The 54,447-nt window shown below is 65.1% G+C and carries 49 protein-coding genes and 1 pseudogene; 35 read left to right on the top strand and 15 right to left on the bottom strand.

Translation table 11 applies throughout. The features are described 5' to 3' along the window. Nucleotides 1–865, bottom strand: an 865-nt coding sequence (locus H8A92_RS16870) for an FUSC family protein (RefSeq protein ID WP_229196829.1), incomplete at its 3' end; no start/stop codon positions are given. A 132-nt stretch (nt 866–997) separates the two neighbouring features. On the opposite strand from H8A92_RS16870, the gene H8A92_RS16865 reads away from it, so the two are divergent. Beyond that, nucleotides 998–2,368, top strand: coding sequence for an MmgE/PrpD family protein (locus H8A92_RS16865; RefSeq protein ID WP_229196828.1), 1,371 nt, complete (start codon nt 998–1,000; stop codon nt 2,366–2,368). A gap of 198 nt (nt 2,369–2,566) precedes the next feature. Here H8A92_RS16865 and H8A92_RS16860 read toward each other — a convergent pair whose 3' ends face one another. The 4 genes from H8A92_RS16860 to H8A92_RS16845 all read right to left on the bottom strand — a co-directional run bounded on the left by H8A92_RS16860 (nt 2,567) and on the right by H8A92_RS16845 (nt 6,477). Beyond that, nucleotides 2,567–2,857: a DUF1330 domain-containing protein gene (locus H8A92_RS16860; protein ID WP_229196827.1), complete on the bottom strand. Its 291-nt coding sequence runs from the start codon at nt 2,855–2,857 to the stop codon at nt 2,567–2,569. Between the two features lie 126 nt (nt 2,858–2,983). Further along, on the bottom strand, nt 2,984–4,411 hold the full coding sequence (locus H8A92_RS16855) for a serine hydrolase domain-containing protein (protein ID WP_229196826.1): 1,428 nt from the start codon (nt 4,409–4,411) through the stop codon (nt 2,984–2,986). Nucleotides 4,412–4,786: 375 nt separating this feature from the next. Further along, a complete protein-coding gene (locus H8A92_RS16850; RefSeq protein WP_229196825.1) occupies nt 4,787–5,848 on the bottom strand; it encodes a helix-turn-helix domain-containing protein in 1,062 nt (353 codons plus the stop codon). A gap of 53 nt (nt 5,849–5,901) precedes the next feature. Beyond that, on the bottom strand, nt 5,902–6,477 hold the full coding sequence (locus H8A92_RS16845) for a GNAT family N-acetyltransferase (RefSeq protein WP_229196824.1): 576 nt from the start codon (nt 6,475–6,477) through the stop codon (nt 5,902–5,904). Nucleotides 6,478–6,638: 161 nt separating this feature from the next. Between H8A92_RS16845 and H8A92_RS16840 the strand changes: the two genes are divergently transcribed. From H8A92_RS16840 to H8A92_RS16815, 6 genes are all read left to right on the top strand, one after another. After that, nucleotides 6,639–7,556, top strand: a complete 918-nt coding sequence (locus H8A92_RS16840) for a pirin family protein (RefSeq protein ID WP_229187012.1) — start codon at nt 6,639–6,641, stop codon at nt 7,554–7,556. Nucleotides 7,557–7,642: 86 nt separating this feature from the next. Beyond that, nucleotides 7,643–8,557: a phosphoribosylaminoimidazolesuccinocarboxamide synthase gene (locus H8A92_RS16835; protein ID WP_229196823.1), complete on the top strand. Its 915-nt coding sequence runs from the start codon at nt 7,643–7,645 to the stop codon at nt 8,555–8,557. Nucleotides 8,558–8,822: 265 nt separating this feature from the next. Continuing rightward, entirely contained in the window at nt 8,823–9,863 is a 1,041-nt protein-coding gene (locus H8A92_RS16830; protein ID WP_229196822.1) for a zinc-dependent alcohol dehydrogenase, read from the top strand. Between the two features lie 282 nt (nt 9,864–10,145). Further along, entirely contained in the window at nt 10,146–10,952 is an 807-nt protein-coding gene (locus H8A92_RS16825) for a crotonase/enoyl-CoA hydratase family protein (RefSeq protein WP_229196821.1), read from the top strand. A gap of 70 nt (nt 10,953–11,022) precedes the next feature. Continuing rightward, nucleotides 11,023–12,069 carry an alpha/beta fold hydrolase gene (locus H8A92_RS16820; protein ID WP_229196820.1) on the top strand — a complete coding sequence of 349 codons (1,047 nt, stop codon included), beginning with the start codon at nt 11,023–11,025 and terminating at the stop codon, nt 12,067–12,069. Between the two features lie 218 nt (nt 12,070–12,287). After that, nucleotides 12,288–14,441: an SLC26A/SulP transporter family protein gene (locus tag H8A92_RS16815; protein WP_229196819.1), complete on the top strand. Its 2,154-nt coding sequence runs from the start codon at nt 12,288–12,290 to the stop codon at nt 14,439–14,441. On the opposite strand, the gene H8A92_RS16810 is transcribed toward H8A92_RS16815, so the two are convergent. Then, the gene (locus H8A92_RS16810) at nt 14,438–15,808 is read right to left on the bottom strand and encodes an NAD(P)/FAD-dependent oxidoreductase (protein ID WP_229196818.1); all 1,371 of its coding nucleotides are present in this window, start codon (nt 15,806–15,808) and stop codon (nt 14,438–14,440) included. The genes H8A92_RS16815 and H8A92_RS16810 overlap by 4 nt on opposite strands. After that, entirely contained in the window at nt 15,805–16,500 is a 696-nt protein-coding gene (locus H8A92_RS16805) for a GntR family transcriptional regulator (protein WP_229196817.1), read from the bottom strand. Before H8A92_RS16805 ends, H8A92_RS16810 begins: the two co-directional genes overlap by 4 nt. 137 nt (nt 16,501–16,637) lie before the next feature. Between H8A92_RS16805 and H8A92_RS16800 the strand changes: the two genes are divergently transcribed. After that, entirely contained in the window at nt 16,638–17,537 is a 900-nt protein-coding gene (locus tag H8A92_RS16800) for an amino acid ABC transporter substrate-binding protein (RefSeq protein WP_229196816.1), read from the top strand. Nucleotides 17,538–17,678: 141 nt separating this feature from the next. Next, nucleotides 17,679–19,283, top strand: coding sequence for a sensor domain-containing diguanylate cyclase (locus H8A92_RS16795; RefSeq protein WP_229196815.1), 1,605 nt, complete (start codon nt 17,679–17,681; stop codon nt 19,281–19,283). Nucleotides 19,284–19,344: 61 nt separating this feature from the next. Here H8A92_RS16795 and H8A92_RS16790 read toward each other — a convergent pair whose 3' ends face one another. The 3 genes from H8A92_RS16790 to H8A92_RS16780 all read right to left on the bottom strand — a co-directional run bounded on the left by H8A92_RS16790 (nt 19,345) and on the right by H8A92_RS16780 (nt 23,202). Beyond that, nucleotides 19,345–21,375, bottom strand: a complete 2,031-nt coding sequence (locus H8A92_RS16790; RefSeq protein ID WP_229196814.1) for a TonB-dependent receptor — start codon at nt 21,373–21,375, stop codon at nt 19,345–19,347. Between the two features lie 481 nt (nt 21,376–21,856). Continuing rightward, nucleotides 21,857–22,228, bottom strand: a complete 372-nt coding sequence (locus H8A92_RS16785; RefSeq protein ID WP_229196813.1) for a hypothetical protein — start codon at nt 22,226–22,228, stop codon at nt 21,857–21,859. A gap of 74 nt (nt 22,229–22,302) precedes the next feature. Then, nucleotides 22,303–23,202, bottom strand: coding sequence for a LysR family transcriptional regulator (locus tag H8A92_RS16780; RefSeq protein ID WP_229196832.1), 900 nt, complete (start codon nt 23,200–23,202; stop codon nt 22,303–22,305). Between the two features lie 125 nt (nt 23,203–23,327). On the opposite strand from H8A92_RS16780, the gene H8A92_RS16775 reads away from it, so the two are divergent. Genes H8A92_RS16775 through H8A92_RS16765 form a run of 3 tightly spaced genes read left to right on the top strand, consistent with a single transcriptional unit; the run spans nt 23,328 to nt 25,926 of the window. Further along, nucleotides 23,328–24,152, top strand: coding sequence for an alpha/beta fold hydrolase (locus tag H8A92_RS16775; protein ID WP_163158187.1), 825 nt, complete (start codon nt 23,328–23,330; stop codon nt 24,150–24,152). Between the two features lie 7 nt (nt 24,153–24,159). Further along, on the top strand, nt 24,160–25,128 hold the full coding sequence (locus tag H8A92_RS16770) for an MBL fold metallo-hydrolase (RefSeq protein WP_233285487.1): 969 nt from the start codon (nt 24,160–24,162) through the stop codon (nt 25,126–25,128). Between the two features lie 48 nt (nt 25,129–25,176). Further along, on the top strand, nt 25,177–25,926 hold the full coding sequence (locus tag H8A92_RS16765; protein WP_163158183.1) for an SDR family oxidoreductase: 750 nt from the start codon (nt 25,177–25,179) through the stop codon (nt 25,924–25,926). 235 nt (nt 25,927–26,161) lie between these two features. On the opposite strand, the gene H8A92_RS16760 is transcribed toward H8A92_RS16765, so the two are convergent. Beyond that, nucleotides 26,162–27,658, bottom strand: a complete 1,497-nt coding sequence (locus H8A92_RS16760; RefSeq protein ID WP_229196812.1) for an NAD-dependent succinate-semialdehyde dehydrogenase — start codon at nt 27,656–27,658, stop codon at nt 26,162–26,164. Nucleotides 27,659–27,808: 150 nt separating this feature from the next. Then, the gene (locus H8A92_RS16755; protein ID WP_229196811.1) at nt 27,809–28,132 is read right to left on the bottom strand and encodes a hypothetical protein; all 324 of its coding nucleotides are present in this window, start codon (nt 28,130–28,132) and stop codon (nt 27,809–27,811) included. On the opposite strand from H8A92_RS16755, the gene H8A92_RS16750 reads away from it, so the two are divergent. The 3 genes from H8A92_RS16750 (at nt 28,120) to H8A92_RS16740 (ending at nt 31,522) form a co-directional block, all read left to right on the top strand. Continuing rightward, a complete protein-coding gene (locus H8A92_RS16750; protein ID WP_229196810.1) occupies nt 28,120–28,458 on the top strand; it encodes a hypothetical protein in 339 nt (112 codons plus the stop codon). The genes H8A92_RS16755 and H8A92_RS16750 overlap by 13 nt on opposite strands. Before the next feature lie 22 nt (nt 28,459–28,480). Beyond that, nucleotides 28,481–29,674: a serine hydrolase domain-containing protein gene (locus H8A92_RS16745; protein WP_229196809.1), complete on the top strand. Its 1,194-nt coding sequence runs from the start codon at nt 28,481–28,483 to the stop codon at nt 29,672–29,674. A gap of 147 nt (nt 29,675–29,821) precedes the next feature. Then, entirely contained in the window at nt 29,822–31,522 is a 1,701-nt protein-coding gene (locus H8A92_RS16740) for an AMP-binding protein (RefSeq protein ID WP_233285486.1), read from the top strand. Between the two features lie 212 nt (nt 31,523–31,734). On the opposite strand, the gene H8A92_RS16735 is transcribed toward H8A92_RS16740, so the two are convergent. After that, entirely contained in the window at nt 31,735–32,736 is a 1,002-nt protein-coding gene (locus tag H8A92_RS16735; protein ID WP_229196808.1) for an adenosine kinase, read from the bottom strand. A gap of 299 nt (nt 32,737–33,035) precedes the next feature. On the opposite strand from H8A92_RS16735, the gene murJ reads away from it, so the two are divergent. The 16 genes from murJ to H8A92_RS16655 all read left to right on the top strand — a co-directional run bounded on the left by murJ (nt 33,036) and on the right by H8A92_RS16655 (nt 48,102). Then, nucleotides 33,036–34,574 (top strand): murein biosynthesis integral membrane protein MurJ, encoded by a 1,539-nt coding sequence (murJ, locus tag H8A92_RS16730; protein WP_229196807.1) that lies wholly within the window; start codon nt 33,036–33,038, stop codon nt 34,572–34,574. 66 nt (nt 34,575–34,640) lie between these two features. Further along, nucleotides 34,641–35,693, top strand: a complete 1,053-nt coding sequence (gene trpS / locus H8A92_RS16725; RefSeq protein WP_229196806.1) for a tryptophan--tRNA ligase — start codon at nt 34,641–34,643, stop codon at nt 35,691–35,693. An 87-nt stretch (nt 35,694–35,780) separates the two neighbouring features. Then, on the top strand, nt 35,781–36,275 hold the full coding sequence (locus H8A92_RS16720; RefSeq protein ID WP_229196805.1) for a universal stress protein: 495 nt from the start codon (nt 35,781–35,783) through the stop codon (nt 36,273–36,275). Nucleotides 36,276–36,420: 145 nt separating this feature from the next. After that, nucleotides 36,421–36,990, top strand: coding sequence for a NifU family protein (locus H8A92_RS16715; protein ID WP_229196804.1), 570 nt, complete (start codon nt 36,421–36,423; stop codon nt 36,988–36,990). Nucleotides 36,991–37,150: 160 nt separating this feature from the next. Continuing rightward, nucleotides 37,151–37,846, top strand: coding sequence for a tRNA (adenosine(37)-N6)-threonylcarbamoyltransferase complex dimerization subunit type 1 TsaB (tsaB, locus tag H8A92_RS16710; RefSeq protein ID WP_229196803.1), 696 nt, complete (start codon nt 37,151–37,153; stop codon nt 37,844–37,846). Further along, entirely contained in the window at nt 37,843–38,328 is a 486-nt protein-coding gene (rimI, locus tag H8A92_RS16705; RefSeq protein ID WP_229196802.1) for a ribosomal protein S18-alanine N-acetyltransferase, read from the top strand. Before tsaB ends, rimI begins: the two co-directional genes overlap by 4 nt. A gap of 53 nt (nt 38,329–38,381) precedes the next feature. Next, complete coding sequence (locus H8A92_RS16700) at nt 38,382–38,834, top strand: Fur family transcriptional regulator (RefSeq protein ID WP_016840396.1); 453 nt, start codon at nt 38,382–38,384, stop codon at nt 38,832–38,834. A 24-nt stretch (nt 38,835–38,858) separates the two neighbouring features. Further along, the gene (locus H8A92_RS16695) at nt 38,859–39,557 is read left to right on the top strand and encodes an HAD family hydrolase (RefSeq protein ID WP_229196801.1); all 699 of its coding nucleotides are present in this window, start codon (nt 38,859–38,861) and stop codon (nt 39,555–39,557) included. 58 nt (nt 39,558–39,615) lie between these two features. Next, complete coding sequence (gene miaB / locus H8A92_RS16690) at nt 39,616–41,004, top strand: tRNA (N6-isopentenyl adenosine(37)-C2)-methylthiotransferase MiaB (RefSeq protein WP_229196800.1); 1,389 nt, start codon at nt 39,616–39,618, stop codon at nt 41,002–41,004. Nucleotides 41,005–41,069: 65 nt separating this feature from the next. Further along, nucleotides 41,070–42,065 (top strand): PhoH family protein, encoded by a 996-nt coding sequence (locus H8A92_RS16685; protein WP_229196799.1) that lies wholly within the window; start codon nt 41,070–41,072, stop codon nt 42,063–42,065. Between the two features lie 68 nt (nt 42,066–42,133). Further along, complete coding sequence (ybeY, locus tag H8A92_RS16680; RefSeq protein ID WP_229196798.1) at nt 42,134–42,631, top strand: rRNA maturation RNase YbeY; 498 nt, start codon at nt 42,134–42,136, stop codon at nt 42,629–42,631. A 1-nt stretch (nt 42,632) separates the two neighbouring features. After that, the gene (locus H8A92_RS16675; RefSeq protein WP_229196797.1) at nt 42,633–43,745 is read left to right on the top strand and encodes a hemolysin family protein; all 1,113 of its coding nucleotides are present in this window, start codon (nt 42,633–42,635) and stop codon (nt 43,743–43,745) included. Continuing rightward, nucleotides 43,742–45,355 (top strand): apolipoprotein N-acyltransferase, encoded by a 1,614-nt coding sequence (gene lnt / locus H8A92_RS16670; protein ID WP_229196795.1) that lies wholly within the window; start codon nt 43,742–43,744, stop codon nt 45,353–45,355. Before H8A92_RS16675 ends, lnt begins: the two co-directional genes overlap by 4 nt. A 261-nt stretch (nt 45,356–45,616) precedes the next feature. After that, complete coding sequence (locus tag H8A92_RS16665; RefSeq protein WP_163161025.1) at nt 45,617–46,033, top strand: helix-turn-helix domain-containing protein; 417 nt, start codon at nt 45,617–45,619, stop codon at nt 46,031–46,033. A 207-nt stretch (nt 46,034–46,240) separates the two neighbouring features. Next, on the top strand, nt 46,241–47,365 hold the full coding sequence (locus H8A92_RS16660; RefSeq protein WP_229196794.1) for a M20 family metallopeptidase: 1,125 nt from the start codon (nt 46,241–46,243) through the stop codon (nt 47,363–47,365). Further along, nucleotides 47,362–48,102, top strand: coding sequence for a tRNA (guanine(46)-N(7))-methyltransferase TrmB (locus tag H8A92_RS16655; protein WP_229196793.1), 741 nt, complete (start codon nt 47,362–47,364; stop codon nt 48,100–48,102). The genes H8A92_RS16660 and H8A92_RS16655 overlap by 4 nt, the downstream gene beginning before the upstream one ends. A 129-nt stretch (nt 48,103–48,231) precedes the next feature. Here the strand turns inward: H8A92_RS16655 and H8A92_RS16650 are convergent, their stop codons facing one another. Together H8A92_RS16650 and H8A92_RS16645 are read right to left on the bottom strand one after the other, a co-directional pair. Then, entirely contained in the window at nt 48,232–49,074 is an 843-nt protein-coding gene (locus H8A92_RS16650) for a phytanoyl-CoA dioxygenase family protein (protein ID WP_229196792.1), read from the bottom strand. Between the two features lie 206 nt (nt 49,075–49,280). Beyond that, nucleotides 49,281–50,351, bottom strand: a complete 1,071-nt coding sequence (locus H8A92_RS16645; RefSeq protein ID WP_229196791.1) for a DUF2336 domain-containing protein — start codon at nt 50,349–50,351, stop codon at nt 49,281–49,283. A gap of 347 nt (nt 50,352–50,698) precedes the next feature. Between H8A92_RS16645 and rimP the strand changes: the two genes are divergently transcribed. The 4 genes and pseudogenes from rimP to H8A92_RS16625 form a co-directional block, all read left to right on the top strand. Next, nucleotides 50,699–51,487 carry a ribosome maturation factor RimP gene (gene rimP / locus H8A92_RS16640; RefSeq protein WP_229196790.1) on the top strand — a complete coding sequence of 263 codons (789 nt, stop codon included), beginning with the start codon at nt 50,699–50,701 and terminating at the stop codon, nt 51,485–51,487. Between the two features lie 3 nt (nt 51,488–51,490). Next, entirely contained in the window at nt 51,491–53,104 is a 1,614-nt protein-coding gene (gene nusA / locus H8A92_RS16635) for a transcription termination factor NusA (RefSeq protein WP_229196788.1), read from the top strand. 15 nt (nt 53,105–53,119) lie between these two features. Further along, nucleotides 53,120–53,806, top strand: a complete 687-nt coding sequence (locus H8A92_RS16630) for an RNA-binding protein (RefSeq protein WP_229196787.1) — start codon at nt 53,120–53,122, stop codon at nt 53,804–53,806. Between the two features lie 108 nt (nt 53,807–53,914). Continuing rightward, a pseudogene (locus tag H8A92_RS16625) lies at nt 53,915–54,447 on the top strand (translation initiation factor IF-2 associated domain-containing protein); the annotation flags it as partial.

Genomic DNA, 54,447 nt, shown 5'->3' with positions numbered 1-54,447 from the left:
CGACCGCCACCATGTAAGTCACGATGGCATTGCTGACATCGGCCAACGGCCGCGCCAGCCTGGCCTGGATATCGGCCGGCAGCGGCACGACGCAGGCGCGCCCGATCATCACGACGTCATGCCGCAGCCGCTGGATCGTTCGCAGCAGCGGACCGGTGTCCGGCCCCGACGACAGATGCATGGTGCGTTCGCGCTCGGCCTCGAGCCCGGTCGCGTGCAGATTGGTCACCGCGGTGCCGATGCCATCCTGGATCCGGTGCAGCGCGTCGTTGTCGAGGCCGCGCGTCAGACCGGCGAGCAATTCGGCGAACGCCGCCGAGAGCAGTTCCAGCAGCTTCGACGCGTTGACCCTGATCTGGCTGACCGCGCGCGACGGCAGCACCAGGAACGAGATCAGAAGTCCGGTGAGCGCGCCGACGGTGACCTCGAGGACACGGTCGATCGCCGAATCCAGCGGGTTGGAATGATGCATCGTCGGCAGCAGCAGCACGATCACCGCCGTCACCGTCGCCGAGTTCAGGCTCGGATTAAGCGCGGCGATGAAGGCCAGCGGCACGATCGCCAAGACCAGCAGCGCCAGCAGGCTGCCCTCGCCGGAATGCGGGATCAGCACCGCGATCGCGCCGCCGTAAATGGCGCCGCCGATGGTGCCGAGCATGTAGTCCCTCGTTGCCTTCAGCGAGCGGCCGACGCTCATTTGCGTCACGATCAGCGAGGTCAGCACCGCCCAGAGCGGCAGCATGAGGTTGAGCGCCACCGCGATGACATAGGCCGCCACGCCGGCGGACGCGATCCGTACCGCCAGCGCCAGCTGCGTCTTGCGGCTCCAAAGCTTGTCGAACATGCGTTTTGCGAAGGTCCTCATGCACCCTGATCCGCAATCAATGGAAAGGCCTATGTTAAGGGACGTCGAGCATGGCTGCTGCCCGCGGCGGCAAGGTGGCTTGAAAGGCCAAACCCGCCCGCCTACCCTGCGCCGCAAGATTGAGGAAACACGATGGCCCACGAAACCGCAACGCTCGCCGCCTATGTCGCCGACCTGAAATTCGAGGATATCCCGCCGGAGGTGCTGGAGCGCGCCAAGATTTTGACGCTGGATTTCCTGGGCAGCACCATCCGAGCCCGCCGCGATGCGGAATCGACGCCCGCGCTGATGAAGATGCTGGAGGCGCTGGCGCTCGACGGAAAGGGCGAGGCCACGGTGTTCGGCGACACCAAGACCTGGACCCCGGCGGTGGCGGCGCTGCTCAACGGTGCGCTCGGCCATTCGCTCGACTTCGACGATACCCATGCCGATTCCTCGCTGCATCCGAGTGCGCCGGTGGTGCCCGCTGCGTTCGCGGTCGGCGAGATGGTCGGCGCCTCCGGCCGCGACGTGCTGACCGCGATCGTCGCCGGCTATGAAGTGTGCTGCCGGCTCGGCAACGCGCTCGATCCGACCTCGCATTACGCCCGCGGCTTCCATCCGACTGCGACCGCCGGCACCTATGGCGCCGCCGCCGCGGCGGCCAAGCTGTTCGGGCTCTCGAAGGAGCAGATCATCTCCGCGTTCGGCGTCTCCGGCAGCCAGGCTGCGGGTTCGCTGCAATTCCTGGTCAACGGCGCCTGGAACAAGCGCTACCAGGTCGGCGCCGCCGCGATGAACGGCGTGATCGCAGCGACCCTCGCACGCAACGACTTCATCGGTTCGAGCGAGTCGGTCGAGGGCAAACATGGCCTTTTGGTCGGCTACACCGACGATGCGCATCCGGACAAGGCGGTGGCGGACTTGGGCCACACCTATGAGACGCTGAAGATCGGCGTGAAGCCCTATCCGAGCTGCCGCTACACCCACGCCGCGATCGACGCACTGATCGCGATGCGGCGCGAGCACAATCTGACGCCGGACCAGATCAGGAAGGTCGAGATCGGCCTGCACCGCAACGGCATCACATTGACCGGCGATGCCGCCACCAAGCGCCACCCGACCTCGGTGGTCGGCGGCCAGTTCTCGATGTTCTTCACCGGCGCGATCGCGCTCGACCAGGGCCATTTCGGCTGGGACGACTACGACCGGCTGGGCGACAAGGCGATCGACGCGCTCGCCGACAAGTTCGACGTGGTGCAGGACGACCGGCTCGAGGTCGGTCGCACTCACCCGTTCGGCGCCCGCGTCTCGATCACCACCGACGACGGCGTGCATGAGCGCCTCTATGCCGATCCGTCCGGCGAGCCGACCTCGTTCCCCGACGCGCAGGCGATGCAGCAGAAGTTTCTGACGCTGGCCCGCCCGGTGCTCGACAAGCGCGCCGACCAGCTCGCCGACGCGATCCTGACGCTGGAGCGGTTCGATCGCGTGGACAAGGCGACGCAGCTGGGGCGGCAGTAAGCGAGGCGCCCTCATCTGAAGCAGAGTCGAAGCGGCATATGCCGCTGTCGTCCCTGCGAAAGCAGGGACCCATACTCCGCAGCAGATGTTGTGAACGGGACTCGTCGTTCCAGCGTCAGGCAATGAGCGGCATTTGTGGTTATGGGTCCCTGCGTTCGCAGGGACGACACTGAGATTGGGAGAGAACGAGCGCCTCCCCTACCCCTCGCCATCGATAATCACAAAATCCCCGTCCGAATATTTCTGCCGGATCGCCTTGGCGGCCTGATATTCCGCGCAGGTGTAGCATTCCATCGCGGTGGCGCGATCCCTGAACTCGATGATGAAATTGCGCTGGCGCGCTGCGCCTTCCATCACCTCGAAGGGGCCGTTGCGCACGATGAAGTTGGCGCCGAATCTGGCGAATACCGGCATCGCGGCGGCGAGGTATTCGGGATACCGTGCTTCGTCGTGTACCGTGACGTGCACGATCCAGTAGGCTTTCGGCATGATGGTCTCCGGCTGCGGCGGTTCTCGAAACGATGGCGCACCTCGTGCGAGATGCGCCGCCGCATCAGAAAATTCCTCGCGCGGAGATCCAATTCACGATCGCGCGGGCGGTGTGTGACGTGCCGGTCAATTGCCGCCCGCGAGCCTCGCGTTGCCGGACGTTGCCGCGACGACATCGCGAACGAGGTCGAACACACCGTCCGCCTTGGGCGGCGCGTTCGGCGAACGGCCGAGCCGCACGATGACCAGCCGCTGTGACGGCACGATAATCACATACTGCCCGATCGTGCCCTTGGCGAAGAACGCGTCGCGCGGCATGCCGTGCTCGACGCGATATTTGGCGCCAAAACTGTCACCGAGATTGGTCCAGAAGCCCGCCCCGATGCCGACCCAGGCGTTCGGCGTCGGCGACGCCGAGTACTTCACCCAGCCCGCGGGCAGGATGCGCCGGCCGCCGGCCACGCCGTCGTCGACGTAGAGCTGGCCGAACCGCGCCCAGTCGCGTGCGCTCGCCATGATCGCGCCTGATCCTTCCGGCGTGCCCGCCGCATCGAACTGCATGACGACGTTACGCATGCCGAGCGGATCGAACAATTCGCGGCGCGCGAAGCGCAGCACGTCGGCGGCAAGGCCGCCGGCCGCGCCGCGGATCAGATGCGAGAGGATGATGAAATTGCCGTCGTGATAATTCCAGGCTTGGCCCGGCGCGGTCTCGAGCGAAATGCTCTCGGCGTACGCGGCCATGTCGGATTCCATGTACTTCATCCGGTTGACCGGTTCGAGCGCGGAGGCTAGTGAGGCCTGCAACGAGCTGCCGAGCGCAAGGCCCGCGGTGTGACGCAACAATTGATCGACCGTGATCGCGTGGCGCGGATCGTCGGGATTTTTCCAGGCGGCGATCGGCACCGGCTGGTCGATCGCGAGCTTGCCGTCGCGCACCAAAATTCCGATCAGGGCCGAGATCACCGATTTGGTTGCGGAGAAGCCGAGCAGCGGGGTCTCGATGCCGATGCCGTCGGCGTAGCGCTCGGCGACGACGCGGCCGTCCTTCATCACGACAACCGCGCGGGTGCGGCGGAACGGCGGCTCCGCCGGTTCGGCGAACGCGCGATCGAGCGCAGCGGCTAGCTGCGGGGTCTGCGGCGCGACGAGCGCGGGACCGGCGATCTCGGGCAGCGGCGCGGCCTGCGGCCTGGCAGGTGGCAATGCGATTTCGGCCAGCGTCTCGCCATGTTCGAGCGTACAGCCGACACCCTCGCGATAGACCGCATGGCTGCGGCCGAGCCCGAACAGCGTCACGGTGACGTCCCTGCGGTCGAGGTCGACCTCGGTGTCCATCGCCCAGGTGATCAGGCCGGCGCCCGGCATCGCCTCGGTGGTCTCGGTCAGGTTCCGCCTCGGGTCGAGCCCACTGACGAAGGTCTCCGAGCAGACGACGTTGGCGACAAAGCCGGTCGCCACCCTCGGGACATCGCGGGCGCGGGCGGCGGACAGTGCCAGCGCCGCGAAAGCGGTGGTGGCGACGAGAATGAAGACGAGCTTTCGACGGGTCACGGGATCCTCCGGCATGGCGCAATGGGTGCGTGGCCGGGATCAGGCCGCAGCGGACGCGAGAGCGCTCGCCGGATTTCGAAATTGGGCTGGCCGAGGATTGGGAAGGGCTGGTCGATTCTGGAATTGTCGTGCGATTACAACGCCTCATGGTAAGGGACGCACGCTAGTCAGGCTCCCTCCCCCCCTTGCGGGGGAGGGTTGGGGAGAGGGGTGGCCCCGGGCGAGACGGTCGATGCAAGCACCGCCGTCACGACATGCAGCACCACATCGCAACGCAGTTTGAGAGACCACCCGAGTGGTACCCCTCTCCCTAACCCTCCCCCGCAAGGGGGGAGGGAACCCGGCCGCCGGTGCGCCCCTCGCGTCAGCGACCCCTTATGCCGCGCTCACCTTCAGCTTCCGGTACTCCGTCGGGGTCACGCCTGTCGTCGCCTTGAAGGCGCGGTTGAAGGGGCCGAGGGACTGGAAGCCGGCATCCATCGCGATGGTGATGACCGGGACCTCGGCCTGCGAGGGGTCGGCGAGCGCGGCCTTGGCTTCCTCGATCCGGTGGTTGTTGAGGAAGACGTTGAAATTGCGGTAGCCGAGCCGCTGGTTGATCAGCCGCCGCAGACGGTACTCGGGGATCTTCAGCCGGGTCGCCAACGTGCCGATGGTGACGTTATCCTGGCGGTAGATGCGCTCGTCCGCCATCAGGCGCATCAGGGCATTGACCAGCTTCTGGTCGGCGGCCTCCTCCATCGCGGCCGGCTGCGCATTGGCAATGACGGGCTCGACCGGCAGGGCGAACAGATCGGCGCCATCGACGCGCATCATCGTCCAGGTGATGGCCGCGACGATGCCGGTGAGCACGACGGCGTTGAGCAGATTGGCCCACTCCACCGTCACGCGGCTGCCGGCATACGCGATCTGCAGCAGCGCGTTCATCCCGCCGTACAGCGCAGAGGCGGCGACTATGAAGACACGGACACGGCGGCGGCGCTCGACAAGATCCGCCGACCATGATCCGACGGTCTGCGCCACGGCAAGCGCGATGAAGACGAGCGCCAGCAGATTGACTGTGGTAATCGCCGCCCGCGCGTGGCCACCGGGTGCGATCCACATGCAGTTGACGAAGCTGAACGTCACCACCGCGGCCCAGATCAGGCCGTGCCACCAACGCAGGACGAAGGCGTCATCGAACAGCGCGCGGGTGAACAGCCAGAACACCACGATGTCGCCGGTCGAAAGCGCGATCAGCGGTGCGTGCCAGACCGAGATCGGTTCCCCGGCACCAATCGATGCGGTCACCGCATGCGCAGCCGTGCCGAGCGCGAAAGCGATCACGAGCCGCCCCGCCAACACGTTGCGGAAATCCGCGAACATCGAGGCCGCAAGCACCAGCAGCAGCGTCACCGCGGCGGCGCGCAGGCAGAGTTCGGTTGCGGCCAATGTCATCGGTCGAAAGCATCTCCGGGTCAGCCGAACAATCGTCGCCCAAGCGGGGTTTTTCAAGCCGGATCGCGGCGCCACCGCCCACGCGCCGTCACCCAGATATCAACGATGTCGCCCTCGAGCTTGCCCGGCCCCTCGTTCACGGCACCGAGCCGCCGCGCCACCGCCTGCGAGGCGACGTTGGCCGGGTCGATGCAGTGGATGATGCGGTCGACCGTGAAATTGGCGAACACAAAGTCGATCGCGGCGCGCGCCGCCTCCACCGCATAGCCTTTTCCGCGGTACTCTTTGGCGATGCCCCAGCCGACCTCGAAGCCCGGCCATTCCGGCGGAAAGTACGGACCGACGCGGCCGATGTAGCGGCGGGAGGATTTTTCTTCGACCGCAAACATGCCGAAGCCATGCAGCGCCCAGTGGCCCGAGATGACGGCGGCGTTGCGCCAGCCCTTCAGCTCCGACGTGACCGGCTGATGATCCGGCGTGATGAAGCGCGCCGTCTCGGGATCGGACAGCATTTTCGTGTTGTCGGCGACATCGGATGCGCGCCACGGCCGCAGGATGAGCCGCGCCGTCTCGATCACGGGGCCATCGACCCGCGACAGCTTTGCGCCCGGCCTGATCAGAGAAACCATCACATCCTCCAGTTTCCGGAATTATGCCGTTGTCATCAAACGCACACCAGAGCCGAACACTCCGCCGTCGTCCCTGCGAAAGCAGGGACCGCGCCGACCCGTTGGCTTGGCCGGGACGACGGATGGGGTATGATCGGAGGAAAGTACAAAGGAGTATTGTGATGAGCTGGCAGCCCTCGACCGATCCCGAACTCGGCGATCCCCAAACCTGCGACGCGCTGGATCTGATCATCGTGCCGCGTACCCGCGATCTCGGCGACGGTTTTGCGGTGCGCCGCGCGCTGCCGCACGGCAAGCGGCAGATGGTCGGGCCCTTCATCTTCTTCGACCATTTCGGCCCGGTGCAATATCTCGCCGGCAAGGGCATGGACGTGCGGCCGCATCCGCATATCGGGCTCGCCACCGTCACCTATCTGTTCGACGGCAGCATCATGCATCGCGACAGCGAGGGCAACATCCAGGAGATCCAGCCCGGCGCGATGAACCTGATGACCGCGGGCCGCGGCATCGCGCATTCCGAGCGCACCCCCGACGTGCAGCGCCGCGACGGCCAGAAGATGCTGGGCCTGCAGAGCTGGATCGCACTGCCTGCGGGCAAGGAGGAGATCGCGCCCTCGTTCCAGCATTATGGCGCGGGCGACCTGCCGATGATCTCCGAGCGCGACTTCACCGCGCGGGTCATCGCGGGCTCGGCCTTCGGCATCTCCTCGCCAGTCAGCATGGTCTCGCCGTGGTTCTATACCGAGGTGACCGCCAAGGCCGGCACCTCGGTGCCACTCGACCCTGACCATGAGGAGCGCGCGATCTATCTCGTCGATGGAGAGGTCGAGATCGCGGGCGACCGCCACGAGGGGCCGCGGCTTTTGATCTTCCGGCCGGGCGACCGTATCACCGTGAAAACGCTGCGACCGACCCGCATGATGTTCCTGGGCGGCGATGCCCTGGAAGGCCCGCGCCACATCTGGTGGAATTTCGTCTCCTCCTCCAAGGAGCGGATCGAGCAGGCCAAACAGGACTGGAAAACCGGGCGTTTCGCGCAGGTTCCGCACGAACACGAGTTCATTCCGCTGCCGGAGTGAGCTATTCCCGTGATAATCTTTCGCGCCCGCACCCCTCGTGTGCGGGCGCACGTCTTTGAGAAACCAGCCCGGAAAGACCCACGCCCATGACCGCGATGCTGTCCAGCGATTTGCCCCTGCCCCGGATCGGCCGCGGCAAGGTGCGCGATATCTACGCCGTCGGCGACGATCGCGTGCTGCTGCTCACCACCGACCGCATCTCGGCGTTCGACGTGGTGATGGCGGAAACCATTCCGATGAAGGGCGCGGTGCTGACCCAGATCAGCGCCTGGTGGTTCCGGCAGCTCGAAGGCACCGTGCCGCATCACATGATCAGCGCCGATGCCGACGAGATCATCCGCGCAGTCCCCGAGCTGAAGAACCATCGCGCCGACATCCTCGGCCGCGCGATGCTGTGCAAGCGCACCACCGTGTTTCCGATCGAATGCGTGATCCGCGGCTACATCTCCGGCTCGGCGTGGAAGGAATACGCGGCCGAGGGCACCCTCGCCGGTGAGAAGCTCGCTGCCGGGCTGGTCGAGAGCCAAAAGCTCGAGCCCGCGATCTTCAGCCCGGCGACCAAGGCCGAGGCCGGCCATGACGAGAACATCACGGTGGCGCGGGCGCGCGAGATCCTGGGCGCGGACGTTGCCGCGACGCTCGAGAAGATGGCGCGCGATGTCTACGGCTATGGCGAACAGACCAGCCGCGCCCGCGGCATCATCATTGCCGACACCAAGTTCGAATTCGGCCGCGACAGAAACGGCCGCATCATCCTGATCGACGAGGTGATGACGCCGGATTCCTCGCGCTTCTGGGCAGTCGACGCCTACAAGCCCGGCCAGCCGCAGCCAAGCTTCGACAAGCAGCCGCTGCGCGACTATCTCGACATCGAGCGCCACGCCGGCCGCTGGAACGGCGACGCCCCCGCCCCGGCGCTGCCGGCCAGCGTCGTCGAAGCGACCAGCAAGCGGTACCTGGAAGCGTATCGGCGCGTAACGGGGACCGAGCTGAAGGTCTAGCAGCTGTCCTTCCCCTATCTATCACCGTCACCCTGAGGTGCTCGCGAAAGCGAGCCTCGAAGGGTCGACGGCCACCAGCGGGGCCGTGCATCCTTCGAGGCTCGCTCCGCTCGCACCTCAGGATGACGGGAAGAACGGTGTGCCTGTATCAACCGACTGCACCGCTTCCCCGGGCCAGGTGAATCCCATTCACCCCTGTTGAAGACAAACCTTTTGTCGTCGCGTCGGCCTCCCTGCACTCTCGGCGCAAAGCGGAGAGTGCACGATGCGGCAATTGACTTATGTCGGCGGCAACGAGGTCGAATGGTGGGACGTTCCCGCACCCAAACTACAGGATGACCGCGACGCGCTGGTGCAGCCGCTCGCGGTGACGCGCTGCGATCTCGATCTTGCGATCGTCCACGGCAGATCGGGCCTGGCCGGCCCGTTTGCGCTCGGACATGAAACCGCGGGCCGGATCGTCGAGATCGGCGGAGCCGTGAGGAATTTTGCGCCCGGCGATCTCGTCATCGTTCCATTCCAGATCAGCTGCGGCGCCTGCGACCGCTGCCGGCGCGGCCACACCAATGCCTGCACGGCGGTGCCGTTCCGCTCCTCCTACGGGTTGAAGCCGGTCTGCGGCGTGGAATATGGCGGCGGGCTGTCCGATCTGATCCGCGTGCCGTTTGCCGATCACATGCTGGTCCGCCAACCGTCAGGCCATGCCTTGTCGCAGACGGCGGGGCTGGCGAACGGCGCGACCGACGGATTCAGCGCGGTGGCGCGCTGGCTCCAGCAGCGGCCCGGCGCCGATGTGCTCGTGATCGGCGGTTTCGCCCAGTCGCTTGCGATGTTCGCGGTGCAGGCAGCGGTGGCGCGTGGCGCCGGCCGCATCGTCTATCTCGACGATCACGCGCCGCGCCTCGCCAAGGCGAAGTCGCTCGGTGCCGAGATCATCGAAGCCCCTAGCGGCTTGTCGATCGAGCCGCCAGGCTTGTTCCCGATCGTGATCGATGCGGCCGCAACCGACGCCAGCATGCTGCTGGCGATCCGCGCCACCGAACCCAACGGCATCTGCCAGCGCATGTATGGCGACTTCGCCGAGACGACGCCGGTCCCGCTCCGGCACATGTACGGCACCGGCGTCACCTTGAAGGTCTCGCGCGTCAATGTCCGCGCCGAGCTGCCCGATTGCGTGGCCCATGTTGCGGCAGGTCATTACCACCCGGAGCATGTGATCACCCGCCGCATTCGCTTTGAGGACGCGCATGAGGCGATCGGCGACCCGACCATCCGCCTCGCCTTCGTTCGCGATGGCATTGCCTGACGGGCAAGGACAGGTCCGTCGGGCGGACAAAGGCGCGATCGCGCCGTACCCACCATCCCGACCATGCTCGTGAGGGCGGGCGCGCTTTGCCCGCCTTGCGGAATTGCGACCGTCATTGCGGATCGCTCCGCAACAGCGCAAAATTCTCTGGTCATTCCGGGACGGTCCGCAGGACCGGGCCTGGAATCCTTCGTCCGCACAACAAGCGGCGGAATGGATTCCGGGTTCGCGCTTCGCGCGCCCCGGAGTGACGACAAGAACAACAAGCCCAGGGAGCGACCCATGTCCGATGCCGATACCGTGCTCGTCGAGCGCGATGGTCCTGTCACCATCATCTCCATCAATCGCCCGCACAACCGCAACGCCGTCGACGGCGCAACGGCACGCAGATTGTATGACGCATTCCTCGCCTTCGACGCAGACGCGAGCGCATCGGTTGCGGTGTTCACCGGCACCGGCGGCTATTTCTGCGCCGGCGCCGACCTGAAGGCGGTGGCGGCCGGCGATCCCGAGAAGAAACGCGAGGTCGGCGGCCACAACACGATCGCGCCGATGGGCCCGAGCCGGTTGCGGTTGTCGAAGCCGGTGATCGCCGCGATCGAGGGCTTTGCGGTCGCCGGCGGCATGGAACTGGCGCTATGGGCCGACATGCGCGTCGTCGCCGAGGACGCGACCTTCGGCGTATTCTGCCGCCGCTTCGGCGTGCCGCTGATTGATCTCGGCACCATCCGCCTGCCGCGGCTGATCGGCCATTCGCAGGCGATCGATTTGATCCTCACCGGACGCCCGGTCACAGGTCCTGAGGCCCACCGCATGGGGCTCGCGAACCGGCTGGTGCCGAAGGGCGAAGCCCGCGCGCACGCCGTCGCGCTCGCCAAGGACATCGCGAAATTCCCGCAGAACTGCATGCGCGCCGACCGCCTGTCGGCGTTGCGGCAATGGGACCTCGAGGAGGAAGAGGCGATCAGGAACGAGATGCGCGGCGGCCTCGACGTGATCGCATCAGGCGAAACGTTGTCGGGCGCGGCGCGGTTCGCCTCGGGCGTCGGCCGTCACGGCGCCTTTGGCAATGAGGGCGGCAACGGGTAGTCCCGCCGTGCCGGCCTTTGCGTTCCCGCCGCCGACGTGCTGAGCTGCCGCACCATTCTGAAAGCAAAAGATGCCCGCGCAATCGACCGCCACCGAGCTGAAGCACTTCACGACATCCGATTTCCGCCTGGAGAACGGCAGCGTGCTGGGCGAAGTCACCATCGCGTACCGCACCGTCGGCACACTGGCGCCGAACCGCGACAACGTCGTGCTGGTGACCCACGGCAACACCAGCGGGCCGCAGATGATCGATCCCGGCGGATCGACCGGCGAAGGCAGCTGGTGCGAGATCGTCGGCCCCGGCAAGGCCGTCGACACCAACAGCTACTTCGCGATCTGCCCGAACATGCTGGGCTCGTCGTACGGCTCGACCAATGCGGCGAGCATCGATCCGCGGACCGGACGGCGTTACGGGCCGCGCTTCCCTGATATCACCGTCAGCGACATCGTCGCCACCCAGCGTGCGCTGCTCGATGACCTCGGCGTCGAACAGCTCGTTGCAATCGTCGGCCCGTCCTACGGCGGATTCCAGGCGCTGCAATGGGCGGTGAACTATCCCGACGCCATGCGCGGCACCGCCGCAGTCGTCACCGCGCCGCTGGTGCCGCGCGAGCGCGCCGAGGGCAACGTCGCGCGCCTGATGGCGGTGCTGTCGCAGGATCCGAACTGGAACGGCGGCGACTATTACGACCACGGCGGCGTGCTCGAAAGCATGATCCAGATCCGCACCGCGACGCTGAAGACCTACGGCATCGAAACGCGGCTGCGCGACACGCTGACCGACCCTATGGAGATCGAGGCCGCAATCCGCGCCGAGGCGACGGAATGGGCCAGGGGGTTCGACGCCAATTCGTTGCTGACACTCGGCAAGGCGCTGCGCGGCTTCGACGTGACGGCGCAGTTCGGACGGATCAAGGCCAAGGTGCTCTATGTGCTGTCGCGAACCGACAGACTGTTCCCGCCGGAGCTTGCGCAACAGGTGATGCCGGCGCTGAAGGCAGCCGGCGTCGATGCCGATTACTTTCTGCTCGACAGCGATTACGGCCACTCCGCGTCGGGCCGCGACGCGCACAAATGGGCACCGCGGTTGCGCGCATTCATGGACAGCCTCGGCTAGGCAGTCGGCTCCAATCGATACATTCGATCCGGGAACCCGCACCCTCGCCCTCCCTCGCAACCGGGAGAGGCGGAAAATGCGCGTATTGAGAACCGCTTGCCACAAAAATCCTGTTGTCGTCCTGCGCTTCGCTCGTCTACGACTGGCGGCGTAAGTTTGGGATATTTTTCAACGTGATTAGTCGGCCGCTTTATTTCGGCTCGCGCGCGCGGCGAGCCATGCACGATGTTCTCGGTGGTGGTGCGGCCAGCGTGCTCGGCATCACGTTCGGCCTGTCCTACGCGCTGCTGATCTTCGCCGGCCCCTTGTCGCCCTATCTGTCATACGGCGTCGCGGCGACATTCATCTCCTCAGCGGTGCTCGCGACCTTCATTGCACTCGGCAGCTCGCTGCCTTTCGCGGTCGCCGGCCCCGACAGCTCCACCGCGGCAGTGACGGGAATCCTGATGGCCTCGCTGGTCGAGCGCATCGTTGCGGCCAACCCGACGGCGCCGCTGCTCGCACCGGTGCTGATCACGCTCGGGCTCTCGACCATCGTCACCGGCATCGTGCTGTGCTGTCTCGGGCTGACGCGGTTCGGCCGCGCCATCCGCTATGTGCCCTACCCTGTCGTCGGCGGGTTCCTCGGGGCAACCGGCCTGCTGATCGTGCTGGGCGCGATCAGGGTCATCACCGGCTACCCCGTTCAGCTCAGCACGCTCTTCCATTTTACCAATATCATCACGATCTCCGAGCTCAGCGCCGCCTGCGCGATGGCGCTGGTGCTGTATCTGACCTGGCACCGCTCGCGCACCCCGTTCGGCCTGCCAATCATCCTGATCGGCGGCGTGATCGTGGCGCATCTCACGTTCTGGATCATCGGCATCACGCCCGAGGAAGCCCATCTGACCGGCTGGACCTTCGTGCCGCCGCCGGCATCGACGTTCATGCTGCCGTGGCACACGGCCGATCTGGTACAATATCCGTGGTCGGCGGTACCGGACCTGCTCGGCAACATGATCGCAGTCGTCTTCGTCACGGCGGCGAGCACCTTGTTCAACACCACCGGCATCGAGGTGGCCGTGCATCGCGAGGCCAATCTCGAGCGCGAGCTCAACATCACCGGCTTCGCCAACATCGTGACCGGCGCGCTGGCCGGCTATGCCGGCTGTATCTCGGTCAGCCGCTCGATCCTCAATTTCTCCAGCGGCGGGCGGGGGCCCCTGTCGGGCCTGACGGTTGCGGCGATCTCGCTTTTGATGCTGGCCGTGGCGCCGCAGCTGCTCAGCTACATGCCGAAATTCGTGCTCGGCGGGCTGCTGATCTATCTCGGCGCCGACCAGCTGCACAAATGGATGGTCGAATCGCGCAAGCGGCTGTCGCGAACCGAATATCTGTCATTGCTCGCGATCATCGTCATCATCGTGGCCTGGGGCTTCGTGCCCGGCATCCTGATCGGCGTCATCATCGGCTGCGCCACCTTTGCGCTCAGCGCGGCGCGGGTCGAGGCGATCAAATACGGCTTCGACGGCTCGGAATATCGCAGCTCGCTGGATCGCTCGCGGGACGACCGCGAGGTGTTGTCGGCCCATGGCGGCAAGATCCAGGGACTGACACTGCAAAGCTATCTGTTTTTCGGCTCCGCCAACCGGCTCTACCAGCACGTCAAGACGCTGCTGCGCGAGCACCCGGAGTGCCGCTACCTGCTGTTCGACTTCAAGCTCGTCACCGGCGTCGATTCATCGGCGGCCTACAGCTTCGCGCAGATCAAGCGCAGCGCGCACGAGGTCGGCGTCGAGCTGGTGCTGGTGCATCTGTCGGCCAAGGCCGAGCAGGTGCTGCGCTCCAGCGATTTCATCACCGAGGGCGTCACCGCGATCGACGAGCTCGATCATGCACTGGAATGGTGCGAGAACCAGATCATCGCGCAGCACCAGGAACTCGCGCAGGAAGAGGCCGACCTGCGCGGCTGGTTCACGGGAATGCTCGACAGCGAGAATGACGCCGACGCGCTGATCCGGCGCTGCCAGCGCGTCGAGGTCGACGCCGGCGAGGTCATCGTGCACGCCGGCGACGCCGCCGATTCCATGCACTTCATCCTCGACGGCCGGCTCGGCATCATGATCCCCGCCGAGGACGGCCGCACCACGCGGGTGCGCAGCCTCGGCCGCTACACCACGATCGGCGAGATGGGCCTCGTCGCACACACCCCGCGCAGCGCGACCATCCAGGCCGAAATGGCGAGCGTGCTCTATGTGCTGAACACCCATCAGTTCGCCGCGATCCGCGACGAGGAGCCCGAACTCAGCCACAAGCTGCTGACCTATTTCGTGTCGGTGATGGCGGAGCGGCTGACCTTTGCGAACCGCACCATTGCGGTGTTGCGGCGCTAGAGAAGCCCGCGGCTTTCGCTTGCCGCAAGCTCGTTCATCAGCACCTGGTCATCATAGCGCGCGAGCGAAAGGCTGCGCGCGAAAGCCGGTGCCGGTACGCCGACCACGGCGCGGGCACAGAGGTCGCCGGTGGCGCAGGCGCCCATCGTGCCGTAACCGGACAACGCCGCGGCGAGGAACACGCCCGGCGTTTTCGCAGCCCCGATCAGCGGCCAGTTTTCTTTCGTCATCGGATAATAGCCGCCGTAATGCACGCGGTCGCGCGGCAGCGCGCCGAGATACTGCGCGAGGCGCGGCTGCAGCCGGCTGGCCGCGCGCAACACCACTTCGGGGAAGTACGGATTGAGCTCCGGCTCGCGGACCGGTGCCGTGGTCTGCTCGGCGTTGAAGGCCCAGCCGAGCTTGATCCACTCGCTATGATCGCCGCCATCGGGCCGGCAATGGATGCTGCCCGGCATCGGCTCCAACAGCTGCGAAAATTCCGGCGCCGCCGACAGCGCCTCGCGCTCGTCATCGGACCACGCCAGCGTCTGGCCGTCGAGATCGATCGCGAACGGCATCTTGCGATCGACGGCGCGGTTGCGATCGGCGAACGCGATCTTCTGCTGCAACACGTTGACGATCGGAAGCTGCTCGCCATGCATCGCCGCGACGTGCGCCGCGAACGGACCGGCGGCGTTGACGATGATGTCGGCCTTGATGGTCTGTCTCGCGCCGTCCGCCAGCACATCGACCACAAAACGATCGGTCTTCGCGATGCCGACCACCCTCGCCTGCTGAAACTGCGCACCCAGCGGACGCATGGTCTCCAGCATGTACTGGCCGAGCTGCTGGCCGCTGATGTCGCCCGCCCGGCGGATATGCAGCGCCGTCGAGATCTCCCTGTCGAAGCTCGGATAATGTGTCTGGATCAGATCGCGGCCGCGCAGGACATCGACACCGTCAGGCGCGCTCTGCCAGTCGGCCGAATCCGGCGGCACATAGCCGCGGCTTGTGCCCTCATGCAGGCGGATCAGCTTTGCGGCCTGCTCGCCGTAGCCGGCGTAGAGTTGCTGCAACAATTCTTCGGGCTTTTCCTCGCGCGTGACCAGGAGATATCCCCGCCGCGTCATGTGGATGCGATTGTCGCTGCGGCGCGCGATCTCCTCCATCAGATCGGTGGAGTGATTGGTAAAATCGGCCATCGTCGGATGCGGCCACCAGTTGCGGTAGTTCTCGCCCGATTGCGCCGAGGTCAGCGCCATCGGTTGGCCTTCATCGACGATCAGCAGGCGCGCGCGCTTGTGCTGGACGGCGAGGTAATAGGCCGTGGCGATGCCGACGATGCCCGCACCAATCACCAGGATTTCGACGTCATTGGTCTTCACGCGTGGTCTCCCGCATCGCGCACCGCCTGGCGCTGCGCCGAGCGCAGTGTCTTTTGCGTCTCCTCGATATGATCGCGCAGCAGCCGAACCGCCTTCTTGATCTCGCCCTCGCGGCAGAATTCAAGCAGCCGGTAGTGCTCGCGTTGCGGACGCTCCTTGCCGGTCGCCTGCGACACCAGCGCCCGCGTGAAGCGGCCGACATGACCGTAATTCGCCTCGATCATGCTGAGCAGCCGCGGGCGATTGCATGGCGCGTAGAGCGTGGCGTGGAATTTCCAGTTGAAGGCGCCCCATTGCGCCGGATCGGGCTCGGCGTCGTAGGCCTGGAGGATTTTCGTTGCCGCCTCGAGATCGATCTCGCCCATCGCGGGGATCGCCAATCGCAACGCATGGCATTCGAGCGCGATGCGGATCTCGAGCAGTTCGATCACCTCATCGATTGACAGGTCGGAAACGACGGCGCCGCGGTTGGGCAGGAAGGTGACAAAACCCTCGGCCTCGAGCTGGCGCAGCGCCTCGCGGACCGGGATGCGGCTGGTGCCGAATCGCGCGGCGAGCTCGTCCTGACGGAGCTGCAATCCGGGCGCGAGCTCGCCCGAGCTGATCGCAGCCCGCAGCGCCTCGCGCACGGCGTCCGGCGCGGAACCGTGTGGTCCGGCTGCTCGGTGGCTGACGGCGGTTGCGGGTTCCATCGGGCTTCCCTCTCGCTGAGTGACCCAGGATATCCGACTGGGCTACGATTGTATAAAATCTGTTTTTCGATTATGCAATCCTGTGTATAAAATCCATATCTATCGTATCCAATCTTGCCGACCTCTGCGAGCACCCGATGAATCAAGTCACCAAGCGATTGATTTACCTGACCTTTCTCGTAGTGGCGGGATCCGCCCCGGCGCAGGCCCAATCGCCGGGCGGCACGCTGGCCAAGATCCGCGACGCCGGCGAGATCCGGCTCGGGCATCGCGACGTCTCGATCCCGTTCTCCTATCTCGACGACAACCAGAAGCCGGTCGGCTTCGCGATGGACCTCTGCGCGCGGATCGTCGATGCGGTGAAGGGCGAGCTCAAGCTGCCGGCGTTGCCGACCAGGCTGCAACCGATCCAGCTCTCCACCCAGATACCGCTGATCGAGAACGGCACCATCGACATCGTCTGCGGTCCCGCGACCAACACGCTGGAGCGGCAGAAGGTCGTCGCCTTCAGCGACACGATCTTCGTGTCGAGCATCCGCGCGGTGGTTCAGAAGGACGCGCCGATCAAGACCTTCGAGGATCTCGGCGGCCGGCCGGTCGCGCTGACCTCGGGCTCAACCTCGATCGGGCTGTTGAGCGCACGCGCCCAGGAGAAGAACTTTCAGACCAAGAACATCCTGACGCCGGATCATGCCGCATCGTTCCTCGCGCTCACCACCGGGCGCAGTGAAGCCTTCGTGATGGATGACATTTTGCTGGCCAGCCTGATCGCGGGCAGCCACAACCCGGCGGACTGGCGCATCATCGACGACAGCCTGCGCACCGAGCCCTACGGGCTGATCATTCGCAAGGGCGATCCGGAGTTCAAGGCGCTGGTCGACCGGACGCTGGTCGCCATGATGAAGAGCAACGAATTCCAGGAACTCTACGCAAAATGGTTCACGCGGCCGATTCCGCCGAAGAACGTGAACCTGAATTTTCCGATGACGGCGCCGCTGAAGGACGCCGTCGCCAATCCAAACGACAAGGGCGTGTGACGGAGACGCGTGGGAGTTGCCGCGAAGTCGCCGGTTCGCGTCAACCGAACGTTAGGCAGGAACCCCGATCACACGAGAAATATTAAGTCTTCATTGCCTCGGCGGGTTTCGAATGGTGCAGGTCCATTTGGAAACGCCGTCATGCCAGTGCCCGATCTCAAAGTCCGTGGCCGCACGCTGCTGACCGCCAAGGTCATCTTCAACTTCGGCCAGTCCACCATCGACTGCGTCGTTCGACGCATCACGGACGAGGGCGCAACGATCGAGCTGGAAAGTGCGCTCGGCGTCCCCGAGCACTTTCAGCTCTCCATCCCCAGCGAGCAGGCGATCCTGCCTTGCAAGCTCGCATGGCAATCGGAGCGGCAGATCGGGGCCACCTTCGAAATCCAGCAGACCGCCGACACGCCGGCGACCAAGCAGAGTGCATCCGAAGAACGCGGCGGCGACCACATCGTGCGCAGCCAGATGCTTGCGCTGCGCGCCGCGCTCGAACAGGTGCCGCTCGGCATCGTTCTGCTCGACTCCAGGCTGATTGCCCGTTTCATCAACCGGGCGTTCCGGCAGATGTGGGCGCTGCCCGATACGGTCGCAGACCGGCACCCGTCCTTTGCCGCGTTGATGTTTCATGGGCGCGACACCGGCGCCTACGATATCCCAGCAGACCAGATGGAAGCCTATGTCGCCGAGCGCATCGAGCGCATCACACGAAATGAGAGCTCCCAGGCCGATCTGCGCCGTACCAAGGGCGATGTCATCCGCGTGCAATGCACTCCGCTGCCCGACGGCGGCCGCATGCTGAGCTACACGGATGTCACCGATATCGTCCACCAGGCCGACGAGCTGAGGGCGCTGCGCGATGCACTGGACACTGTTCAGGACGGCGTCCTGCTGCTCGATGCCGATCTCAAGGCGACCTTCATGAACCAGAAGGTTCGGCAGTTCTGGGAGATCGACGAACGGGCGGCGGCGGCACGTCCGTCCTATGCCTCGCTGATCACGCGCGCGCGGCGGGCGATCGATCCGAACCTGACGGCGAAGGAGCTCGCCGGTTTCGCGAGCAAGCGCATCGCCGAGGTGAAGGCAGGCGACCATGTGCGTGAATTGCAGACCCCCGACGACCGCCGCCTCCGGGCACATTGCACCACCATCGCAGGCGGTGGCCGCGCGATTACCTATTACGATGTCACCGATCTGATCCGGAATGCGGAGCAGCTCGAGCGGCTGGCGACAACCGATCCGCTCACGGGCCTCTACAATCGACGGCACTTCCTCGCCGCGCTGGATGCCGAGTGGAGCCGCTTTCAGCGCTATTACCGTTCGGTATCGGTGCTGATGGTGGACATCGATCACTTCAAGGACGTCAACGACCGCTACGGACACGCGATCGGCGACGAGGCGATCAAGGCAATGGCCAGCGCGTGCCTTCACGGCAAGCGGAAATCCGACATCGTCGGCCGTGTCGGTGGCGAGGAATTCGCCATCGTGTTGCCGGAGACGACCCTGTCGCGCGCCAGGATCGTCGCCGAGCGCATACGCAAGCGCATCGCCGGGCAAACGCTGAGAACGCGTGACGCCGATTTCCGGATCACCGCCAGCATCGGAGTTGCCGAGGCTTTGGTCAGCATGTCCGGCATCGAGGCTCTGATGAACGCCGCCGACCAGGCGCTGTATCAGGCAAAAGCCCAGGGGCGGAATTGCTGCGTGTGCTGGTCTCCGCCCGCCCCAGCGAAGCTCGCCGCGGAGTAGCATCGCGTCGAGCCGGCTTTGCCCCATCGAGCGCAGGCGCGATGGGGCTTCCGCATTTCGGCTAGAAATCGACCGTCATCGAAAGCCACAGCGTCCGCGGCATGCCGCTGATCACATAGCCGGTCGGATTGCCGATCCAGTAGTGCTTGTCGAACAGATTGGTCAGCGACGCCCTGAACGTGGCCGGACGCCCCGCAAGCGTCGTCGCGTAGCGCGCACCGATGTCGAAGGTCGCCCAGGAGGGGACGCTCTGGACATTGTCGGCGCTGACATAGGCCCGGCTGGTGTAGATGGCACGCGCCGTCGCGGTGAGGCCGGGCACGAAGGGCGTATCCCATTCGACGCCGAGATTGCCCTGCAGGTCGGGCGCGCCGATCGCGCGATTGCCGTCGTAGAGGTGGCCCTGCGTCTGGGTGAGCCGGGCATCGAGCCAGGTCACGCCACCAAGCACACGGACGCCGGGCGCGACCTCGCCAAACGTATTGAGCTCGATACCGCGGTTTCTCTGCTGGCCATCGAGACTGTAGATCTTGGTGATGGGATCGATCACGCCGCTCGGCAGGCTGATCTGGAACGCTGAGAGGCTGGCGCCGAAGCGCCCGAGATCGAGCTTCGCGCCGACTTCCACTTGCCGCGTCTTGAAGGGCGCGAACACCGCATTGGTGTTCACCGCGCCGGACGGCGGCGTCGGCCCCGGCGTCAGGCCTTCGATGTAGTTGGCATAGAGCGAAAGCTCCTTGATCGGCCGCACCATCAGCGCAATCGAAGGCGAGGTTGCGCTGTCGTCGTAGTGGGTTGTTTCCAGGCCGCTGACGGGACTGAAGCTGTTGGCGATCACCTGCTGCCGGCGGGCGCCCACGATCACTTGCAGCATGCCGCCCATTGCCGTGATGGTGTCGGCAACGCCGACGCTGCGCAGCCCGAGGATGCCGGACTTGCCCTCGGGGAATGTCGATACCGGTGGGCCGGCGGTGGTCAACAAGGTCGGCCGGTAGATGTTGGTGAGGTAGGTCGCATGATTGGTCTGGCCGAGCCAGTCGGTCCGGTCGAGCGTGCTGCCGCTGACCACGACCTCATGGCCGACGGGGCCGGTGTCGAAGCGCGCGCGGACACCCGCCTCACCGGAGACGCCCTCCGACTTGCCGGTCTGGAATCGGGACGTGCCCAAGGCATCACCCGCGGTGTTGAGGATCGTCGCGCCCGGATCTTCCTGCTTGTCGTAGCGGAACTGGTTGGCGCCAACAGCGCCGAACACCGTGACGCTGTTGCTGAGATCGTACTCGGCCCTGGTCAGGCCGGTCAGGCTCTGCGACCGCGCACGGTCGAACGGCTGCGCGAGATTGATGCGCGGATCGGGAGCGCCCGGCATGGCGATGCCCGGCACCGGCGTGTAGCCGCGCTGGGCCGCCTTCATCCAGTCGTCCTGGGAGATGATGTCCGCGGACCAGCGAAAGCGGTCTCCACGATAGTCGACGCCGAGCGAGCCCACGCCGTTGCGCGTGGCCTGGCGGTCGATCGAGGTGTTGCCGCCATCGATCCCGCCGTTGAAGCGGACGTCCCACTCCTTTTGTTCGCCATAGCGGCGCGCGAGGTCCAGCTCGGTTCCGAAACGTCCATCCGAGATGTAGCCGGCGGTCAGGCGCGTGAGGTCTTCCGCGGCGCGCTTGGTCACGACATTGACGGTGCCGCCGATGCTGCCTTGCGGGGCCATGCCGTTGAGGAAGGCAGCCGGTCCCTTGAGCAGCTCGATGCGCTCGATGGGAGCCGGGTTGACACGATAGGCCGGAACGAGACCGTAGAGTCCGTTCAAGGCGATTTCGCTGTTCTCGACCCGGAAGCCGCGGATGGTCAGCGCGTCATAACGATTGCTGCTGCCGATCGCAGCCCGCACCGACGGATCGGAGTTCGTCAGCACTTCGGCAATGCTGGTCGCCTGCTGGTCGCGGATCGTCTTCTCGGTGTAGCTCGTCAGGCTGTACGGCGTGTCCATGTAGTCCTTGTTGCCGAGCAGACCGAGTTGCCCGCCACGCGCGACCTGGCCACCGATATAGGGCACCGGCAACGCCGCCTGCTGCGCGCCGGCGGTCGGCATGGCTGCAGGCGTCGCCGCATGCTCACGCCTGCTCGCCTGAGGCGATGCCGACGAGCGTGCCGACCGCGACGATGACGGCCTTCGAACCGGCGTGGCCCGATGCTGAGGCGCAGCGACGACGACCGGCGGAAGCGGCGCCGCGCCGCTCGCGGCTGGTTGCTCCGGCGACTGCGCGAGCGCCGGGACCGCAGTCAGGAGGAGAGACGCGCACGCGAGTCGAAATGCGCCCGGAACGTTTGAGGTGACAAGCATGAGGTCCCCGGAGTCTTTTTCTTGGCTTCATCTCGAACATGGAGAGAAGTTCGAGCGTGACCACCGGGGCATAAGCATCACGCGCTGTGACGCCAACTAGAACGCATCTAAGAGAACGGAGATGAAGCTTGCCGCGCGACGCGACATCGATGCGGCGGAGTCTGCGCTTTGATTGTTCGCGCGTTGGCGTTGCGCGTATGCGGCGTGATTCTGACTGCCGGCTTCAAGGTTAGAAAGATTCTTGACGCGATCGGGACAATCGATTCGGCGATCGCGGTGAATTGTCGCAGGGCACTGAATGCCGGCGGACGCGGCGATCGAGGATCGCGGTATCGATTGTTGCGATGTTCATCGCATTACGCGCGTTCCGGCAGCGCGCAATTCGAAACACATAAAACGCCGCAGAGAGTCTGCGAGGCGCGAGCATATCGATTCGCGCCTCGCAATTTTCGACGAGATTATGCTCGCACATTAAGAGCGGCTTGGCTGCGGTCGCTTCCGAAGGCGAGATGGCGAAGGTCATCCAGGCATTCCAGCCTTCCGACCGATCGTGGGCCGCGAATTCCCTGTATGCCTTCGCGCCCGCAGCGCTCTTCTGCATCGATCCTCCGCCTCCAGGATGTCCCGGTTCCCACGGACGAGGCAGCAGGCGGCTGAGCGCTGGCGGCCGGAAGGTCAGTCCAACGCCAGCCGCGTCTTGAGGCGCGGCGTCATCCAATTCAGGAATGCTCGCAGCTTCATCGGTATGGGCTTGCGCGGCGAATAGACGATATGGACGGGAAGCGGCTCAGGTTCGAAGTCGTCGAGCACGATGGCAAGCGTTCCAGCCTGCTTTGCCGCGTCCATCTTGTACGACATCACCCGTGTCAATCCGGCGCCGGCGATCGCAGCCAGCACGGCTGCTTCCGAGGTGTTGACGCACAGCCGCGACTTGATCGGCGCTACCTTAGCCCGACTGCCTCGCACGAAGCGCCAGACGGACGGCGCAACGCGATCGTCGATGGTGACGCAATCGTGGTCGGCAAGGTCGGCGAGCTGCCCCGGGCGGCCCCGAGCCTCGAGGTATGAAGGGCTTCCGCAAACGACGATGCGGATCGAACCGATCCGGGTCGCGATCATGCCGCTGTCGGGCAGCGCCCCGACCCGTATCGCGATATCGATATCCTCCTCGGTCGTATTCACTACGCGATCGGTCAACATGAGCCGTAGCGAGATCTCGGGGTAGGCCTGGAGAAACTCGATGGCCAACGGCACCAGATGCGTATGGCCGAGACCCCATGGCGCCGTCACTGCCAAGCCCCCCTTAGGAATTCGGTACTCCCCCGACACCTCCCGTTCGGCGTCGTCGACCTGCTCGATTATGCGCTTGCAGGCGTCGATATAAGACCGTCCGGCATCCGTCAGCGTCATCCGACGGGAGGTCCGCTGAAACAACTGGGCCTTCAGCCTGGATTCCAGCTCGGCGACTTTGCGGCTGACGGTGGCGACCGGGGATTTTAGGCGACGCGAAGCGGCCGAGATGCTGCCTGTCTCGGTCACGGCGATGATCACCGACATCGCTTCAAGGCGGTCCACGGAAGGCTCACCTTTCCGAACTTTGGGAAGTTCCTTCTCGATCTTACGGGCTGCACAGCCGCGCTGCAACGCGGTACCCGTGAAGAAGTCCGGTCCGATCGGCCGCAGAAAACGGGAGTTCAACGATGAGCACCGTCACGACCAAAGATGGCGTCGAGATCTTCTACAAGGATTGGGGCAAGGGACAGCCGATCGTCTTCAGTCACGGCTGGCCGCTGTCGGCCGACGACTGGGACGCGCAACTGCTCTTCTTCCTCGGTAAGGGCTATCGCGTCATCGCTCACGACAGGCGCGGCCACGGTCGCTCCTCCCAGGTCGGCGACGGTCACGACATGGACCACTACGCTGACGACCTCGCGGCGGTCACGGGTCAGCTCGAACTGCAGAACGCGATCCATGTCGGTCATTCGACGGGCGGCGGCGAAGTGGTGCGCTACCTCGCGCGTCACGGCGACAACCGCGTCGCCAAGGCAGCCATCATCAGCGCGGTGCCGCCGCTGATGGTGAGGACCGACGCCAATCCGGGCGGACTTCCCAAGGAAGTGTTCGACGACTTCCAGGCGCAGCTCGCCACGAACCGCTCGGAGTTCTATCGCGCCGTGGCGGCGGGACCTTTCTACAACTACAACCGACCGGGCGCGAAGCCCTCGGAGGCGACCATCCAGAACTGGTGGCGCCAGGGCATGATGGGCGGCGCCAAGGCCCACTACGACGGAATCGTTGCATTCTCGCAGACCGATTTCACCGCCGACTTGGGGAAGATCACCATCCCGGTACTGGTGATGCACAGCGAGGACGATCAGATCGTTCCTTACGCCGATGCCGGACCGCTGTCCGCCAAGCTTCTGAAGAACGGCACACTCAAGACTTACAAGGGCTTTCCTCACGGCATGCCGACCACGCAGGCCGAGACCATCAACGCCGATCTTCTCGCGTTCATCGAGAGCTGAGGCCGCCATGATCTCGAGACAACATTCCATATCGCGGCGTGGCTTCTGTCTGTGCTGCATCGGAGGCGCGGCCTCCGCAACCGCGGGAGCCTGGCTGACGCCGCGACAGGCCTTCGCTGAGGCGCGCGGCATCGTCAGCCTGATCAAAGACAGCGCCGCCTCGGCGCCGATCGTCACGCACAAGCTGCGCGGCAACATCTGTGCGCTCGAAGGCTCCGGCGGGACAGTAGCCGTGCTGACGGGTCCCGATGGCAAGGTGCTGATCGACGCCGGCATCGCCGTCTCCCGCCCGCAAATGACGAAGGCCCTTGCTGAACTCGGTGCCGAGCCGATCACGCACCTGATCAACACCCATTGGCATTTTGACCATACCGACGGCAACGCCTGGCTCAACGCGGCCGGCGCGAAGATCATCGCCCAGGACAACACGCGCAAATACCTGTCCCAGGTGCAGCGCGTGGAGGAATGGGACTACAATTTCCTCGCGCTGCCGCCGGCTGGACTTCCGACCGAAACGTTCGCCGACGAGCGCAGCCTCAAGCTCAATGGCTCGACGATCGCCCTCAAACACTACGGTCAGGCGCATACCGACAGCGACATCTCCGTGACGTTTCCCGAAGCAAATGTCGCGCATCTAGCCGATACGTTCTGGAACGGCATCTATCCGTTCATCGACTATTCGACCGGCGGAAGCATCGACGGGATGATCGCAGCCTCCGATGCCAATCTCGCGGCGACCAGCGACGAGACCATCATCATCGCCGGCCACGGCAAGGCGCTCGGCACGAGGGCCGAGCTCCGCGAATTCCGCGACATGCTGGCGGGCACCCGCGACAACGTAGCCGCCCTCAAGAAGCAGGGGCGCTCACGCGACGAGACGGTAGCGGCCAAACCGACAGCCGCCTTCGACGCCAAATTCGGCAACTTCGTCATCGATCCCGCCTTCTTCACCCGACTGGTCTACGAAGGCGTGTGACCGCAAGCGACATCGGATTCACCAATCACTCCGAAGCCGGAGGCCGACATGGATCGATTGTCAGGAAAGATCGCGCTGATCACCGGAGGTAGCAGCGGCATCGGGTTAGAAACTGCCAAGCTGTTCGCGAAGGAAGGTGCGTTTGTCTTCATTACGGGAAGGCGACAGGCAGAACTCGAGAATGCTGTCGCGGCGATCGGATCGAACGCCAAGGGCATTAGGGGCGATATTGCCAATCTCGGCGACCTTGATCGCCTCTTCGAGGAGATCAAGGAGGTCAAGGGACGCTTGGATATTCTCTTCGCAAATGCTGGCCTCGGCGAATTCGCCCCTTTAGGGACGATAACCGAGGCCCACTTCGACAAGACTTTTGGCGTCAACGTGCGTGGAACCCTGTTCACCGTACAGAAGGCCCTGCCCCTCATGGGCGAGGGATCTGCGATCGTGCTGAACGCTTCGATCGCGGCCATAAAAGGAACGCCGGCGTTCAGCGTGTACGCAGCGACCAAGGCCGCGATCAGGTCGTTTGCACGCGGCTGGAGCGTCGATCTGAGAGATAGGAAAATTCGCGTAAACGTCGTGAGCCCAGGTACGGTGCCGACGCCGGCCTACGACGGTTTCGGCATGACCGAAGACCAGATGGCTGGCTTCTTGAAAGGTCACAGCGATGTAGCGCCGACCGGAAGGGTAGGGCTGCCGAGCGAGATCGCTGAGGCAGTTCTATTCCTAGCATCCGACAAGAGCTCGTTCGTGAATGGCGCGGAACTGTTCGTTGACGGCGGCTTCGCACAGGTCTGACCTCGACGAGACGCCCTGGTGGGCAGTCGGGCCTCGTAAGCGAGGATCGACTGCCCGACCAGGTCGAATTCATTTCTGGCAAAACGTTCTTCTGCGCGCGTTGGAATGCGCGCGATATAGAAACTTGCTCTACTCGCGCGTCGACTGTTGATTGCAGACGTGCATTCGCACCAACCGACTCGTTCTTAAACCGCGATCGACCCGCTCTTTGGGTGGCGGCATAGAGATCGGCGCATCAGACGCCGGCCATCATTACGTATTTGATCTCGACATACTCATCCATGCCATGGCGCGAGCCTTCGCGGCCGAGGCCCGATTCCTTGACGCCGCCGAACGGGGCGACTTCGGTGGTGATCAGGCCGGAGTTGACGCCGACCATGCCCGACTCCAGCGCTTCGGCGACGCGCCAGACGCGGCCGATGTCACGCGAGTAGAAGTAGGAGGCGAGGCCGAACGGCGAGGCGTTGCACATCGCGATCACATCGGCCTCGTCCTTGAAGCGGATCACCGGCGCGAGCGGGCCGAAGGTTTCCTCCTGCGCCACGAGTGCGTCGGGTCTCACGTCCGACAGCACGGTCGGCTCGAAGAAGCTGCGGCCGAGCGCCGAGCGCTTGCCACCGGTCACGATCTTGGCGCCGCCCTTCACGGCGTCGGCGATGTGCCGCTCGACCTTTTCGATCGCCTTCATGTTGATCAGCGGTCCCTGGGTCACGCCGGCCTCCGTGCCGTCGCCGATCTTCATCTCGGCGACCTTCTTGGACAACTTCTCGACGAACTGGTCGTAGATCTTGTCCTGCGCGTAGAGACGGTTGGCGCAGACGCAGGTCTGGCCCATGTTGCGGTACTTAGAGACGATGGCGCCTTCGACTGCGGCGTCGATATCGGCATCGTCAAACACCACGAACGGCGCGTTGCCGCCGAGCTCGAGGCCGAGCTTCTTCACGCCGACCGATGCCTGCCGGTACAGGATCTTGCCGACATTGGTCGAACCGGTGAAGCCGACGAACCGCACCGCGGGATGCTCGCACAGCACCTTGCCGATCGGCGGCGCATCACCGGTGATGATGTTGAGCACGCCCTTCGGCACGCCGGCCTTCTCGGCCAGTACCGCCAGCGCAAGCGCCGATAGCGGCGTCTCGTTGGCGGGCTTCAGCACCACGGTGCAGCCCGCCGCCAGCGCCGGCGACACTTTTCGCGTGATCATCGAGTTCGGGAAATTCCACGGCGTGATGGCGCCGCAGACGCCGATCGGCTGCCGGATCGCGAGCAGACGCGCATCCGGACGCTGAGTGGGGATCGTCTCGCCATAGACGCGGCGGGCCTCCTCTGCGAAGAACTCGACATAGGCCGCGCCGATGTCGACTTCGCCGAGCGCTTCCGCCAACGGCTTGCCCTGCTCCGAGGTCAGGATCAGCGCGAGATCCTCGCGATTGGCGATGATCAGGTCGAACCATTTGCGCAGGATGTTGGAGCGCTGTTTCGCGGTGAGCTTGGCCCAGGCCGGAAACGCGCGCTGCGCGGCCTCGACGGCTTTGGTGGCATCATCGGCGCCCAGCTGCGCGATCTTGATCAGCTCGACGCCGGTCGCCGGATTGTTGACGGCGAATTCGGGCGTACCGACCCAGGCGCCGTCGATATAGCAGCGGTCGCGCAGCAGCGACGGGTCCTTCAGGCGGCCTTGCAGGGAGGATGCTGCGGATGGCGTGGCGCGTGCGGCAACGGGCGGGGTCATGGCGTTACTCCTGGAATTTCTTTGGAAGGGTATTCGCCGCCTATATAAGCGGAAAGCCGCCGCGATGCACCGGCGACAGGCGCGACCCTGCTTCAAGCAATATTGAGGGCTGGCGCACGAACTTTCTTCATGCGCCGGTGCGGGTCGCGCTCAGATCGCGCCGCCCGACATATAGGTTTCACGACGGCCGATCATGCGCTCGGCTGCGGCCTTGGCATCCGCCTTGGTCGAGGTTGCGCAGGTCCGGTATTCGAGATCAGCCTGCGCCCGCGCATCGCGGCGGCCGAACCAGGATTTGGCGCCGCTCTGCAGCAGCGCCAGCGCCTGCGCAACATTGTCGACTGCCTCGAATGAGTGCAGCGCACCGGTACCTGCGTAGCGGACCTCGTAGAGACCTGGGCTGATCGGCGCCTCGATATTCTCGCCGCGGCCCGGCCGCGGATAGCGCTTCCATTCACTCCATGTCGAAATCATTGCTGCGTCCCCGCAAGGCGCGAAATGACGAATCTTTTCGTCAAATCCATCCCAATTCGCCGCACCGTTTATGCAGCGATCTGAATGCGTTAATGCAAAAAACAGGTACGAAAAATCAATCTGCCGATCACGTTACCGTGGCCTCCTTCCCGGGTCACGGGACAAGCGCGGACTCCACCGCAAAATCTGTGCGCGTGGTGAACGCCCTCTCAGCGTGGGCCGTTCCTATGCAGCTCGGCTTCACGACATCGCGACATCATCGCCGCGCAGCCGCCTTGCGGGAGCGGGAAAGCGGGAGGATGATCCCGCCCACTTCAAAACAATAAACCCCACCGGAGGACGCCCCCAATGCAGAGCAAGGCTCAGATCGATCAGGTATTGCGGCAGAAGAGCGAGGCAAAGGAGATTCCCGGTGTCGTCGCAGTCGCGGCGACCGGCAAGGACGTGATCTACGAAGGCGCGTTCGGCAAGCGCGATCTCTCCAAGAGCGATCCGATGACAGCCGACAGCGTGTTCTGGATCGCCTCGATGACCAAGGCGGTGACCTGCGCGGGCGCGATGCAGCTCGTGGAGCAGGGCAAGCTCTCGCTCGATGAGCCGATCGGCAAGCTGCTGCCCGATCTCGCCGCGGTGCAGGTGCTCGATGGCTTCGACGCCAAGGGCGAGCCGAAGCTGCGGCCGGCAAAGGCGCCGGTCACGCTGCGCAAGCTCATGACCCACACCGCCGGCTTCTGCTACGACCTGTGGAACGCCGACATGGGGAAATACATGGAGAAGACCGGCACGCCCGGGATCATCTCCTGCCTGAATGCCGCGCTGAAGACGCCGCTCGCGAGCGATCCGGGCACGCGCTGGGAATACGGCATCAATATCGACTTCGTCGGCAAGGCAGTGGAAGCTGCATCCGGCAGGAAGCTCGATGCCTATCTGCGCGACAACATGTTCGCGCCGCTCGGCATGAGCGACACCGCGTTCAAGATCTCCGACGACATGCGCAAGCGGCTGGTCGGCATGCATGCGCGCGGCGAGGACGGCACGCTGGCGGCGATCCCATTCGAGCTCGAGCAGAACCCTGAATTCCACATGGGGGGCGGCGGCCTCTATTCGACCGCGGCCGACTACATCAAGTTCTGCCAGATGATCCTCAACAAGGGCAAAGGCAACGGCAACCAGCTGTTGAAGCCGGAGACCATCGCGGCCATGGGGCAGAACCAGATGGGCGATCTCAGCGTCAGCAAGATGACGACGGCGGCGCCGCCGTACACCAACGATGTCGACCTCTATCCGGACCAGGTGAAGAAGTGGGGACTGAGCTTCCTCATCAACACCGCCAAGACGCCGGAAGGCCGCAGCGCCGGCAGCCTCGCCTGGGCCGGCCTTGCCAACACCTATTACTGGATCGATCCGGCGCGCGACGTCTGCGGCGTGATCCTGACCCAGCTATTGCCGTTCGCGGACAAGCACAGCCTGGAAGCCTTCGCAGGCTTCGAGAAGGGCATCTATGCCGGGCTCGACGCCGGCAGCGGGCAACGGGCGGCGTAAGGTTCCAGTCAAGCAAGAAAAATCCCTCCCCTCGCGGGGAGGGATTTTTCATACCCGCCATAGGTCGGGCCTGTCCCGTCGGCGCCAAACGACTAAGATCGCGCAAAAAAGCGCGACGACACGAACACGACCACGAGGAGGACGATCTTGGCACCCACCCCCAAGGCAGAGAGCTATGTATGCGGCATTTCCGATACGCCGCTGCTCGGTGAAACCATCGGCCGCAGCCTCGACCGCGCACGCGCGCGCTGGGGCGAGCGCGAGGCGCTGGTCTCGCCCAGCCACAATGTGCGCTGGACCTGGAACGAATTCGCCGAGCGGGTCGAGGCGGTGGCGGCGGGCTTCCTCGCGCTCGGCCTGCAACGCGGCGAGCGGATCGGCATCTGGTCGCTGAACCGGCCGGAATGGACGCTGACGCAATTCGCCGCCGCGAAAGCCGGACTGATCCTCGTCACCATCAACCCTGCATATCGGCTGAGCGAGCTCGAATTCGCACTACGCAAGGTCGGCTGCGCCGCGATCGTGACCGCGACCGCATTCAAGACCTCGGCCTATATGGAGATGATCAACACGCTGCTACCGGAGCTTGCGAGTTCGGAGCCCGGCCAATTGCGATCGGCGCGACTGCCGCAACTGCGCGCCGTGATTCAGATCGGTGGACCGGCCGCATCAGGCACCATTCCGTTCGAGCAGGTCGCGCAGATGGGCGGCGAGCGCCATCGCGAGCAGCTCGCAGCGCTCGGCAAGAGCCTGCAGTTCGACGATCCGGTCAATATTCAATTCACCAGCGGCACCACGGGCTCGCCCAAGGGCGTGATGCTGACCCATCACAACATCCTCAACAACGGCTACTTCACCGGCCGCGCCATGCGCCTGACCGAACAGGATCGCATCTGCATTCCGGTGCCGCTCTATCACTGCTTCGGCATGGTGATGGGCAACCTCGCTTCCGTTACGCTCGGCACCACCATGGTCTATCCCGGCGAAGGTTTTGATCCGCTGGCGACGCTGACCACGGTCGCGCAGGAAAAGTGCACGACGCTCTATGGCGTGCCGACGATGTTCATCGCCGAGCTCGACCATCCGGAATTTTCGCGGTTCGATCTGTCGTCGCTGCGCACCGGCATCATGGCCGGCGCGCCCTGCCCGATCGAGGTGATGAAGCGCGTCAACACCGAGATGAACATGCGCGAGGTGACGATCGCCTACGGCATGACCGAGACCAGCCCGGTGAGCTTCCAGAGCGCGACTGACGATCCCTTGGAACGCCGCGTCTCGACTGTCGGCCGCATCCATCCGCATGTCGAGGTCAAGGTGGTCGATCTCGACGGCAAGGTGGTGCTGCGCGGCGAACGCGGCGAGCTCTGCACCCGCGGCTACAGCGTGATGCTCGGCTATTGGGACGAGAAGGAAAAGACCGGCGAGGTGCTCGACGCCAATGGCTGGATGCACACCGGCGATCTCGCCGTGATCGACGACGAAGGCTATTGCAACATCGTCGGCCGCATCAAGGATCTGGTGATCCGCGGCGGCGAGAACCTCTATCCAAGAGAGATCGAGGAATTCCTCTACCGCCACCCGAAGATCCAGGATGTGCAGATCTTCGGCGTCGCCGATCAGCGCTATGGCGAGGAGCTGTGCGCCTGGGTCAGGGTCAGGGCCGGGGAGACGCTGACCGCCGAAGAGGTCCGCGCCTTCTGCCAGGGCCAGATCGCCCACAACAAGATCCCGCGCTATGTCGAGTTCGTCGACGAATTCCCGATGACGGTAACCGGCAAGATCCAGAAGTTCGTGATGCGCGACGCGGTGGAGCAGCGGCTCGGATTGAAGGCGGCGAAGACGGCGTGAGGTCCTTTCTTCTCCCTCGCCCCGCTCTTGCGGGGAGAGGGCTGGGGTGAGGGGCTGCTTCCGCGAGTTGTGACCGGGGTGAGACCTGCACCCCCTCACCCGGAAGCATCTCGCGATGCATCATAGCCGGAGCTTTGCTCCGGCGTTCTTGGGGACGGCCGCCAAAGGCGGCCTACGCCTCTCCCCGCAAGCGGGGCGAGGTAAGAGGCGGCTTAAACCAGCAGCCCCTGCTGCTTTGCCAAATCCTTCAGCGACACCAGCGGCCGGGCGCCGATGTGCTGGATCACTTCGGCCGCGGCGAGCGCGCCGAGACGGCCGGCATTCTCGTGGCCGACATTGCGCACCAGGCCGACCAGGAAGCCGGCGGCGAACAGGTCGCCGGCGCCTGTGGTGTCGACGAGCTTGTCGATCGGAGAAGCCGGCGCGGAGGTGACGTCATTCCCCGAGATCACGACGCAGCCCTTCTCGCTGCGGGTGACGACGCCGAGCTTGGTGTCCTTGCCGAACTGCTTCAGCGCGGTGTCGAAATCCGAGGTCTGGTACAGTGAGTGCAGCTCGGACTCGTTGGAGAACACCAGGTCGACGATGCCCTTGCGCATCAGATCGAGGAATTCGTCGCGGTAGCGATCGACGCAGAACGAATCCGACAGTGTCAACGCGACCTGGCGGCCGGCGCCATGCGCAATCGTCGCCGCCTTCACGAACGCGTCCTTGGCGTTCTTCGGATCCCAGAGATAGCCTTCGAGATAGATGATGCTGGCGGCGGCGATCTGGGCCGGATCGATGTCGTCGGGCGTCAGGTCCTGCGCGGCGCCGAGATAGGTGTTCATGGTGCGCTCGCCGTCCGGCGTCACCAGGATGTAGCAGCAGCCGGTTGCCGGGCCGGCCTTGGCCGGCGCGGTGTCGAAGCTCACGCCGGCGGCGCGGATGTCGTGGACGTAGAGCTTGCCGATCTGGTCGTCCTTGACCTTGCCGACATAGGCAGCGCGGGCGCCGAGATTACCGACGCCGACGATGGTGTTCGCGGCCGAGCCGCCCGACACCTTGGTCGCCACCCCCATGTCGCTGTAGATCGCGCCGGCGCGCGCCTCGTCGATCAGCTGCATCGAGCCCTTGGTCATGCCGTGACGGCTGAGGAATCCCTCGTCGGTCTGCACCAGCATGTCGAAGATCGCGTTGCCGATCCCGAGAACGTCATATTTTGCGTCAGCCATAGACCTGCCCTGTGTTAACGCCACCCAACAAGAGCCGCGACCTATCACGTTACGCCTTGAGGCAGCAAGCCGGGCTATTCGGAACGAATTTATCGGGACCGCGACCTGTCAACCCGTCATCCTGAGGTGCGAGCGGAGCGAGCCGCGAAGGATCGACGGCCACCAGTCGGGCCGATTCATCCTCCGAGGCTCGCCGAACGGGCTCGCACCTCCAGCGACAAAGGCGAAGCCTTTGCGCGGGGATGACGGGCTTAGCTCGGGCCACTGGCGGCAAGGCGCGCTGCTGCTATACAGACCTGATGTTCCGCTCCTTCCTCACGGTTTCCTCGGGAACGCTGGCCTCGCGACTCCTCGGCTTCGTGCGCGATTCCGTGATCGCGGCGCTGCTTGGCGCGGGGCCGGTAGCGGATGCCTTTCTGGCCGCATTTCAGCTTGTGAACGTGGTGCGACGGCTGCTGTCTGAAGGCGGGCTGAATGCTGCGCTGGTGCCAGCCTGGCTCAAGGTTCGCGACGGCGACGGTGAAGCAGCGGCGCGCGCTTTCGCCGGCCGCGTGCTCGGCACGGTCAGCGCCGCCGTGATCGCGGCCGCGCTCGTGATCGGCGCGCTGATGCCGCTGGTGATCGCCGCGATCGCGCCGGGCTTCGTCGGCCGAGAGACGCTGCAACTCGCGGTCGATAACGCAAGGCTGATGCTGCCTTATCTCGCCTTCGCCGGTCCGGTCACCGTGATGATGGCGCTGCTCAATGCGCAGGGGCGCTTTGTGCTGACCGCGTTCTCGCCGCTGCTGTTCAACATTGCGCTGATATCAGTGATGGTCGTGCTGCTGATGCGGCAGCAGAAGCCGGTGCAGGCCGCGCTGGTCATGGCGGCCACGATCGGCGTCGCCGGATTGCTGCAACTGTCGATGCTGGCGCTGCGCGGCGCCAAGCTCGCTTCGCCGCTCCGCGTCTCCTTCGATCCCGAAATGCGCGGCTTTCTCGGCCGCGCGGTGCCCGGCATGGTCGCGAGCAGCGCGCCGCAATGGCTGATGGTAGCCGGCGCGGTGATCGCTTCCACCTCGCCATCGGCAGTGTCCTGGCTCTATTTCGCCAACCGCCTGCTCGAGCTGCCGCTCGGCATCGTCGGCGTCGCGATGGGCACCGTGCTGATCCCGGAGATGACGCGCGCGGTGCGCGGCGGCGAGCACGCCGCGATTGCGCACGCGGAATCGCGTGGCCTCGAGCTCGCGGTCGGGCTGGCGCTGCCGGCGACGCTCGGCCTGATGGTGCTGAGTGAACCGATCGTGCGGATGCTGTTCGAGCACGGCGCATTCACCGCGGAAGATACAGCGGCGACCGCGCAGGCGCTGATCTGGCTGACGCTGGCGCTGCCGGCGCATGTGCTGGTGAAAGCGCTGTCGCCGGCGTTCTTTGCGCGCGAGGACACCATGACGCCGCTGTTCGCGACGCTGAAGGCGGTCGTGGTCGCGATCGCGGCCGCCTTCCTGCTGGGCCACATGTTCGGCGCGAGCGGGATTGCCGCAGGCATTACGCTCGGCGCCTGGAGCAACGCGCTGGCGCTGATCCGCAAGGGCGCCGCGACCTTCGGCTTTTCGGTCGATGCCGAGTCGCGCCGCCGGCTGCCCCGCATCCTGGTCGCGGCACTCGCGATGGGCGCAGCGCTGTGGCTCGCGGAAGCTGCCCTGCCGACAGCCGGCGGCCACGGTTTGGTGCAGGCGGCCTCGCTCCTCGTGCTGATCGCGGCCGGTATCGCCGGTTATGGGCTCCTGTTGCAGCTTTTCGGCGTTATCGGCTGGCGAGAGGCGGTTAACGCCGTCAGGCAAAGGCGCCCCGCCTGACTTGCGCACGCGGGCCTTAAATGGCAAACGAGCCCGCAAAAGCAGCCTATTTCCGGGAATTAGACCATGGCGTTCGTTGAACGGGTTTTCTCAGGCGTCCAGCCGACGGGCAATCTGCACCTCGGCAACTATCTCGGCGCCATCGTCAACTTCGTGAAGATGCAGCAGACCCATAACTGCATCTATTGCGTCGTCGACATGCACGCGATCACGCAGGGCGTCGACGTCTGGGGCGGCCCGGCCGAGCTCGCGCGCAACACCCGCGAGGTGACCGCGGCCTTCATCGCCGCCGGCATCGATCCGAACAAGCACATCGTGTTCAACCAGAGCCAGGTTGCCGGCCATGCCGAACTGACCTGGATCTTCAACTGCGTTGCCCGCGTCGGCTGGCTGAGCCGGATGACCCAGTTCAAGGAGAAGGCGGGCAAGGACCGCGAGAACGCCTCGGTCGGTCTCTACGACTATCCGGTGCTGATGGCGGCCGACATCCTGCTGTACCGCGCCACCCACGTGCCGGTCGGCGAAGACCAAAAGCAGCATCTGGAGCTGTCCCGCGACATCGCGCAGAAGTTCAACAACGATTTCGGCGATTCAATCCGCAGCCACGGCTTCAATGAAGGCCTCTACTTTCCGCAGCCGGAGCCGTTCATCACGGGTCCCGCGACGCGGGTGATGAGCCTGCGCGACGGCACCAAGAAGATGTCGAAGTCGGACGCGTCGGACAATTCGCGCATCAACCTCACCGACGACGCCGAGACCATCGCGCAGAAGATCCGCAAGGCGAAGACCGATCCGGAACCGCTGCCGTCGGAGGAAAAGGGGCTGGAGACCCGCCCCGAAGCCGACAATCTGGTCGGCATCTACGCGGCGCTCGCCGAAATCTCCAAGCAGGAGGTGCTCAACCAGTTCGGCGGCGGGCAGTTCTCCAGCTTCAAGAACGCGCTGGTCGAGCTGTGCGTCGCGAAACTGGCACCGATCGCCGGCGAAATGAAGCGGCTGGTTGCCGATCCCGGCCATGTCGATTCGATCCTGACCGACGGCGCCAACCGTGCCCGGATCATCGCCGACCAGACCATGCGGATGACCAAGGACATCGTCGGCTTCATCCGCCCGCGCTGACATCACCGGCAGACCTGCGCGCTCCCTCTCCCCAACGGGGAGGGAGTATGGCAGCATGGGTTGGTTTGGTTCAGCACCGGGACATGCATGACCACCCAGCGACGAAGCTACGAGACAGGTCACAAGCCGAAATGCCTCGTCATCGTTGACGACACCGCGGAATGGGACCGTGCGGTCTATTACGCCAGCCGGTGGGCGATCAGGGTCGGCGGCGGCGTCGTGATGCTGCGGGTAATCGAGACCGAGGACCAGAACCAGCAATGGCTCGGGGTCGCCGACATCATGCGCGCGGAGGCCGAGGAGGCCGCAAACGAGGCGCTCGACCGCGCCGCTGGCCGCGCCAACGGGATCGCCGCCATCACCCCGGAGCGGGTGATTCGCGAGGGTGACCCGACCGAGCAGATCCTCGACGTGATCGAGAACGACGTCGACATCGCGATGCTGGTGCTGGCCGCCAATCCGGGCGCCGAGGGCCCCGGACCGATCATCACCACCATGGCCAATGCCATGGGGGCGTTCCCGATCCCGGTGACCATCGTGCCGGGCGGCCTGACCGATGCCGAGATCGACGCCCTGTCGTAAGCGTAATCGGCCCCGAAACCCGCTCCAGAGCATGGGTACGGCCCTGGAACCGCGGTTTGCAGCTTGATCGCGGGCTTTTTAATTGCCATCTGGTAAGGGAACCCCAACGCGCCGGCCTTGAACCGGCGACGCCGGAGACAGCCAAATGTTCATTCAGACCGAAGCCACGCCCAATCCCGCCACCCTGAAATTCATTCCGGGCCGCCTGGTGCTCGATACCGGCACCATGGAATTTTCCTCGGCCGAATCCGCCGCCCGCTCGCCGCTCGCCGAACGGCTGTTCGCCGTGGCAGGCGTCACCGGCGTGTTCTACGGCGCCGACTTCATCACCGTGACCAAGGCGGACGGCGACTGGCAGCACCTCAAGCCCGCGATCCTCGGCGCGATCATGGAGCATTACATGTCCGGCGCGCCGCTGCTCGCCGACGGTACCGCCGGCAGCGACGACGCGCGCGATGAGGAAGACGAGTTCTTCGACGAAGCCGACGCCGAGACGGTCGAGCAGATCAAGGATTTGATCGAGACCCGGGTGCGTCCGGCGGTTGCCAATGACGGCGGCGACATCACCTTCCGCGGCTTCAAGGACGGCATCGTCTATCTCAACATGAAGGGCTCCTGCGCCGGCTGCCCGTCATCGACCGCAACCTTGCAACACGGCATCCAGAACCTGCTCCGGCACTTCGTGCCCGACGTGCAGGAAGTCCGGCCGATGTAATTTGCACCGGGTGGGCCGGCCAAGCGCGGTCCACCTTCGATACAACACAGCTGTGGTGGGCATGGCACTGCGCGCTTTGCCCACTCCAAAGAGGGGGACGAACAGTGAGCCGGCGAATCGGAAATGGTTCTGACCTTCCGTTCGCCCTGACGTTTGCCCCATGATGATTCTCGCCATCGATACCGCGCTCGACGCCTGCTCCGCGGCCGTGCTCGACACCACCTCCGGCAATACCATCGCCATTGAATCGCAGCCGATGCCGCGCGGCCATGCCGAGGCGCTGATGCCGCTGATCGGACGCGTGATGAAAGAGAGCGGCATCGGCTTTGCCGGGCTCGACCGCATCGCCGTCACCACCGGCCCCGGCAGTTTCACCGGTTTGCGCGTCGGACTCTCGGCCGCGCGCGGCTTGGCGCTGTCCGCGTCGAAGCCGATCGTCGGACTGTCGACGCTCGCCGCTTACGCCGCGCCCGTGGTCGCCGAGAACGGCGCGCATGCCATCCTGTCGGCGATCGATGCGCGGCATGATCATGTCTATTTCCAGCTGGTGGGCGGCGACGGCAGCCCGCTTCTCAAGCCGAAGGTTGCGCCGATCGCAGAGGCGCTGGAAGCCGCGCAGTTCGGCGCGCTGCATCTGGTCGGCAACGCCGCCAATATTCTCGCCGAGCGGTGGCCCGCCGATGCAACGCCGCCAGTGAAGGTCGACAGGCAGCCCGCGCCCGATATTACCTGGGTCGCCTGGGTCGGTGCAGCCGTCGATCCCGACAGCGCGCCGCCGCGGCCGTTCTATCTGCGCGCGCCCGACGCGAAGCCGCCGAAAAACCGGCTCGAAATCAGCACACCGCCATCGACATGATCGGCTTTCTGTCACGATGGTGGGGCGGCAGTCCGCCCGCGGTCGAGCCCGCATCGCTACGCGACGCCGCGCGGCTCGCGCAATTGCACGGCGCATCGTTTCATCGCGGCTGGGGCGAAGGCGAATTCGAGACGATGCTGACCGAGCGCAACACGCTGGTGCACCGGCTGCGGCAGGGACGCAACGTGATCGGCTTTGCGGTCTCGCGAATGGCGGCGGACGAAGCCGAAATCCTGTCGATCGCGATCGATACCGGCCAGCGCGGACGCGGCCTGTCGCGCGACCTGCTGCTGACCCATCTCGGCCATCTTGCCGGCCATGGCATCCGCACCATCTTCCTCGAAGTGGAAGAGAACAACGCGCCGGCGCGACGGCTTTATGAAGGGGCCGGATTCGACGTGATCGGCCGCCGCGAACGCTATTACAAGCAGCCCGGTGAGGAACATTTGAACGCGCTTCTGATGCGGCGCGACTTGTCGTAACATCGGCGCGATGGCAGAACAGCGCCTGCTCTGCTCCTCAAGGCTCTGGGTCCATGACGACGGTGAAAATCACGCCTGCGCAGAAGAATACCGGTATCGAGGCGCGCTGCGCCGCGACGGGCATGCGCATGACCGAACAGCGCCGCGTGATCGCGCGAGTGCTGGCGGAGGCCATGGATCATCCCGACGTCGAGGAACTGTACCGCCGCTGCGTCGCGGTCGACGACAAGATCTCGATCTCGACGGTATACCGCACCGTCAAGCTGTTCGAGGATGCCGGGATCATCGAGCGCCACGACTTCCGTGAAGGCCGCGCGCGTTACGAGCAGATGCCCGAGAGCCATCACGACCACCTGATCAATCTGCGCGACGGCAAGGTGATCGAATTCACCTCCGAGGAGATCGAGAAGCTGCAGGCCGAGATCGCGCGCAAGCTCGGCTACAAGCTGGTCGATCACCGGCTCGAGCTCTATTGCGTCCCGCTCGACGAAGACAGCAAGTCGTAAGCGCGTGCCACGCATCGCCAGACCATGAGCTTCGACCTCGTCATCTTCGATTGCGACGGCGTGCTGGTCGACAGCGAGGTGATCTCCTGTCGCGCGCATGCGGACACGCTGACGCGGCACGGCTTTCCGATCACCCCCGACGGCGTGCTGAAGCGCTTCCTCGGCGTATCCGACCGCGAAGCGCGGCGGATCGTCGAAAACGAGATCGGCCGCGCGCTGCCCGACACCTTCGAGGCCGAGGTCAAGCACGCGACGCTGAGCTTCTATGCCGACGATCTCAGCGCGATCGCGCATGTCGGCGATGCGATCGCCGCGCTCGCCCTGCCGAAATGCGTGGCGTCGAGCGGCACGCCGGAAAAGATCCATCACGGCCTGACCTGCGCCGGGCTCTACGACCGGCTCGCGCCGCATATTTTCTCCGCTACCCAGGTCCAGCGCGGCAAGCCGGCGCCCGATCTCTTCCTGTTCGCCGCCAACCAGATGGGTGCCAACCCCGCGCGCTGCGTCGTGATCGAGGACAGCGTGGCCGGCGTCACCGGCGGTCGTGCCGCCGGGATGACCGTGCTCGGCTTCTACGGCGGCAGCCACTGCACTGGGGAACACGAGGACATGCTGCGCAAGGCCGGCGCAGCCATAACCTTCGCCGATATGCGCCAATTGCCCGATTTGATCGGCCGGGCCGGCCAAAAACACGGCTCGATCGCTGGATTTTCCGCGGTTTAGGCTATATTTGAGCCCCGGCGCCCGGATGGCGCCGTTTCCATTTCGCTCTCAGGGTTCCATGACGACGCCGCGCAAGCTGCACATCAAGTCCTATGGCTGCCAGATGAATGTCTACGATGCGCAACGCATGGTGGACACGCTGGCCGGCGAGGGCTTTGTCGAGACGGCCAGCGCGGAAGAAGCGGATCTGGTGATCCTCAACACCTGCCACATCCGCGAAAAGGCGTCGGAGAAGGTCTATTCCGAACTCGGCCGGCTCCGCGTCGCCAAGGACGAGGCCGCGCGGGCGGGCCGCGAGATGAAGATCGCGGTCGCCGGCTGCGTCGCGCAGGCCGAAGGCGCCGAGATCATCCATCGGGCGCCGACCGTCGATATCGTGGTCGGGCCGCAGAGCTATCATCATCTTCCGGAGCTCTTGAAGCGCGCAAAGGAAAACGGCCGCGCGCTCGAAACCGAATTCCCGGTCGAGGACAAGTTCGGCTTCCTGCCGCAGCCGAAGCCCGATGCGATCCGCGCGCGCGGCATCTCCGCCTTCGTCACGGTGCAGGAGGGTTGCGACAAGTTCTGCACCTTCTGCGTGGTGCCCTATACGCGCGGCGCGGAAGTCTCGCGTCCGGTCGCCAGGATCATCGACGACGTCAAGCAGCTCGCCGACAACGGCGTGCGCGAATTCACCCTGATCGGACAGAACGTCAACGCCTATCACGGCGAAGGCCCCGACGGCCGCATTTGGTCGCTCGGCCGATTGCTGCAACGGATCGCCGAGATTCCCGGCGTCAGGCGGCTGCGCTATTCGACCAGCCATCCGCGCGACGTCGACGACGATTTGATCGCGGCACATCGCGATCTGCCCGAATTGATGCCGTTCGTGCACCTGCCGGTGCAGTCGGGATCGGACCGGATCCTTGCCGCCATGAACCGCAAACATACCGCCGATGACTACCGGCGTGTCATCGACCGGTTCCGGGCTGCACGGCAAGACATTGCTTTTTCATCAGATTTTATCGTGGGCTTCCCCGGAGAGAGCGAGGAAGAATTTTCCGCCACTCTCGCGCTTGTCACGCAAATCGGGTACGCTGCGGCGTATTCATTCAAGTATTCGCCACGGCCAGGCACGCCGGCGGCGGAGATGCGGGAGACGGTGTCAGCAGCCGAGATGGACGAGCGCTTGGGGCGGCTTCAGGAATTGATCGACAGCCAGCAATCGGCCTTCAACCGGGCTGCGATTGGCACAACGGTCGATGTGCTGTTCGAGCGCAACGCGCGCAATCCGGGCCAGATCGTCGGCCGCACCGCCTATCTGCAGCCCGCCCATGTGATGGCTTCGCCCGACATCATCGGCCAGGTCCGCTCCGTGCGGATCGACAGCCTCGAGCGCTACAGCCTGATCGGCGAGCTTGCGACGCAATCCGCACCCGGCATCATTTCGCAGACCATTGGAGCCTGAAATCCTTGCCAAAAAGCGCATCGGATTCGTCTTCGCTCGCTCCCAGCCGCAAACCTGACCGCGACATGCAAATGCCACCTGAGACTCAGGTCGTCATCGATTTCGACGACAACCGCGCCGCATCCGCGCTGGTCGGCCCTTACGGCCAGAATCTGGCGCTGATCGAGCGGCGGCTCGGTGTCGTGGTCGATTCCCGCGGCAATCATCTCACCATCGCGGGCTCCCGCGACGGCTGCGATGCGGCGCGGCGCGTGCTCGAGACGCTCTATGCGCAGGCCGTCGAGGGGCACGACCTCGATCAGGGCGAAGTCGAAGGCGCGATCCGCGCCGTGATCGCCCAAGGCTCGCTGTTCGAGTTCGACAACAAGACCGCAAAGCCGACGTTCGAGACCATCAATCTGCGCAAGCGTCCGGTGCGCGCCCGCACCGCGGCACAGGATTCCTACATCCGCGCGCTGAAGCGGCACGAGCTGGTGTTCGGCATCGGCCCGGCCGGCACCGGCAAGACCTGGCTCGCAGTCGCCCACGCGGCGCAGCTGTTCGAGCGCAAGGAGGTTGATCGCATCATCCTGACGCGGCCTGCGGTCGAAGCTGGCGAGCGGCTCGGCTTCCTGCCCGGCGACCTCAAGGAGAAGGTCGATCCGTATCTGCGCCCGATCTACGATGCGCTGTACGACCTGATGGATGCCCGCGTCGTCGAGCGCGCGCTGCAAGGCAACGAGATCGAGATCGCGCCGCTCGCCTTCATGCGTGGCCGCACCCTGACCAATGCCGCCATCATCCTCGACGAGGCGCAGAACACCACCACGATGCAGATGAAGATGTTCCTGACGCGTCTCGGCGAAAACAGCCGGATGATCGTCACCGGCGACCCGTCGCAGATCGACCTGCCGAACGGGCAGACCTCAGGGCTCGCGGAAGCCGTGAAGCTGCTCGACGGCGTCGAAGGCATCGCGCAGGTGCATTTCAAGGCCGAGGACGTCATCCGCCATGAATTGGTGGCGCGCATCGTGGCCGCCTATGAGGGATTGCCGCAAAAGCCGGCAAACGCCAGATCTTGAGACCAATAGCTTCGGCCGCGAGCCCGGGCGATGCGGGTTCCGGCCATAACGCAGATTTTGAAACGAAGGTGTCTGCTTTTCCTGCAACCGAGGTTCTCGTCACCGCCGAATGCTGGCAGGCCGAGCCCAATGCCGACGCGGTGATTCACCGCGCCATCGAGGCTGCCGCCGAAATCGCCGACGCCGATGTCGCCGACGCCGAGCTTGCGGTGATGCTGACCGACGACGTCGGCATCCGCACGCTGAACGCCAACTGGCGCAGCATCGACAAGCCGACCAACGTGCTGTCGTTTCCGGCATTGCAGCCGGAAGGCTCCGGCGGAGCAGACGATGCTCCGCGCATGCTCGGCGATATCGCGATCGCCTATGAGACGACGCGGCGGGAAGCCGATGAGGAACAGAAGCCGTTCGACCATCATTTGAGTCATCTGGCGGTGCATGGCTTCCTCCATTTGATCGGTTACGACCACGAGAACGACGACGATGCCGAGGACATGGAGGCGCTCGAGCGCGAGATCCTCTCCACCCTCGGCATTCCCGACCCCTATGCGGATCGGATCGCCTGACATGCCGGATTCCGAACCGACCCACGACAATCCGCGCAACGTGAGCAACCTGCCCGCGGTGGTGCATGACGGCGAGGTGCAGCGCCCCGCGGCCGAGGGCTGGCTGGTGCGCGCGATCCGCACGCTGTTCGGCTGGAAGGCCGGATCGGTGCGCGACGATCTGCAGGTGGTGCTCGATGCCTCGACGCCCGACGATGTCGGCTTCTCGGCAATCGAGCGCACCATGCTGCGCAACATCCTGTCGCTGAACGAGCGGCGGATCGCCGACGTCATGGTGCACCGCGCCGACATCGTCGCGGTCAAGCGCGACATTCCGCTCGGCGAGTTGATGAGCCTGTTCGAGAGCGCGGCGCATTCGCGGCTCGTCGTCTACAACGAAACCCTCGACGACCCCGAGGGCATGGTGCACATCCGCGACCTGCTCGCCTTCATGACCGCGAAGGCGCGCGTCACGGAGGCGACCAAGACCAAGCGCAAGAAGCCGTTCCCGGCCGGGCTCGATTTGCGCAGCGTCGACCTCGCGCTGCCGCTGGCGGACGCGAATATCATCCGCAAGCTGCTCTACATCCCGCCGTCGATGCGCGCGATCGACCTCTTGGCGCAGATGCAGGCCTCGCGCATCCATCTTGCGCTGGTGGTCGACGAATATGGCGGCACCGACGGGCTGGTGTCGATCGAGGACATCGTCGAGCAGATCGTCGGCGAGATCGACGACGAGCACGATTCCGACGAGCCGCCGTCGATCGTGCGCCAGCCGGACAACTCCTTCATCGCCGACGCCCGCGCCAGCCTCGATGACGTCCGTTCGGTGATCGGCGAGGACTTCGTCACCGGCGAGGCCGGCGAGGAGGTCGAGACGCTGGGCGGCTATCTCGTGTCGTTCGTCGGCCGGCTGCCGGTGCGCGGCGAGGTGATCTCGGGGCCTGGCCATTACGAGGTCGAGGTGCTCGACGCCGATCCGCGGCGGGTCAAGCGCGTGCGCATCACGACGCGTAAGGAGCGGCCGACGCCGCGGAAGGAACGCGAGCGGCGGCGTGAGCAGACACCGGACTCCGGAAATCCGCAGGCGAATGACAACATGCCGCCGCCCGGCGAGGGAGCCGGTCCGCAGTGAGGCTCTCCGACAAGCTCCGATCGATCGGCCTTGCCGTGATCCTGACCTGGGGATGGAAGCGCGCCGTGCTCGCGCTCGCAGCCGGTGCATTGTCCTCGCTGGCGATGGCACCGTTCAACGCCTGGCCGGTGCTGTTTCTGACATTTTCGATTGCAGTCTGGCTGATTGACGGCAGCGCCGCCGGACGCTGGCGCGGCGTGCCAGCTGCGGCACTGTCGGGCTTCTGGTTCGGCCTCGGCTATTTCGTGCCGGGACTGTACTGGATTGGCATCGCCTTCTTTGTCGATGCTGACACTTTCGCCTGGCTGACGCCGTTCGCAGTGCTCGGCCTGCCGGCCTATCTCGCGCTGTTCACCGCCTTCGGCTTCGCGCTGGCACGGCTGATCTGGCCGCGCGACGCCTCGCGCGTGCTGGCGCTGGCGGTCAGCCTGACGATCTCGGAGTGGCTGCGCGGCCATCTCCTCAGCGGCTTTCCGTGGAATGCGTTCGGCTATGCGCTGACCGAACCACTGGCGCTCGCCCAGACCGCATCGCTGATCGGGCTGTGGGGCATGACGTTCCTGGCCGTCGCGATCTTCGCAAGCCCGGCCGTGCTGATCGACGGCGCCTCACGCGGCCGCAAGCCGTGGCGCGCGCCGGTGGCGGCAGGGCTGGTGCTGGCGGCGATGCTGGCGTTCGGCACCGTTCGGCTGTCCCAGACGCCGACCGCAATGGTCGCCGGCGTCAAGCTCCGCATCATGCAGCCCGATCTGCAGCAGGACGCCAAGTTCAACTACTCCGCCAAGGCGGCGGTGATGCAGAAATATCTCACTCTGTCGGATCGTGCGTCCGGGCCGCACTCCACCGGCGTGAGCGACTCCACCATCCTGATCTGGCCGGAATCCGCGTTTCCGTTCTTCCTGACCAAGGAAGCCGACGCGATGGCGCAGATCGCCGACCTGCTGCCGAAGGGAACCGTGCTGATCACCGGCTCGGTGCGCGCGCCCGATCTGCCGCCCAATGTCCGCATCACGCGCGCCTATAATTCCATCTACGTCATCGACCACGATGGCAGCGTGCTCGCGGTCTACGACAAGCTGCACCTTGTGCCATTCGGCGAATATCTGCCGTTCCAGGACTGGATGGAGAAGATCGGCTTCGTGCAGCTCACCAAGGTGCAGGGCGGCTACATTCCCGGCACGATCCGCCGCACGCTCGATATTCCGAATGCGCCGCGCGCGCTGCCTCTGATCTGCTACGAGGCGATCTTCCCCGGCAATGTCGTGAGCCGCGACGATCGTCCCGGCTGGATCGTCAACGTCACCAATGACGGCTGGTTCGGAGTCTCGACCGGCCCCTATCAACACCTGCAACAGGCCCGGCTGCGCTCGATCGAGGAGGGCCTGCCGCTGGTGCGTGCCGCGAATACGGGCATCTCGGCCGTCATCGACCCGCTCGGCCGAATCGTCTCGCAACTCGGGCTCGGCATCGAAGGCGTGCTCGACGCCGGCCTGCCGGCGGCGATCGCGCCGACGATCTATGCGCGTGCCGGGAACATCCCCGCCGCTGTAATTGTGTTAGTTGCCCTCGCAATCGTATTGCGCAGACGTTTTGTCAGGCGAAAGGCCTGATCGCTGCATATCGCCGGTTGTTGCGAACCCGAAATAACGTCGAAATTTACCTCAGTGTGATTCCACCAGTTGACAGATCGACCGTGCACTTCGCATTGTACGGGTCCACGCGAAATCACAAGCCAAGTCAGCCCCTTTGCGCAAATTGTCCGCATTTCGTCCCGATCCTCCTTGCAGGATTTGACGGCACCGGCGCCTGAGGCATACTCCCCTTCCAACTTGCCTCAGCCACGGGCGCGCAATCCCTTAGGAGAGTTGGAGATGTCCACCAAAGCGCCCAATCCTGTTGACAAATATGTCGGCAGCCGCGTCCGTATGCGACGCATCATGCTCGGCATGAGCCAGGAAAAACTGGGCGAGGCGTTAGGCCTGACGTTCCAGCAGGTGCAGAAATACGAGAAGGGCACCAATCGCGTCGGCGCCAGCCGGCTGCAGCAGATCTCCGAGATCCTGCAGGTGCCGGTCTCCTTCCTGTTCGACGGCGGCCCGAGCGGCGTCAAGACCGCCGACGGCTTCAGCGAGGGATCCTCGCCGACCTATGTCGCCGATTTTCTGGCAACCGCCGAAGGCCTGGCCCTGACCCGCGCCTTCACACGGATTGCGGACGCCAAGCTCCGCCGCAGCATCGTCGAGCTGGTCGAGCAGATCGCGGCGCGCGAGGCGGCCGAACAGGTCTGATTCGGCCATATCCGTTTGAGCGATCGTCAAATCTGGAATATGTCATTCCGGCGTACGTTAAGGCGCGATGCGTTCAGACTGAACGTCATCGCGCTTTAGCTCGTTGTTTGAGCATGATCTTTTCGGAAAGCCGCATCACACTTTCCCGGATCATGCCCTGGCGCGTGCGCGCAATGACAAAGCAAATCCACAGGCGACGATAACAGCATGTCCAGCAACCCGTTCGAAACCACTGTGATCCTCGACGGCATCCGCCGCTGGGTCGAGATCGAGTCTCCGACGGAGCGGCCGGATCAGGTCAACAGACTGGTTGATCTCGTGGCCGCGGGCTACCGCGACCTGCCAGCCACGGTCGAGCGCATCGCAGGACGCGATGGCTGCGGCGATCACCTGGTCGCGCGCTCGTCCTGGGGGCAGGACGCACCGGGCATTCTGGTGTTGAGCCATCTCGACACAGTTCATCCGATGGGATTCATCGAACGGTTACCATTCCAGATCGAAGGCGACAGCGCGTTCGGTCCCGGCATCTACGACATGAAGGGCGGCGCCTACCTCGCCTATCACGCATTCCGGCAGATCTGCGCCGAAGATGCGCGTCCACCGCTCGGCATCACCCAGCTCTACGTATCGGACGAGGAAATCGGCAGCCCGACCTCGCGGGCGCTGATCGAGGCCGAAGGCCGCAAGGCCAAATACGTGCTGGTGACCGAACCGGCGCGTGATGGCGGCAAGATCGTCACTGGGCGCAAGGGCGTCGCGCGCTTCGACGTCAACATCAAGGGCGCGCCGGCGCATGCCGGCACACGCCCCGAGGACGGCCGCAGCGCGATCCGGGAACTCGGCCATGTGATTTTGGCGCTGGAGGGGATGAGCGATCTCAAGCGCGGCGTCACCGTCAATGTCGGCGTGGTCCGCGGCGGTACCAAGCCGAACGTGATCGCCGAAGAGGCCTATGCGGAGGTCGATCTTCGCGTGCCGACCATGGCGGACGCCGACGAGCTGGTACCGAGAATCCTCAGGATCACCTCGCGCACCGAGGGTGTCACCGTGAAGGTGACCGGCGAGCTGAACCGTCCGCCCTACGAGAAGAGCAACGCCGGAGCCGCGCTGTACGAACATGCCAGGGAGCTTGCCGCCGAACTCGGCTTCGAGCTGATCGATGTCTTCACCGGCGGCGGCTCCGACGGCAATTTCACCGCGCCGCACACCGCGACTCTCGACGGCCTCGGCGTCGACGGCAAGGGCGCGCATACCCATTACGAGCAGCTCTACGTCTCGTCGATCGAGCCGCGCGCGCGGCTGCTCCACCGCCTCTATCAGACGCTGCGATGACACCAGCTCCGAACGACAGCGGCGATCGCGATTCCCGGGACGACGGCGCGATGGCCCATTCGCGCGGCTCGTTCTTCGGGCGACGCAAGGGCCACAAGCTGCGTCCACACCAGGCCGACCTGATCGACACGCTGCTGCCGCATCTTTCGGTCGATATCTCGGCACCCGCACCCGAAGCGCTGACCGAATTGTTCGATGACGGCATCGAGAATGTCAGGCTCGAGATCGGCTTCGGCGGGGGCGAGCATTTGATCGCGGAAGCGCAGGCATTTCCTGCGACCGGCTTCATCGGCTGCGAGCCCTATGTCAACGGGATGGCCAAGATCCTGACCCAGATCGAGGCGCAGAACATCGGCAACATCCGCCTGTTCGCCGGCGACGCCGCCGAGCTGCTGGCCTGGGCGCCGCCGCGCTCGCTCGCGCGCATCGACCTGATCCATCCCGACCCGTGGCCGAAGCGGCGGCACTGGAAGCGGCGCTTCGTGCAGGATGCGACGGTTGCGGCGATGACGCGGTTGCTGCCGCCGGGCGGCGAATTCCGCTTCGTCAGCGATATCGACGACTACTGCGCCTGGACGCTGGCACATCTGATGCGCTCGCCCGACTTCGCCTGGCTCGCCGAGCGCGCGATCGACTGGCTCGAGCCGTGGCCGAACTACACGATGACGCGCTACGGGGCCAAGGCCGAGCGCGAGGGCCGCAAGGCGGCGTATCTGAGGTTTCGGCGATTGGGCTAGTCGTCATTCCGGGGCGTGCGAAGCACGAGCCCCGGAATCCATTGCGCCAGATGCGCAAGCGGAGAAATGGTTCTCAGATGCGCAATTGCGCATCGTAGCTCGGTGCGCGAGCCCCGGAATGACGATCAGCTATCCCTGCCCTGCAAGCCGCGCCTTCCTGACGTCGGTCGCCTCCCACACCATGCGCTTGCCGCGCTCGCGACCGAGCAGCTCGATCGGATCGTGATTGTCGATGTGGCCGAACTGGCCCTTGTAGACGCTGTAACCGCACAATTCCTGCAAGCGGCGTGGAAAGCGCGCCGCGGTCTCGCGCGGAATCCCGAGCTGGAGATTCTCCTGCTGGCGCATCCAGCCCCAGCAATAGGCGCAGGAGAACGCAAAGCGCCTGCCGTCGCTGGTGTTGGCGCCGCCGCCATGCCACAGCGCGCTGTCGAACAGCATCACGCTGCCGGCCGGCATCGTCGCGGTGACCGCGTCGTAATCCTTGCCGTATTCCGGCGACGAATCGAATGTGTGGCTGCGCGGAATGATCCGCGTCGCGCCGTTGTCGTCGCGGAAATCGGACAGCGCCCAGATCGCATTGATCGTGATCGGAATGTGCGGCCGCGGCAACGGAATCAGTTGGGTGTCTTCGTGGATCGGCTGCGCGACCTCGCCGGGGCCGAGCACCAGCGAGCAGAACGACGACAGCAGGCATTCCCTGTCCAGCACGCGTTCGACCACCGGCAGCACGTTTTCATGCAGCGGCACCTCCCAGAACAGATCGTCATAGGTCAGGAGGTTGTTGATACGCAGCGTCTTGAAACCTTCGAACGACGTCCGGGCCAGGCCGAGATTGTGCTCGTTCTCGATCCTCAACACCGCCGCCTTCAGCCCCTCGACCAGATCCGGCGAGGCGGCGCGCTCGATCACGGTGTATCCGTCGTCGCGGATCCGCTCGGCGTGCGATTGGATGTCGGCGTCCGTCAGCATGGCGATCTCCCCGTTGGCGCCGTGTCGCGCCTTGCGGAAAGCATAGCGGGCCGCTTCAGGTTTTGGGAAGCAATTTTCGGCGCTGCTGCTCAGCCTCGTCATTGCGAGCGAAGCGAAGCAATCCATTCTTCCGCTTGTTGCGACATGGATTGCTTCGTCGCTTCGCTCCTCGCAATGACGGGGAGAGAGTTAGCCCGACCCTCGGGCTATCGCGACTTCCAGAAATCCACGACGCGCTGCGCGGTCGATGGCATCAGGCGAACGAAATTCACCCGCGCCCCTTCGATATCGGCCGGTGACGGCACGCGGTTGGACCCGAGCCGCATCAGGATCAGGGCGCGCACCGTCGGCCATTCGAAGCCGATCGTCTTGCCGGCGATCAGGATCGGATCGTAGCGATCGCCGGAGATCAGGCGATCGAGCGTGACGATCTTCACGTTGGTCATCGCGGCAAGCGCGGCCACGCATTCCTCGTATTTGAAGGCCTTTGCGAAGCCTGTCACCGCCGCCTCGTTCAATTCGCCGGCGCGATGCAGCGCCATGATCGTGCGCTGCGCGGCCGCGAAATCGCGGCCCTCGACTTGCGCGACGACGCCTTCGATCTCGCTCATCGCCAGCTTGATCTCGGCCTGCCGTTCCGGCTTGGCGACGACATGCAGACGGCGGCGGATCACATCGATCGAACCGGCCAGCAGGTTCTTCAAATGCGCCGGAGGAAGATCATCACGGCGGCCGATCCGCAACGTCAGCACGCCGTCCTGGCCGGCGCGGCGCACCAGCGTCGCGAAGGACGCGTCCGAGAACGCGGCGCCTGCATTGCCGGCCGCGCATCGGATCACGTCGCGATCGCCACGGCGAACGATGACGTCGGTCAGCGCGGTCGAGAGCTTCGACCGCTCGGCCATTGCAAGCAGATGGCCCTGGCCCTTGGCATTGGCGATCTCGACCAACACCTTCTCGTCGATCACCGGTGATCGGCGCAGCACCGGCCCCGCGATCGCGACCTCGTCCTCGCGGGCGAGTTGTCCGACCAGCTGCCGGGGCGCGTTGGCGAGCGGCGCGAGCCGTTCGGCGAGATCGATCCGCGCAGCAAGCTCGGCATGCGGCACCAGGCTGGTCAGCACCCCGTCGAACAGGTCGATATGGTCGGGGCGAAAGCTCCCGGCGCCCTGCAGGAACAGCTCGCCGAGCCGGCGCGCGGCCTCTGCGCGGCGCTTGGGGTCGCCACGGCGAACGATATCGTCGAGTTCCGGGATCAGCGCTGGGGCTGTCGTCATGAGCCTTGTCCAACCGGCGACTTCTGCCGATTTTCGGCAATCTATGGTCCCGTTCGTAAACGGAGGGTTAGATCAAACCTGGACCCGGAGGGCCGCTAAATCGCCTTCCGCCTGATACGGAGGCCTTGCCGGACCCCGGCAAAAGAGCTATATCCACCGCAACTTATGGTATCTCATACGATCGCGTAGGAGAGTGGGCCCCCCGGGACCCGCTCTTTTTTATTACCCGACGGGACCCAGCGAGGCCGGATCCAGTTTGGGTAGCGTTAGCGGCCCCTTAAGGCCACCTGAACAACACAACAGACCTCAGCAGCCTTTAAAACCTTAGACAGCCTTTGACACTGGATATGACCGATCCGACCGCCACGTCCGTGGACACCGAACTGCTCGCCGAGCCGCGGCTCGTCGTCGAGCCCGGGGTCGCGGCCCGCGTCGCCGCGGTCGCCGTCCCGGTGCTGCAGGGCATGGGCTACCGCCTGGTGCGCATCAAGGTCTCGGGCGATGCCGGTTGCACCGTGCAGATCATGGCGGAACGGCCCGACGGCTCGATGCAGCTCGAGGATTGCGAGGCGATCTCGCGTGCGTTGTCGCCGGTGCTCGATGTCGCCGACCCGATCGAGCGCGCCTACCGGCTGGAGATTTCATCGCCCGGCATCGATCGCCCGCTGGTGCGCCGTTCCGATTTCGAGCGCTACACCGGGCATCTCGTGAAGGTCGAGATGGCGGTGCCGCATCAGGGCCGCAAGCGGTTCCGCGGCCTGCTCGCCGGTGTCGAGGGCGATGTGGTGCGCATCAAGCGCGACGATCCGCGTCCCACTGAGGACGCCGAGGTCCTGCTGGTGATGGAGGACATCTCGGACGCGCGGCTGGTGCTGACCGACGAGCTGATCGAGGAATCGATGCGCCGCGGCAAGGCCGCCGAGCGCGATTTGCGCCGCGAGCTCGGCCTCGCGCCGCCGCAGCCGGCCCACGCCAGGAAGAGCGATCCCGCGAAGAGCCAAAAGCCGAAGCCCAAATCCGATCACAAGCCTGGTCAAAAGCCCGGCAACAAGCCGGCCCCGACCAACACCAAAAAGCACCGCCTGGCCGCCGAGCGCGCGCGCCGTGGCGAGACCGATCCATTCGAAGGAGACTAAGCCATGGCAGTCAGCGCCAACAAACTCGAACTGCTGCAGATCGCAGACGCAGTTGCGCGCGAAAAGTCGATCGACCGCTCCATCGTGATCGCGGCGATGGAAGACGCCATCGCCAAGGCCGCCCGCGCCCGTTACGGCAGCGAGACCGACGTCCATGCCGAGATCGATGCCAAGAAGGGCGAGCTCCGGCTGACCCGCCACATGCTGGTGGTCGATGTCGTCGAAAACTCGTCGAACCAGATTTCGCTGCACGATGCACAGCGCGCCAATCCGGGCGCCCAGGTCGGCGACACCATCGCCGACACGCTGCCGCCGCTGGAGTATGGCCGCATCGCCGCACAGTCGGCCAAGCAGGTGATCGTGCAGAAGGTGCGCGAGGCCGAGCGCGACCGGCAGTACCAGGAATTCAAGGACCGCATCGGCGATATCGTCAACGGCATCGTCAAGCGTGTCGAATATGGCAGTGTGATCGTCGATCTCGGCCGTGGCGAAGCGATCGTGCGCCGCGACGAGATGCTGCCGCGCGAAGTGTTCCGCAACGGCGACCGCGTCCGCGCCTATATCTTCGACGTCCGCCGCGAGACCCGCGGTCCGCAGATTTTCCTGTCGCGCACCCATCCGCAGTTCATGGCGAAGCTGTTCGCGCAGGAAGTGCCGGAGATCTACGACGGCATCGTCGAGATCAAGGCGGTCGCCCGCGACCCCGGTTCGCGCGCCAAGATCGGCGTGATCTCGCGCGATTCCTCGGTCGACCCGGTCGGCGCCTGCGTCGGCATGCGCGGCTCCCGCGTGCAGGCCGTGGTCAACGAGCTGCAGGGCGAGAAGATCGACATCATTCCGTGGTCGCCGGATATCGCGACCTTCGTCGTCAACGCGCTGGCGCCGGCTGAAGTCGCCAAGGTCGTGATCGACGAGGACCGCGAGCGCATCGAGGTCGTGGTTCCCGACACCAACAACCAGCTGTCGCTGGCGATCGGCCGCCGCGGCCAGAACGTTCGCCTCGCCTCGCAGCTGACCGGCTGGGACATCGACATCCTGACCGAGCAGGAAGAGTCTGAGCGCCGCCAGGCCGACTTCGAGAACTCGACCCGCGTGTTCATGGAAGCGCTCAACGTCGACGAGGTGGTCGGCCAGCTGCTCGCCTCCGAAGGCTTCACCTCGGTCGAGGAACTCGCACTGGTCGACGTCAAGGAACTCGCCGGCATCGAAGGTTTCGACGAGGAGACCGCCACCGAACTGCAGACCCGCGCCCGCGAATATCTGGAACAGCTCGAGGCCGAGCTGGAGGCCAAGCGCAAGGAACTCGGCGTCGAGGACGCCATGAAGGACGTACCCGGCATCACTGGCAAGATGCTGGTGAAGCTCGGCGAGAACGACGTGAAGACCGTCGAAGATCTCGCCGGCTGCGCCACCGACGATCTGGTCGGCTGGACCGAGCGCAAGGAAGGCGGCGAGCCGACCAAGCACGCCGGGTTCCTCGACGGCATCGAGGTCTCGCGCGACGAGGCCGAGGCCATGATCATGCAGGCCCGTCTGAAGGCCGGCTGGATCACCGAGGCCGACCTCGCCAAGCCTGCTGAGGAGGCCGAGGCCGCCGAAGCAGAAACGGCGTCGTAAGGAGATGCCCCAAGGATGCTCGCTCAGGCTGACCCCGATCTCGACGATGGACCGCGGACGCAGAAGTCCGCGACCACGCGGATGTGCGCGGTCAGCCGCGAGGTGCGTCCGCTCGACGAGCTGATCCGGTTCGTCGTCGCGCCCACGGGCGAGGTGATCCCGGACCTCAAGCGCAAGCTTCCGGGCCGCGGAATGTGGATTTCCGCATCGCGGCGCAGTGTTGCGGAAGCGGTCCGCCGTCACCAATTTAGCAAGGGATTCAAGCGCGATGTCCGTGTCGCGCCGACCCTTCCCGCCGACACCGACACCCTCCTGGTGCGCAGCCTCACGGAGGCTCTGGCGATGGCCGCCAAGGCCGGTCAGGTCGTCTCGGGCTTCGGCAAGGTCGAGGATGCGCTCAACCGGAACGAAACTGCAGCCCTGATCCACGCTTTAGACGGCGCCGCGGACGGAATCCGCAAATTGGACGCGATCATGCGGCAAAGGGGCGAAAAACGTGGTGAATCGCTGGTAATCCCGGTCGTCAATGTTTTGACGTCGGAAGAATTGGATTTGGCACTTGGGCGGTCAAATGTGATACATGCTGCGCTGCTCGCGGGCCCGGCGAGCAAGACGTTCCTGTCGCGCTGCCAGATGCTGGTCCGATACCGGATGGCCGACGACGACAAGACCGCCGAAGCGGCCAGAAATTCCAGAGCCTGATCCAGGAAGGCGGACGCCGTCTTTCCGACCGGATCATGCTCAGCAAACGAAGACACGTTGAAGGATTTGTGCGGCGAACGCACAGCGAAACGAGATTAGGACTGCTGAATGGTTGATACCAAGACTCCTGGCGACAAGACCCTGAGTGTTCCGAGCAAGACGTTGTCGCTGAAGCCGCGCGTCGAGACGGGCACCGTGCGCCAGAGCTTCAGCCACGGCCGGACCAAGCAGGTCGTGGTCGAGAAGCGTGGCAAGCGCCGCGTCGGCGGCGATGGCCCCGGCGAGGCGCATGTGCCGGAACCCGCGGTTGCAAAGCCCGCGGCGCCGCCGCCTGCCGCCAAGCCGCCGATGGGCCGCCCTTCCGGGCCACCTTCCGGGCAGCAGCAGCGTAACACCCGCTCCGGCGTGGTGCTGCCGACCTTGACGGAAGACGAGCGTTCCGCGCGTGCCAGCGCCCTGGCCGATGCGCGGCAGCGCGACATCGAGGAGCGCCGCCAGGCCGAAGAGGAAGCCAAGCGCCGCGCCATCCGCGAAGCCGCCGAGAAGGCCGACCGCGAGGCCGCCGAGACCCGCCGCAAGGCGGAAGAGGAGCGCCACGCCACGAGGAAGAGGCCAAGCGCAAGGCCGAAGTCGAGGCCAAG

It is taken from the genome of Bradyrhizobium acaciae (genome assembly GCF_020889785.1).
Taxonomy (GTDB): domain Bacteria; phylum Pseudomonadota; class Alphaproteobacteria; order Rhizobiales; family Xanthobacteraceae; genus Bradyrhizobium; species Bradyrhizobium acaciae.
The sequence above is the reverse complement of the archived record's forward strand: the minus strand, read 5'-3'. Positions and strand labels throughout refer to the sequence as shown.

Bases quoted from the DNA above. Each gene is read 5' to 3' on its own strand.
- H8A92_RS16845 (WP_229196824.1), bottom strand. From the start codon at position 6,477: ATGGTTTCTCTGATCAGGCCGGGCGCAAAGCTGTCGCGGGTCGATGGC.
- H8A92_RS16830 (WP_229196822.1), top strand. From the start codon at position 8,823: ATGCGGCAATTGACTTATGTCGGCGGCAACGAGGTCGAATGGTGGGAC.
- H8A92_RS16840 (WP_229187012.1), top strand. From the start codon at position 6,639: ATGAGCTGGCAGCCCTCGACCGATCCCGAACTCGGCGATCCCCAAACC.
- H8A92_RS16860 (WP_229196827.1), bottom strand. From the start codon at position 2,857: ATGCCGAAAGCCTACTGGATCGTGCACGTCACGGTACACGACGAAGCA.
- H8A92_RS16825 (WP_229196821.1), top strand. From the start codon at position 10,146: ATGTCCGATGCCGATACCGTGCTCGTCGAGCGCGATGGTCCTGTCACC.
- H8A92_RS16815 (WP_229196819.1), top strand. From the start codon at position 12,288: ATGCACGATGTTCTCGGTGGTGGTGCGGCCAGCGTGCTCGGCATCACG.
- H8A92_RS16645 (WP_229196791.1), bottom strand. From the start codon at position 50,351: ATGACGACAGCCCCAGCGCTGATCCCGGAACTCGACGATATCGTTCGC.
- H8A92_RS16790 (WP_229196814.1), bottom strand. From the start codon at position 21,375: ATGCCGACCGCCGGCGCGCAGCAGGCGGCGTTGCCGGTGCCCTATATC.
- H8A92_RS16735 (WP_229196808.1), bottom strand. From the start codon at position 32,736: ATGGCTGACGCAAAATATGACGTTCTCGGGATCGGCAACGCGATCTTC.
- H8A92_RS16700 (WP_016840396.1), top strand. From the start codon at position 38,382: ATGACGACGGTGAAAATCACGCCTGCGCAGAAGAATACCGGTATCGAG.
- H8A92_RS16715 (WP_229196804.1), top strand. From the start codon at position 36,421: ATGTTCATTCAGACCGAAGCCACGCCCAATCCCGCCACCCTGAAATTC.
- H8A92_RS16775 (WP_163158187.1), top strand. From the start codon at position 23,328: ATGAGCACCGTCACGACCAAAGATGGCGTCGAGATCTTCTACAAGGAT.
- H8A92_RS16850 (WP_229196825.1), bottom strand. From the start codon at position 5,848: ATGACATTGGCCGCAACCGAACTCTGCCTGCGCGCCGCCGCGGTGACG.
- H8A92_RS16630 (WP_229196787.1), top strand. From the start codon at position 53,120: ATGCTCGCTCAGGCTGACCCCGATCTCGACGATGGACCGCGGACGCAG.
- H8A92_RS16720 (WP_229196805.1), top strand. From the start codon at position 35,781: ATGACCACCCAGCGACGAAGCTACGAGACAGGTCACAAGCCGAAATGC.
- H8A92_RS16795 (WP_229196815.1), top strand. From the start codon at position 17,679: ATGCCAGTGCCCGATCTCAAAGTCCGTGGCCGCACGCTGCTGACCGCC.
- H8A92_RS16760 (WP_229196812.1), bottom strand. From the start codon at position 27,658: ATGACCCCGCCCGTTGCCGCACGCGCCACGCCATCCGCAGCATCCTCC.
- H8A92_RS16765 (WP_163158183.1), top strand. From the start codon at position 25,177: ATGGATCGATTGTCAGGAAAGATCGCGCTGATCACCGGAGGTAGCAGC.
- H8A92_RS16805 (WP_229196817.1), bottom strand. From the start codon at position 16,500: ATGGAACCCGCAACCGCCGTCAGCCACCGAGCAGCCGGACCACACGGT.
- tsaB (WP_229196803.1), top strand. From the start codon at position 37,151: ATGATGATTCTCGCCATCGATACCGCGCTCGACGCCTGCTCCGCGGCC.
- H8A92_RS16755 (WP_229196811.1), bottom strand. From the start codon at position 28,132: ATGATTTCGACATGGAGTGAATGGAAGCGCTATCCGCGGCCGGGCCGC.
- H8A92_RS16655 (WP_229196793.1), top strand. From the start codon at position 47,362: ATGACACCAGCTCCGAACGACAGCGGCGATCGCGATTCCCGGGACGAC.
- H8A92_RS16685 (WP_229196799.1), top strand. From the start codon at position 41,070: ATGCAAATGCCACCTGAGACTCAGGTCGTCATCGATTTCGACGACAAC.
- H8A92_RS16665 (WP_163161025.1), top strand. From the start codon at position 45,617: ATGTCCACCAAAGCGCCCAATCCTGTTGACAAATATGTCGGCAGCCGC.
- H8A92_RS16770 (WP_233285487.1), top strand. From the start codon at position 24,160: ATGATCTCGAGACAACATTCCATATCGCGGCGTGGCTTCTGTCTGTGC.
- miaB (WP_229196800.1), top strand. From the start codon at position 39,616: ATGACGACGCCGCGCAAGCTGCACATCAAGTCCTATGGCTGCCAGATG.
- H8A92_RS16695 (WP_229196801.1), top strand. From the start codon at position 38,859: ATGAGCTTCGACCTCGTCATCTTCGATTGCGACGGCGTGCTGGTCGAC.
- murJ (WP_229196807.1), top strand. From the start codon at position 33,036: ATGTTCCGCTCCTTCCTCACGGTTTCCTCGGGAACGCTGGCCTCGCGA.
- trpS (WP_229196806.1), top strand. From the start codon at position 34,641: ATGGCGTTCGTTGAACGGGTTTTCTCAGGCGTCCAGCCGACGGGCAAT.
- H8A92_RS16800 (WP_229196816.1), top strand. From the start codon at position 16,638: ATGAATCAAGTCACCAAGCGATTGATTTACCTGACCTTTCTCGTAGTG.
- H8A92_RS16750 (WP_229196810.1), top strand. From the start codon at position 28,120: ATGTCGAAATCATTGCTGCGTCCCCGCAAGGCGCGAAATGACGAATCT.
- H8A92_RS16745 (WP_229196809.1), top strand. From the start codon at position 28,481: ATGCAGAGCAAGGCTCAGATCGATCAGGTATTGCGGCAGAAGAGCGAG.
- H8A92_RS16820 (WP_229196820.1), top strand. From the start codon at position 11,023: ATGCCCGCGCAATCGACCGCCACCGAGCTGAAGCACTTCACGACATCC.
- rimI (WP_229196802.1), top strand. From the start codon at position 37,843: ATGATCGGCTTTCTGTCACGATGGTGGGGCGGCAGTCCGCCCGCGGTC.
- H8A92_RS16660 (WP_229196794.1), top strand. From the start codon at position 46,241: ATGTCCAGCAACCCGTTCGAAACCACTGTGATCCTCGACGGCATCCGC.
- H8A92_RS16835 (WP_229196823.1), top strand. From the start codon at position 7,643: ATGACCGCGATGCTGTCCAGCGATTTGCCCCTGCCCCGGATCGGCCGC.
- H8A92_RS16785 (WP_229196813.1), bottom strand. From the start codon at position 22,228: ATGCAGAAGAGCGCTGCGGGCGCGAAGGCATACAGGGAATTCGCGGCC.
- rimP (WP_229196790.1), top strand. From the start codon at position 50,699: ATGACCGATCCGACCGCCACGTCCGTGGACACCGAACTGCTCGCCGAG.
- nusA (WP_229196788.1), top strand. From the start codon at position 51,491: ATGGCAGTCAGCGCCAACAAACTCGAACTGCTGCAGATCGCAGACGCA.
- H8A92_RS16675 (WP_229196797.1), top strand. From the start codon at position 42,633: ATGCCGGATTCCGAACCGACCCACGACAATCCGCGCAACGTGAGCAAC.
- H8A92_RS16650 (WP_229196792.1), bottom strand. From the start codon at position 49,074: ATGCTGACGGACGCCGACATCCAATCGCACGCCGAGCGGATCCGCGAC.
- H8A92_RS16865 (WP_229196828.1), top strand. From the start codon at position 998: ATGGCCCACGAAACCGCAACGCTCGCCGCCTATGTCGCCGACCTGAAA.